Raw genomic sequence first — 54837 nt, forward strand, 5'->3', positions numbered from 1 at the left:
CTTCGAAGCCCTCGACCAGCTCGCCATGGAACACCTCCTCGGCGTCCGCTGACCCACCCCCCGGGGCACCCGACACACCACACCGGGCGCCCCGGACCGGCGGGACCCGCCGTCAGGCGTCCACCGGCGCGGTCCCCGCGTAGGCGACGGGGTCGGCCAGCACGTCCTGCACCACCAGCGCCGCCGCGCCCCGCGCCGCGTCGCCCGCGACGGACGACGCGCGCAGCCTGCCACCGCCCCGGGACCAGAGGCCGGACACCACGCGGTCCGTCAGCTCCGCGTCGGCCCGCGGTGAGAGCCACGGCATCAGGCCGCGGTATATCCCGCCGAGCACCACCGCGTCCGGGTCGAACAGATTGACCGCGCCGGACAGTACCTGCCCCAGCATCCGGCCGGCGTCGGCCACGGCGGCCAGCGTCACGGGGTCACCCGCCTGCGCCCGCCGTTCCAGTTCCATCACTCCGGTGGCCCCGCCCGCCCCCTCGCCGATGCCGGCCGCCCGCAACAGGGCCGACTGGCCGGCGTACTGCTCCAGGCAGCCGCGCGAGCCGCACCGGCACTCGGGGCCGGTGGGATCCACCACCACATGCCCGATCTCCCCGGCGAAGCCGTGCGCGCCGCGCAGCAGTTCGCCATTGAGTACCAGGGCCCCGCCGACGCCGATCTCGCCCGTCAGGTAGAGGAAGCTGCGGACGTCGCCGAGCCCGCCGAACCAGAGCTCGGCCAGGGCCGCGAGGTTCGCCTCGTTCTCGGAGCGCACGGGCAGGGGTGCCGTGCCGGGGCGCAGAGCCGCGAGCGCGTCGGCGAACAGCTCCTCGGCGGGGACCTGGTTCCAGCCCAGGTTCGGGGCCTGGCGCACCGAGCCGCCCGAGACGAGTCCCGGCAGCGCGAGCGCGGTACCGACCGGCGACAGCTCCTGCTCCCGCGCCGAGTCGAGGGTGCGGGCGGCGATCCGCGCCGCCCGGGCCAGGACCTCCTCCGGCGGTGCGCCGCGATTGTCCAGGTGCTCGGTCTGCCGCACCCGGCCGGTGCCCGCCAGATCCACCACGCACACCGACACGTAGTCGATGTTGATCTCCACGCCCAGCCCCGCGGGCCCCGTGCGCGCCACTTTCAGGGCCGTGCCGGGACGCCCGGCCTGTCCGCTGAACGTCTTGCCCGACTCGGTGACGAAGCCGCTGTCCAGCAGCTGCTCGACCAGGGAGGACACCGCGGCCCGGGTGAGCCCGACCCGCGCCGACACTCCGGCGCGGGTGGCCTCGCCGGCCTCGCCCTCGTCCCGTACGGCACGCAGGACGAGGCTCAGGTTGTGCCGGCGCACGGTGTCCTTGTCGGCCTTGGACCCCAGGGGCGTGAGGTAGCTCTTCATATCGTCGACGAGCCTATGCGATCCCCCTCGCGACCCGGCTCACGGCAGAGCCCGGGCGGCGGGCTACAGATCCGCCGCGTCCGTCACGGCGCCCAGGTCGACGAACTTGAAGCCGGTGGCCTCCCGGCCCTCCTCGCTCCCCGACGCCGAGGTCTCGTGGCCGTCCTGCACCACCAGCAGCCCGCGCGGGTAGCGTGCGCCCAGCGGCTCGTCGAGCACGGCGGCACCGTCGCACTCCTCGCTGCCGTCGAGGTCGGCCGACACGGCGGTGACGCGGAAGCCGCCCTCGTACGCGTTGCCCTCGGAGACCTCGCGGTCGTACAGGGCGAAGGTGTTGTCACCCTGCCCGGACGCCATGAGGTGGCCGTCGCCGCCGGACTTGCGGAAGAGGGTCAGCCCCTCCACGTCGGCCGCCAGCCGCTTGCCGCCGTGCCCGGGGTCCTCCCCCGGCACGCACTCCTCGGTCTCCGGGTCGTACGTCCCCGGTACGCCGTACTCCCGCACCTTGTCCACCAGGACCGGGCGCCCGTTCAGCCCGGCCGGCAGCCGCCAGATGCCGACGTCCTCCTGCCCTGCGTACAGCGTGCCGTTGGCCGGGTCGACGACCATGCCCTCGACCTGCGGCAGCTCACCCGGCTCGCCGCAGGGCGTCCACGAGGTGCCGCCCGGGAGCCGGAAGGAGGAAGGGAGGGAGAGGGTGCGCACCAGGCGGTAGCCCACCGTGCCCGCCGCGGTCGGCCGCAGTTCCAGCAGCGCGAGGTCCGTGGTGTTGCGCCGGCTGACGAGCGCGTACGAGCGCCCGGTGGAGCGGTCCTGCCAGGTGGCGAGTCCGTACGCGGTCCGCTGCTCGTTGATCTCGGCCTGATCCGCCGAGAAGACCGGGGCGGCACCGGGATCGGTGACGTCCTTCAGCGGGCCGCCGGGCTGCGAGGGGTCGATGCGGTAGATGCGCAGGCGGTCGTTGCCACGGTCGCTCACCACGGCCACGTCGGCCCGGCCTGCCGGGGTGCGGAGCCCGGTCACGAGGTCGACGTTGTTGAACCTCCCCGGCGCGTCCTCCTCGGTGGCGGCGGCCGGTGCAGTGACCGACTGGACCAGGGCCGCGTCCAGGCCGTAGACGCGGAGTCCGCCCTCCTTGGCGGTGGCCACGACCAGGCTGCGCCCGGGAGCGGCGTCGTTGCGCCAGATCGCCGGGTCGTCCGCGTTGGCGTTGCCGCCGGCCTCGTCGTCGTACAGCGCCGCGGTCTCCGCGGTCGCGCCGACGGCCGGGAGCGACCGTGCGTGGGCGGGGGACAGCGGGACGAGGGTGATGAGCGCCGTACCGAGGAGGGCGGAGGCCGCCAGGCGAGGGGAGCGGTGCATGCGCACAGTGCTTCCTGTCGTGAGAGGGACGTGTCCATGACTCGTCAGGAAGTTTCGGGCGACGGGGCGGTGCACCGGTGTCGTGGCCATGAGGACGACACGGGCGGCAGGTGAATTCCCGGTGTCATGGGTCCGGTGGCGGCGGCCGCCGGACCCATGACACCGCTGCGGTGAAGGGTCAGGGCTTCGCGCCGCGGGTCTCCAGCATGTCCGCCATCAGCGAGATCTCCGACTCCTGCGCCCGGGCCATGCCCCCTGCCAGATTCCTGATCTCGTCCGTGGCGGCCGAGTCGGCGGCAGCCCTCGCCATGTCGGCGCCCGCGCGGTGATGGACGGTCATCAGCCGCAGGAACAGCACCTCGGCGTCCCTGCCCCGTGCCGCGCGGAGCCCGTCCAGCTCGGTGTCCGTCGCCATGCCCGGCATGAGGGAGCCGTCGGACGGCGTGACGGGGTGCCCCATCCACTCCATCGGAGGCCGGTCCGTGCTCTTGGCCCTGCCCCAGGACTCCAGCCAGCCCAGCATCATGCCCCGCTGGTTGGCCTGGGTGTTGATGATGTCGTAGGCGAGCCGTCGCACGGCCTCGTCCTCGGTGCGGTCCCGGACGACGAACGCCATCTCCACCGCCTGCTGGTGGTGGACCGACATGTCCCGCGCGAACCCCACGTCCGCCGAGCTCTCCGGGGGAGCGGCCCCGGAGCCGGACGGGGAGGCGGCCGAGGGACGTACGACCATCAGCAGCACGAGCCCCGCGGCCACCACGAACACCAGGGCCCCGGCCCACACCAGTGAGCGGGGAGCCTTCGCGGACGCGGTCACCCGGCGACCCCGCCCGAGCAGGCGGCGCCCGGCTCGGGGGTCTGTGCGCCCTGGACGTACTTGGTGAAGAACTGCGTGACGCGCGCGTCGGTCGCGCTCTCCACGGTGAGCTGCTTGCCCCAGGCGCTGAGCATCAGCGGGTCCTTCTGGTCGGCCACGGGGCTCATCAGCGAGTAGGGCGTCTTCGCGACGCGCTCGGAGAGCGCCTTGACGTCGGCCTCCTCCGCCTTGTCGTTGTACGTGACCCAGACGGCGCCGTGCTCCAGGGAGTGGACCGCGTTCTCGTCCGGTATCGCCTTGGTGTAGACGTCGGCGTCGCAGTTCATCCAGACCGGGTCGTGGTTCCCGCCGACGGGCGGGTTCATCGGGTAGTCGACGGGCGTCTCGACGTGGTCCTGGGTCAGGTCGTCCCAGGACTTCTCGCCGGTGACCGGCGAGGTCCTGGCCTGCTCCTCGGCCTTGTCCTGCTCGTCGGCGGCCGACATCAGGTAGCCGCCCCCGGCGACGAGGCCGGCGAGCACGACGACGGCCGCGGTGATGGTGATGACGCGGCTGCGGCGCTCGCGGGCCCGCTCCTTGCGACGGGCCTCGTCGAGCTTGGCGCGGCGCGCGGCGGCTGGGGTGTTCTGGTTCTTGGCGGAAGCCATGTCAGGTCCTCGGGATCAGCGGATTGCGTGCGCGCACGGCGCGCCACGCGGGGAAGGGGCACACGGAGAGCCGCCTCCTGCGCGTCGGCCGCGCGGAGGACGGACCCGGGTGGGCCTGGGTCTGTCGTTCGGATCAGCCGAGCCCGGCACGGTCCGAACGGGACGAGAGGCCTAGATCCGCTGGACCTGGAGGCGCAGTCGGTCGACGGCGTCCACGCTGTCGTTCGAGGGCCCGCGGATGGCGGCGGCGCCGGTGAGGGGTGCGGCCCGGAGCACTGCCGAGGGGCAGGGCAGGGCGACAGGAGCGGGGTGGCCGGGCAGGACGACGGCCGTCGAGTGGTCCGTCACCCCGTGGCAGGAGCTGCCGATGCCGCGTTCGTCCGGGGCATCGGCCACGACGACCGAGACGACGGCTTCGGGCACAGGGGTGAAGGCTCTGGCGGCGTTCCCGGAGGAGGCCACGCCCGGGGCTGCGGCCGTGGCGGCCGGGGAGCAGCAGAGGAACATCGCTACGAGCATCAGAGCCCAGCCCAGCGCGACGGGCAGGCCCTTGCCGCTCCGTCGCCGGTCCGTCGGTCCGCTCGCTCCGGTCATCGCCGCCATCGTAGATGGTGTGTGAATCTTCAATGAGTTCGGCCCACAACTTGGCAGGATAGTGTGCCCCGGTGACGACGCAATCGAACGTACCTGCGGGTTGGCATCCGGATCCCCATGGCGCGCCCCAGCTGCTGCGCTACTGGGACGGCTCCCGCTGGACCGAGCACACGCACCCGGCCGAGGGGCACGCGCCCGCTCAGGCCGCGGCGCCCGCTCAGGCCCAGGCGCCCGCAGCGGTGCAGCAGCAGGCAGCCCCGCAGCAGTTCGCCCCGCAGCAGCAGGCAGCCCCGCAGCAGTTCGCCCCGCAGCAGCAGGCAGCCCCGCAGCAGCACGCGGCCCCCCAGCAGGGCGCGCCCGGCGCCGGATCACTGTTCAACCAGCAGGTCCTGGTCGTGAACCAGAAGGCCAAGCTGATCGAGGTCACGAACGAGTACCGCGTCTTCGACCAGCAGGGCAACACGGTCGGTTCGGTAGTCCAGGTCGGCCAGAGCGCGCTGCGCAAGGTGCTCAGGTTCGTCTCCAGCATCGACCAGTACCTCACGCACCGCCTGGAGATCCGCGACGCCTACGGGCAGCCGCAGCTTCTCCTGACCCGGCCGGCCAAGTTCATCAAGTCCCGGGTCGTCGTGCAGCGCCCGGACGGACAGCCCGTCGGCGAGATCGTCCAGCAGAACGCCATCGGCAAGATCAATTTCGCCATGACGGTCGACGGGCAGAAGGTCGGAGCGATCAAGGCCGAGAACTGGCGCGCCTGGAACTTCGCCATCGTCGACCACAACGACGCCGAGATAGCCCGGATCACCAAGACCTGGGAAGGCCTGGCGAAGACCATGTTCACCACGGCGGACAACTACGTGCTGCAGATCCACTACCAGCTCTCCGAGCCGCTGCTGAGCCTCGTCGTGGCGACGGCGCTGACCGTGGACACCGCACTCAAGCAGGACGCCCGCGGCTTCGGCTGATCTCCGGGGCGACCGGCCCGGCGTCCGGCAGGATGGCGGTCATGCCGATGCTGGTGTCTCCGCACATCCCGCCGGGACGGCTCTCCTCGTCCCCGCAGCCTTCGCTCCCCGTCGACGGCCGACTGCTCCTGCGTCCCTGGCGGCCGGCGGACGCGCCTGCCGTCCTCACCGCCTTCTCCGATCCCGCGATCCAGCGATGGCACATGCGCAGGGCCGACTCGGAGGAGGAGGCCGCATCCTGGATCGAGCAGTGGACGTCGGCCTGGTACACCGAGACCGACATCCACTGGGCGATCGTCGGGCCCGGGGAGGAAGGGCGTGACGAGGTGCTCGGGCGGCTCGCGCTGCGGGGCCTGGTCCCGGCCGTCGGATTCGCCGAGTGCGCCTACTGGGTCCTCCCCGCCGCCCGTGGGCAGGGCGTCGCGCCCCGGGCGGTCGGCGCGGTGCGCCGGTGGGCCTTCGGTGAGGAGGCCGGCTTCGAGCGCCTCGAACTCGTCCACTCGACGGAGAACGAGGCGTCCTGCCGTGTCGCGGCCAAGGCCGGTTTCCCGTTCGAGGGCATTCGCAGGCGGGGAAACCTGCACGCCGACGGATGGCACGACATGCACGTCCACGCCCGCGTCCGGGGCGACGGTCAGCCCGGCTGAGGTCCGTCCGCCTCCCTCGTCCGCTCCGCCTCCGCCATCTCGGAGAGCACCCTTTCGGCCACCGCGAACGCCGAATTCGCCGCGGGGACGCCGCAGTAGACCCCCGTCTGCAGGAGCGCGGCACCGATTTCCCGTGGGCTGAGGCCGTTGCCCACCGCCGCGCGGACATGCATCGCCAGCTCGCCGAGGTGGCCGTGGGCGACCAGGGCGGTCAGCGTGATCAGACTGCGCTCGCGCCGGGACAGCGTCGGGTCCGTCCAGACCTCGCCCCAGGCGTAGCGGGAGATGAACTCCTGGAAAGGGGCGGTGAATTCGGTGGTCGCCGCCTGCGCCCGGTCCACGTGCGCGTCGCCCAGCACCTCACGGCGCACCGCCGTCCCGCTCCCGCGCTGCCGGGGTGCGAAGTGGGCGCGCAGTGCCTCCCGCACGGCCTCCGGGCGCTCGGCGGGAGCCAGGTGGGAGGCGTGCGGCAGCTCCGTCAGCGCGGCGCCGGGGATGCCGTCGGCGATCTCCCGGGCGTGCGAGGGCGGCATGGCCGGATCCTCGCGGCCGGCGACGACCAGGGTCCGCGCCCGTACTCCGGACAGCCCGGACCGCACGTCGTAGTCGGCGAGCACGTCGCAGCACGCGGCGTACGCCGAAGGGTCGGTGGCCAGGAGGTCGTCGAGCAGCCGGGGTTCGGTGAATCCGGGGGTGAACCAGCGGCCGGCCGCGCTCTCCGCCACCTTGCCGAGGCCCTCGGCGCGCACCAGCGCGGCCCGCTCCCGCCAGGGGCCCGGGTCGCCGAAGTGGGCGGACGAACAGACGACGGCCAGGCGGTCGACGCGATCGGGGTGGTGGATCGCGAGCCAGAGGCCCACGGCCCCGCCCAGCGAGACCCCGGCGTACGAGAACCGCTCCAGCGACAGCGAGTCGGCGAGTGCCAGGACCAGCTCGCCCAGGTCGGCGATTCCCGCGCCCGGGGCGATGAGCCCGGCGGACGATCCGCCGTGCCCGGGTAGGTCCCACCGTACGACCCGGTGCGCGGCGGTGAGTTCGGGGGCGACCCCGTCCCAGAGCGCGGTGGAGGTGCCGAGCGACGGGCCGAGCAGGAGCGGGGGAGCGTCCGCCGGGCCTTCGGCGCGGTGGTGGAGGAGGCGGTCGGGGGTCATGGTCATCGGCGCTCCAGGGCGCGGTCGGTGAGGGGCCCGGCACAGCCGGTGTACCGGGCGGGGTCGGTCAGTTCGGCGAGGTCCAGGCCGTCGAAGGCGGGTTCGGCCGCGAGGATCTCGGCGAGGGGCCTGCCCTCGTCACGGGCCAGGGTGGCGGCCTGGGTGAGGATCTCCTCGGCGCGGGCGCGGCCCACCCGCCCGGCGGCGACGGCGGCCAGCCGCTCCGAGACGATCAGTCCGCCGGTCAGCCCCAGATGACTCCGCATGGCCGCTGGGAACACCCTGAGTCCCTCGGCGAGTTCGGCCGCGTCCCTCGCGGCGCCGCCGGCCAGACGCAGCAGGTCGCGCAAGGGCTCCCACTCGGCGTGCCAGGCGCCGGCGGGCCGCTCGTCCTCGGCGGCGAGCGAGCCGTACAGCGTGGCCGCCGCCCCGGGCGCGCGGCGGGCCGCCGCGGCGATCAGGGTGGCGCGGACCGGGTTCGCCTTGTGCGGCATAGCGGAGGACCCGCCGCCGGACCCCTCGGCGACCTCGGCGATCTCGGTGCGGGAGAGCGTGAGCACGTCGGCTGCCACCTTGCCGAGCGCACCCGCGGTGAAGGCGAGCGCTCCGGCCAGGTCGGCGACCGGGGTGCGCAGGGTGTGCCAGGGCAGCAGCGGTTCGGCCAGACCCAGTTCCTCCGCGTACGCCGTGACGAGTGCGAGCCCGACCGGGCCCCCGTCACCCGAGGAGAAGGCGGCCAGCGTGCCCGCCGCACCGCCGAGCTGGGCGGGGAGGGTGCCGCGCACGGTCCGCAGCCGGTCCCGCGCGTCGAGCACCAGTGACCGCCAGCCGGCGGCCTTGAGGCCGAACGTCGTCGGCACGGCGTGCTGGGTCAGGGTGCGGCCGGGCATCGGCGTGTCGCGGTGCTTCACCGCCAGCCGCTCCAGCGCGTCGGCGGTCCGCCCCATATCGTCGAGGACGAGCGCCAGGGTCCGGGACGCCACCATCATCGCCGCCGTGTCGAGGATGTCCTGGCTGGTCGCGCCCCGGTGGACGAAGGGCCGCAGCTCCTCGTCGACGGCCCCCGAAAGGGCGGCGACCAGCGGGATCACCGGATTGCCGCCGTCCCGCGCGCCCAGGGCCAGCTCCCTCACGTCGAAGCGGCCGGCGTCCGCGGCCTCGGTGACCGCCCGCCCCGCCCCGGCGGGGGCGAGTCCGGAGGCGGAACAGGCCCGGGTGAGCGCCGCCTCCGCGTCCAGGAGAGCCTGCAGGAAGGCGTGGTCGCCGGTGGCGGCCTCGGCGGCGGAACCGGCCCGCCCGGGGGCGAGGAGCCCGGCGTCGCTCTCGTGCATCAGCTGAACTCCAGGAAGACCGTCTCGTCGTCGCCCTGGAGACGGATGTCGAAGCGGTAGGTGCGGGCGTCCGTGCGTGTCGCGATCAGTGTGGCGCGCCGCTCCGCGTCCAGCGACCCCAGCAGCGGATCGCCCGCATCCGCACCCTCGTCGAGCAGATCGGGGAGATAGACGCGGGTGTAGAGGTGGTGGACCAGACCGCGGGCGAATACGGCCGCACAGATGTACGGGGCGCCACCGGGCGGGAGCGTACGGACGAACCAGCGCCCGGCCGCGTCCGTCGGCGCCCGGCCGAAGCCGGTGAAGTCCACGCCGTCGCGTCCGATCACCTTGCCCGTCGAGGGGTCGTGGCGGAGTGTGCCAGGGAGACCGGTGCGCGACCCGTCGGGCGAGGGCTGCCAGGTCTCGACGATCGCGTCGGGCACAGGGTCGCCCCGGCCGTCGCGCACGTGGCCGTGCACCGTGACCGTGCCGGGGTGCCCGGCCGGGGCGACCTCGTTGCCGCCGGGGAAGGGGAGCGCGTAGCCGTAGAAGGGGCCCACGGTCTGGGAGGGCGTCGGGGCGTGGGACATCAGGCGTCGCCTTCTTCCTCGGTCCAGGTGGCGCACGGTCCGTCGAGGACGATGTCCCAGCGGTAGCCGAGGGACCACTCCGGGACGGACAGGTCGTGGTCGTACGCCGATATCAGCCGCTCGCGCGCGGGCCGGTCCGTGACGGAGCGGATGACCGGGTCGTAGGGGAGCAGCGGATCACCCGGGAAGTACATCTGGGTGACGAGCCGCTGGCTGAACGACGTGCCGAACAGCGAGAAGTGGATGTGCGCGGGGCGCCAGGCGTTGGTGTGGTTGCGCCACGGGTAGGCACCCGGCTTGACGGTCGTGAACGCGTAGCCGCCGTCGTCGTCGGTCAGGCAGCGTCCGAACCCGGTGAAGTTCGGGTCGAGGGGCGCCGGGTGCTGGTCGAGCTGGTGGGCGTACCGCCCGGAGGCGTTGGCCTGCCACACCTCGACGAGCTGCCCCCGCACCGGCCGGCCGGCCCGGTCCAGCACCCGGCCGGTGACGGTGATGCGCTCCCCGAGGGGCTCGCCGGTGTGCTGCGCGGTGAGGTCGCGGTCCAGAGCCGTCACGTCCGTCACGCCGAAGGCGGGCCCGGACAGCTCGACCGCCTCGGGGTCGCGCACGGGGATGAGGGAGCGGTGCGGGTGACGGAAGTGGCTGCTGCGGTACGGGGGGTAGTCGCGCGGCGGGTGGTGGGCGCCCGGCTCGGCCGCCGCCTGGGCCCGGGCCACCTCGGAGTCGATCTCCTGCTGGCTCATCCCGTCGGGCAGCGGATGTGCGGGAACGTCACGTGCGGTCATGTCACGGCTCCGTGAATTGCGGATAATGCTCAGTGCACTGACTAAAGTCTGATGGGCATGAAGCTATCCAGGGCGTGCTGTTGCGGTCAAGACCCTCAGTACACTGTGTATCTTCGGTCGATCGGCCGAAGCAGCCGGCGGCCTACGGCCGACAGTGAGAGGACGGTGCCGTGCAGGCGGTCGACCTGAGCACCCACCCCGGGCACCTGGCGCGGCGCCTCCAGCAGGCGCACCACCTGCTCTGGAACACGATGGTCTCCCAGGAGATCACCTCGCCCCAGTTCGCCGTCCTCAACGCCCTGACCGCCGAACCGGGCCTCGACCAGCGGACGGTGGGGGAGCGCGTCGGCCTCGACCGGTCCACCGTCGCCGAGGTGATCACCCGGCTGCTGCGCCGGGAGCTGCTGGACAAGGTGCGCGATCCGGACGACGGGCGCCGCTTCCTGCTCCGCCTCACGGACGAGGGTGCCCGCACCCACCGGCGGCTCGCCCTGCGTACGGCCGGGATGAACCAGGTCTTCCTCGGCCCGCTCTCCGCCGACGAGCAGCGGACGCTCTTCGCCCTGATGCGTCGGGTCGCGGACGCCGCCGAGGCCTTCCGGGTGCCTGAATAGGCCGGACCGCCCGCGCCCGTCCCGGTGCGGGCCGCTCAGCGGAACGCGGTGACGTTCTCCGAGGCCCATTGCCGGAAGGGCCGGGCCGGGGATCCGGTGATCTGTGCGACCGTGTCGCGTACCGCCAGCAGTTCGTCGTTGACGTCTCCGCCTGTGACGTCCAGCACCGCCTCCGCGGCCTCGGGGCCGAAGACGGCAGCCATCCGCGCGTGGGCCTGCCGACGGCTGATCTCGGTGAAGGGCACCTCCCGGCCCAGTGCCGCCGCGATGGCCTCGACCTGCTGGCGGGCCGTCACCGGCTCCGGTCCGGTCAGGGTGTACGTGCGTCCGCGGTGGCCGGGCCCGGTCAGTGCCACCCGCGCCACCGATGCGATGTCCGCGGGGTGGACGGTCGGCAGCGCGGTGTCCGCGTACGGCGCGTCGACGGTCTCGTGCGCGCGGATGGAATCGGCCCACATCAGGGCGTTCGAGGCGAATTGTGTCGGCCGCAGGATCGTCCAGGCCATGCCGGTGCCCTTGAGCAACTGCTCGACTGCCAGGTTCTCGGCCGCGGGGCCGAGGTGGGGGTGGGTCCTGACGGTGATCGAGGAGACCAGCACCACGTGTTCCACGCCCGACTGCCGGGCGGTCTCGAGGATCTCGGCGTCCGGCCCCAGGCGCGACACGAGGAACAGCGAGCGCACCCCCTCCAGGGCGGGCTTCAGCGAAGCCGGATCCGTGAAGTCGCCCTCCACTGCCTCGACCCCTTCGGGGAAGGCTGCCCGTGAGGCATCGCGGGTGAGCCCCCTCAGCGGTCCGACGCCGGCCGCGTGCAGCTCTCGAAGAAGACTGCTGCCTATGTTTCCGGTGGCTCCGGTCACGAGGATCATGAGTGCGTTCCTCCCGTCGTCCGATGAGCGATCGGAGGTGACGCTAGAAGCTCGACCGCGCTTCAGGTCAAGGAGGTGGAGACTTCCGCCCGTTGTGGCCCGGCCTCTCCGAAGCGCACTCCAGATATTTTACGTGTGTAACACCTGTTAATCTAAATGGGTGAGTGATACAGCCGTGCGACCCCGGAAGCCATCCGTCCACAGACTTCCGGTCACCGGTGTCCTGCGGCTGAAGAGCCCTGCGGAGATCTGGTACAAGCCCGCTCTGAGCGTGGTGGTCGCCTCCGTGGTCCCGAATCTGCTGCTGTACTCCCTCGACCGCCTCGACCTCGTCATGTACACGATGGCGGGATCGCTCTGTGCGCTCTACGGGCACAACCTGCCGTACGCCCGCAGGGCCCACACCGTCCTCCGGGTGATCCTCGGGATGGCCGCGGGCCTGGCCGTCTCCCTGGTCGCCGCCTCGCTCACCGATTCGACCGCCGTGCTCATCGCCGTGGGCGCGCTGCTCGCGGCCGTGCAGAAGACGTTCTGCGACGCGTCCCGCATCGGCCCACCCGGCAATGTGATCTTCGCCTTCGTCACGTCGGCAGCCCTCTTCGCCCCGCAGGAGCTCGGCCGGGTGCCGGGGCACCTGGCCCTGATGCTGGCCGCCGGCGCCTTCTCCTGGCTGGTCACCGCAGGCCCTGCCCTCTGGCGCAGGGAAGGGCCCGAACGCCTCGCCACGGCCCGCGCGCTCGACGCCGCCGCGGCGTACGCGGCGGATCCCGGCCCCCGGACCCGCCACGCCGCGGCGGCGGCGGTCCAGGCCGCCTGGCAGTCCCTGCTGGCCGCCGGCCGTCCCACCCCCGTGCGGCAGGGCCTGGAGCGGCTGGTCGTCCACGCCGAGCGGGCCCTCGCCACCACCGCGGTCGGCGGGCGCGTCGGCGGTGCCGGCCCCCAAGAGCTGCAGGAATGGGCGGCGAGGACCCGGAGCCGTGGGCCCGTCCCCGCCCCGCCGCCCGCTCCCGGCACCGTCGAGCAGCTCTTCGGGATCGACGCCGAACGGGCCGGACGGCGGATGCGGCGGGGACGCCGCGAAGCCCGGCGCGGGCTGCTGCGCGCGCTCGGCCCCGGCTCCCCGGTGCTGCCGATCGCCGTCCGCACGCTCGTCGGGTGCGCCCTGGCCGGCTACGTGTCCTGGGCGCTCGGCGTGGGCCACCCGTACTGGGCCGTCGTGACCGCGGCCTCCGTCTACCAGCCCAATCTCAGCCTCTCGTGGAGCAGGGCCCTGCAGCGGACGGTCGGCAACCTCCTCGGAGTGCTGGTCTTCGCGGCCGTCGTCCCGCTCGCCCGGGTCAGCCCGCTCGTCCTCGTGCTGTGCGTCCTGTTCTTCAACTTCGCCGCCGAGGCCCTGATCACCCGCAACTACTGGCTCGGCTCCGTCGCGGTCACCCCGATGGCCCTGCTGATCCTGGAATTCGGCGGATCGCAGCCCGCCGGGCAGCTCATCGCCGACCGTGCCCTGGACACACTCGTGGGTGTCGCCGCGGGATTCCTCGCCGTGGTCGCGGTCACCAACCGCCGGGCGTCCGGCCGTGTGGAACGGGCCCTCGCCGCTACGGCCGAGGCCCGGGAGCGCGCGGAGCGGTCCGTCGCGGACCCGGCGGCGGACCACCTGGCGCTCGGAACGGCACGCAGGCGGCTCACCGCCTCCCTCGTCGAGCTGCGTGACGCCAGTGACGTCGCATCGGGCGAATGGTGGCAGCGCGCCCTGCCCGAGGAAGAGTTGCTCGCCGCTGAGCAGGCAGGACACCGTACGCTCGCGGCGACAGCACAACGGCAGGGGCTGATCACCCTGACCCCGGCGAACGGAGCGGTGTGACCGACGACATCGTGGCCTCGGTGGTACGGCAGTGGCAGGCCGTCAGCCCGGGGCTGGACACCGGACCGATGGAGCTCATCGGCCGTATCAACCGCTGCGCGGCCCTCCTCCAGCAGGCGGAGGACGCGCCCCTGCGGGCCGCCGGTCTGACCCGTGCCGAATTCGATCTGCTCGGTGCGATGCGGCGGACCGACCGCGAGCTCACCCCCGGCGAGCTGGCCCGCGAGACCTTCTCGTCCGGTGCGGCCGTCACGAAGCGGCTGCGCGTCCTGCAGGAGGCAGGTCTGATCGCCCGTCGCAGCGACGACAGGGACCGCAGGGTCGCCCACGTGGGGCTGACGGAGGCCGGACGGGCTCTGGTCGACCGGCTGCTGCCCGAACAGCTCGCCTATGAGCGGTCGGTGCTCTCCGGGCTCGACGAGGAGACCCGCAGCGGGCTCAGCGGACAGCTCGGCGAGCTGCTGGTGCAGCTGGAGGGCCGGCTCGGCGGCGGCCGTCGCTGAGGGAGTCACGACTTCCGTTGCGGACGGTGTGCCGCGGGCCCGTCGGTTCGATTGCGGACGGTGTGCCGCGGGCCCGTCGGTTCGGTGACGGGCGGTGTGTCGCGCCCGTTGGCCGGTGCTCACCGACCGTGAGGGGTGGAGAGGGTGACCGGCGGCCACAGCGCCCGGTGCCGACGCCCGGCGCCGCGAGGTGCGACTCTCCGGGGCGCTGCACCTGAGTGCTCGCACATCCGTCCGTCGCTCACGGATCTGCTCCTTTCGATCCGATTCGATCACATGTGCCCTCGTCCCGCTCTGAGGTACACATATATTCGTACGCGTCGATGAATTTCGCTTGCGTGTACCCGCAATTCTCCATTCTTGCTGCAAATTAGCCGGTACCCCTTGCCGCCTGCGCCGACGCGACGTCCCGCAGAGTGGGACGTACTTGTCTGCTTCCTCCCGATTCCCTGGTGCCGTTACTCCCTGCGCACGCTCGACGGCGGTGAGTGCGAAAACTGGCGAGTGTATTACCGCCGGCGGGCTCGCGCAGGGGGTTGGGCGAATATGCCGAAGCACTGTTCTGATCTGGTTAGGCTCACGCGCAGTGAAGTCGAGTTGAGATGAATCAGGGCACTTGTTCATACCTGTCCGTGCAAGTGCGTATACCTCCCGAATCAACCGCCAGAGGGTTTAGATGGTCCGTGTTGAATCACCGCCGACCAACAGAGACGTCCCCGTAGTACGCGCCGCTCTCCTGCCCCTTGTGCTGATGGCCGGTGCCACCGCCGCGGGCGCGGTGCCGGTCACCGGGGCCACGCGTGCGGCGGTCGTCTGGTGCGGCGCGATCGCCACCGTCGTGGTCGCCACGCTCACCGTCGTGCTGAACCGCCGGCGCCGGGCGATGCGCGTCCAGCGAGCCGCGTACGAACAGCGCATCGCCTTCCTGGAACAGCGCATCGCCTCGTACGACCAGGAGACCGTACGGCTCAGCAAGGAACTCCTGCCCGCCGCGATCCGCCGGCTGCGCGCCAGCAACTCGCCGCAGGAAGTGATGCGCGACATCGTCGACGCGGACGAGTCGTACCGCGACCTCCCCAGGGCCCAACGCGCCCTGGTCCTGCAGGTCCTCGACATCATCGACAATGAGGAGGCGATGCGTGACTCCGCGCAGCGCGCCTTCGTCAGCGTCGCCCGCCGCGTCCAGGCCATCGTCCACCGGCAGGCCAGTGAACTCCGGGAGATGGAGGATCACCACGGCCGCAACCCCGATGTCTTCGACGACCTGCTCCGCATCGACCACGGCACCGCGCTGATCGGGCGGCTCGCCGACTCCATCGCCGTGCTCGGCGGTGCCCGGCCCAGCCGTCAGTGGCCCAAGGCGGTACCGCTGTTCAGCGTGCTGCGCGGAGCGATGTCCCGGATCCTCGAGTACCAGCGCGTCGATCTGCACTCGATCGCCAAGGTCGCCATCGTCGGCACCGCGGTCGAACCGCTCATCCACGCCTGCGCCGAGCTCCTCGACAACGCGACACGCTATTCGCCGCCCCAGACCCGGGTGCACGTCACCGCGGTCGAGGTGCAGACCGGTATCGCCATCGAGATCGAGGACGGCGGTGTCAGCCTCAGCGAAGAGGCCCGGGTGCGGGCCGAGAACATGCTCGCCCAGGCGCAGGCCGGCATCAACATGAACGACCTCGGGGAGTCGCCGCGCCTGGGCATGGCTGTGGTCGGCCGTCTGGCCCGGATGTACCAACTCCAGGTATCCCTGCGGCAGTCCGCGTACGGAGGCGTCCGCGCGGTGCTCATCGTGCCGCGCGACATGATCACCACCGGGCCCGCACCCGGCATCGCGCACGGCATCGGTGCCACCTCGCGCCCGCAGAGCTCGCTCGACCTGTCGCAGATGCAGCACGTCGTACCGCCGCGCGGCAAGCACAAGGCGCGCGGCACCACGACCGGTCCGGTCCCGTCGCTCGCGTCGTCCACCCCCGCGCCCGCCACCGCTCCGGCTCCGGCGGTGTCCGCCGCACGACCCGGGCCCGCCGCGTCGGCCCTGGGCGGCGACGACGAGATCGTCGTGACCGAGTGGACCGACGGCGGGCTCCCGCAGCGCCGCAGCCGGGGGCGCGCACCCCTCGGTTCGCACAATCTCCCGCAGCAGTCCGCGCCGGCCGCAGAGCCCGTCGCACGCAACGGGCACAACGGGCACAACGGGCACAGCGGGCACGGTGGCGGTGGCGCCACGCCACCGCCCGGCCTCTGGCTGGAGGCCTTCACCCAGGCCGTCAACGGTGTGCCCAAGGAGCCCAGGAACGACACAGACTCTGACGACGCGTGGGACAAGGGAGACGAGAAGTGATCCAGCAGCGGGGAAACATGGACTGGATGCTCAAGGAACTGGCCGACGACGTACCGAGCATCCACCAGATCGTGGTGCTCTCCGCCGACGGCCTCCGTATCGCCCGGCACGGCGGTGACCCGGACGTCGCCGACCGTCTCGCCGCCGCCTGCGCCGGGCTGCAGAGCCTCGCCGCGGCCGTCGCCACCGAGATCCCGTACAGCGACGGTCTGATGAAGCTCGTCGTCATCGAGGTCACCGGAGGATTCTTCTACCTGATGGCGGCGGGCGCCGGTGCCTACCTCGCCGTCCTGGCCGGCGAGACGGTCGACGCCGGACTGGTGGGCGCCCGCATGCGCGACATGGTCGTGCGGATCGGGGCGCACCTGACGAGTCCTCCGCGCCATGACGGGCAACCCGGATGAGTCCTCCCCGACGAGAACGCCGAAAGGCCGAACCGGCGTTGAGCGACCCGGAACGGCTGTACGTGATCACCGGCGCACCCGACGGCGAACGCGCGGCACTCGACCTCGTCACGATGGTGGTGGCGCAGGCCGAGCCGTCACCCACGGTCCAGCCCGAGCAGGCCGCGATCCTGCGGCTCTGCAGGGCGCCGTTGTCCGTCGCCGAGATCTCGGCCTATCTGAGCCTGCCCTTCAGCGTGGTCACCTCGCTCCTGACAGAACTCCTGGCGACCGAACTGGTCGAATCGCGCGCGCCCATCGTCCGCGCCGCGCTCCCGGACCGGTCACTCCTCGAAGCGGTGATGCATGGACTTCAGAAGCTCTGACACGATCACGGGCCCCCGCAGCGAGGACGTCCTCCCCAGCACGGCCACGGCCGCGGTGAAGGTCGTCGTCGTCGGTGGGTTCGGCGTCGGCAAGACGACCATGGTCGGCTCGGTGAGCGAGATCCGGCCCCTGACCACCGAAGAGACCATGACCCAGGCCGGTGTCGGCGTGGACGACAACGTGGGTGTGGAGACCAAGACCGCCACCACCGTCGCCATGGACTTCGGCCGGATCAGCCTCAGCGAGGAACTGATCCTCTATCTGTTCGGCACCCCGGGCCAGGAACGCTTCTGGTTCCTGTGGAACGGACTGTTCGAAGGAGCGCTCGGAGCCGTCGTCCTCATCGACACCCGGCGGCTCCAGGTCAGTTTCGACGTCATCGGGAGGCTGGAGGAGCGTGGCGTCCCGTTCGTCGTCGCGGTCAACACCTTCCCCGACGCCCCGCACCACCCCGTCGAGGCCCTGCGCAGCGCCCTGGACCTGCCGGACGAGGTGCCGATGATCGACTGCGACGCGCGGCTGCGCACCTCCAGCCGCGACGTGCTGATGACCCTGATGCGTTACCTGCACCGCCTCGCCGTGCCGCTCACCTGACGACGGCACGCCCACTGCCTCCGACCGGGCCCTGTCCCCACATGCCCGGTCCCCGGCGCGTCTCATTTCCTGGAGCCACTGTGACAACCCCCTTCCAGCACGAACCCGGATCGGCCCACGGCCCGGTGCCGCCCCCGCAATGTCCCGCGCACGGCATGGGCATCGGCCCCGGCGGGCTGCGCCGGCTGTACGGCCCCGAGGCCGAGGCGGACCCCACGGGTCTCTACGAGAAGCTGCGCGCCGAACACGGCACGGTGGCACCCGTCCTGTTGCACGAGGACGTGCCCGCCTGGCTGGTGCTCGGGCACAGCGAGAACCTCCACATGACCCGAACCCCCTCGCAGTTCTCCCGCGACTCGCGCCGCTGGCGGGCACTGCAGGACGGCAGCGTGGCCCCGGACCACCCGCTCGCCCCGCTCTTCACCTGGCAGCCCGTGTGCTCCTTCGCCGAAGGAGTCGAGCACGAACGGCTGCGCGGCGCGGTCACCGACAGCTTGGGGCGCATCGACACCCGTGGCGTGCGCCGCCACATCAACCGTTACAGCAACCGGCTCGTCAACGACTTCTGCCGGGTGGGCCGCGTCGAACTGGTCAGCCAGTTCGCCGAGCGGCTCCCGATGATGGTGATGTGCGCGATCATCGGCATGCCGGAGGAGTACAGCGACCGCCTGGTGCAGGCCGCCCGTGACATGACGCGGGGCTCGGAGACCGCCGTGGCGAGCAACGCCTACGTGATCGGGGCGCTGGACCGGCTCGTACAGCGCCGCCGGGCGGCGCCCGCCGAGGACTTCGCCACCTGGCTGGTCGAACACCCCGCCGGCCTCACCGACAAGGAGGTCAGTGAGCACCTGCGGGTGGTCCTCATCGTCGCCTACGAGACGACCACCAACCTGATCGCCAACGTGCTGCGCATGGTCCTCACCGACCCGAGGTTCCGGGCCAGGCTCAGCGGCGGGCACATGACCGTGCCGGAGGCGGTCGAGCAGACGCTGTGGGACGAGCCGCCGTTCACCTCGGTCCTGGGCCGCTGGGCGGTGGGCGACACCGAGCTCGGCGGACAGCAGATCAAGGCAGGGGACGCCCTGATCGTCGGCATCGCGCCGGCCAACACGGATCCCGCGGTGCGGCCCGACCTCACCGTCAACATGGAGGGCAACCGCGCGCACATGGCGTTCAGCAGCGGCCCCCACGAGTGTCCCGGCCAGGACATCGGGCGCGCGATCGCCGACGTGGGTGTCGACGCCCTGCTGATGCGCCTGCCCGATCTGGTGCTCAGCGTCGAGGAGAACGCCCTGAGCTGGGCCGGGAACTTCATGTCGCGGCACCTGGTGGACCTGCCGGCGGGCTTCGCGCCCACCCCGGAGCAGGAGATCGACGCGGAGCCGCTGCCGGCGGTGGCCCGCGCCCGGTCGAGGGCCGACTGGGAGGTGTCCTCGCCCGCCGTCCACCGGAGTCCCGCTCGGCCCCCGGCCGGGCACACCCCCGCGGGCCACACCGCGGCCGGAGCGCGCGCCGACGGGCCGGCCCCGGGGGAGGCAGCCGTCATTCCGGCGCAGCGGAGCGGGCCGTCGAGGGTCTGGCACGCCGTCGTGCGCTGGTGGAGCGGCCACTGATACCGGCGCCGCACGCCGTGCCGGGTGCCCCGTACCCCCCAGGGTCCGGGGCACCCGGCATCCTGCCCCGTACCATCGAGCAGCGTGAAGCTGACAATTCTTGGCGGCGGCGGATTCCGGGTCCCTCTCGTGTACGGGGCGCTGCTCGGCGATCACGCCGAGGGCCGCGTCTCACGGGTGACCTTGTACGACACGGACACGGACCGGCTCACCGCCGTCGCCCGGGTCCTGGCGGAACAGGCGGCGGGCGTCGAAGACGCGCCCGCCGTCGTCGCCACCGATGATCTCGACGAAGCCCTGAAGGGGGCGGACTTCGTCTTCTCGGCGATCCGGGTCGGCGGGCTGGAGGGCCGCGCGGCGGACGAGCGCGTGGCGCTCGACGAAGGCGTCCTGGGCCAGGAGACGGTCGGAGCAGGCGGCATCGCCTACGGGCTGCGCACCGTTCCCGTGGCGACGGCCGTCGCCCGCCGCATCGCCAGGCTCGCCCCCGACGCGTGGGTCATCAACTTCACCAACCCGGCGGGCCTGGTCACCGAGGCCATGGCACGGCACCTCGGCGACCGGGTCATCGGCATCTGCGACTCCCCGGTGGGGCTCGGCCGCCGTATCGCCCGGGTCCTCGGCGCGGACCCCGACCGGGCATGGATCGACTACGTCGGGCTCAACCACCTCGGCTGGGTCCGCGGCCTGTGGGTCGACGGCCGCGACGAACTCCCGCGCCTGCTCGCGGACCCGGAGCTCCTCGGCTCGTTCGAGGAGGGCAGGCTCTTCGGCCCCGACTGGCTGCGCTCGCTGGGCTCGGTCCCCAACGAGTACCTGCACTACTACTACTTCAACCGGGAGGCGGTCCGCGCCTACCAGGACGCCGAGCAGACCCGGGGAGCCTTCCTCCGCGACCAGCAGGAGGGCTTCTACGCCCGGATGAAGGACCCGGCCGCCCCGCCCCTGGCCACGTGGGACCGTACGCGCGCCGAACGCGAGGCGACGTACATGGCGGAGAACCGGGACGTGGCCGGCGCCGGGGAGCGCGAGGAGAGCGACCTGGAGTCCGGGGGCTACGAACAGGTGGCTCTCGCCCTGATGCGGGCCGTCGCCCGCAACGAACGCACCTCGCTGATCCTCGACGTCCGCAACAGGGGCACCCTCCAGGTGCTCGACGACGACGCCGTGATCGAGGTGCCGTGCCTGGTCGACGCCAACGGCGCGCACCCCGTCGCCGTCGACCCGCTCCCGTACCACGCGGTCGGGCTGGTCACCGCGGTCAAGGCCGTGGAGCGGGCGGTGCTCGAAGCGGCGGAGAGCGGGTCACGGGCGGCGGCCGTGCGGGCCTTCGCCCTGCACCCCCTGGTCGACTCCGTCTCGGTGGCCCGCCGGCTGGTCGAGGGGTACACCGGGGTCCACCCCGGGCTGGCCTATCTCGACCGGCCCTGACCGGGTGGCGCCCCGTCAGGGGGCCGGTACGGCCCTCGGCCTGCCGGACGGGTCCCAGGACGGCGCGACACCGGTGACCTGACACACCATGAGGAAGAGCGGGATGGGCGGCGTGTAGGGCGTACGGCTGTCCGGGGCATGGATCAGCCGGGGACGCCCCGCCGGGACGTAGGCCCCGGCGGCGTAGGACGCCTGCTCCGGCCAGTCCAGATCGAGGTCGGAGCCCGAGGGGACGATCCACCACCACTGGTCCGCGTCGGCGAACACGCAGCCGGCGCGGGGCAGATGCGACATCAGGCGGAAGCCGTACTGGGCGGGCACGCCCACCGCGTCGCAGCCGAGGCTCGCCGACAGGGCGGGCGGCAGCGGGAGCCGGACCCGGCCCCGCGTGCCGTCCTCCTCCACGGGACGGGGGCGGCGCGCGCCGAGCAGCTGGGACAGGGCGTTCCTCAGCATGTCCGCTCCGGCCCGTACGGCAGTTCCGCCCACACGATGCGCCCCGAGTGGTTCCCCGCGTCGTGGGACCCCCAGGCGGCGCTCATGGAGTCGACGAGCAGCAGTCCGCGGCCGTGCTCGCCCTCGGCGGTGAGGGACAGCCGGGGACCGCCGGGCTGATGTCCCTGGTCCTGTACGGATATGCGCAGCCGGCCGCTGTCGCAGCGCAGCTCGGAGACGACCCGTGTGCTCGCCGTGTGCACCACCGCGTTGGTGACCAGCTCGGAGACGATCAGCACCGCCGCGTCGTGGGCGTCCCCGGTCAGCCCCCAGTCCGCCAGCCGGGCGCGCGTGAGACGCCGGGCACCGGCGACCGACTCGGGGTGCGCCGGCAGCGCGAAGCAGTAACGGAGCGCCTCCGTCCCGGGGCTGAGGTCCATGAGCCGGGGGATGAGCGCACTGCCAGGTGCCACGACCGATTCCTCACAGTGGGGGCTGTGTCACGCTTCGCACCGCCCCTGGGCGGGGTGGCCACGATCACGCGAACTTGGTTCGGTCACCAACTCTCCCCCTGACATGAACACTTGGCAAGAGGCACTCTGAAAAATTCAGAGTGACTGTGTCCCTCGGGCCATGCGCATGGCACACTGCTCGCAACAGCGCATCGGGAGGTCTGAAGTGAGCGAACCGCGGTCCGCCCCGACCGTGGGCCAGGTCGTTCTCGGCAAGCGCCTGCAGGATCTGCGGGAGCGCGTCGGCCTGAGCCGCGACCAGGCTGCGAAGGTGCTCCGTGTCGCCCCTGGGACCATACGCAGGATGGAGACCGCCGAGGTCGGGCTGAAGATCCCGTACGTCCAGCTCCTCCTCAAGGCCTACGGCATCGCCGACGACGAGACCGACGCCTTCGTCGAGCTCGCCGAAGAGGCCAACAAGCCCGGCTGGTGGCAGCGTTTCCACGACGTGCTGCCCGACTGGTTCAGCATGTACGTCAGCCTGGAGGGTGCCGCGAGCCTCCTGCGCACGTACGAGCCGCACTTCGTTCCCGGCCTGCTGCAGACCGAGGACTACGCGCGCTCCGTCCTGCGCACCGGCGCGGTCGGGCAGACCCGGCCCGCGGACATCGAGCGCCATGTGGCGCTCCGCATGGAACGTCAGTCCCTTCTCACCAAGGCGGAGGCGCCGAAGCTGTGGGTGGTGATGGACGAGACCGTCCTGCGCCGCCCCGTCGGCAGTCCCGATGCCATGCGCGCCCAGGTCGACCGCCTGCTCGAAGCGACCGAGCTGCCCAACGTGACCCTGCAGATCGCTGAGTTCGCCACCGGCCACCACCCGGGCACGTACGGCCCGTTCGTCCTCTTCCGCTTCGCGGTCCCCGAACTCCCCGACATGGTCTACACCGAGTACCTGACCGGCGCCGTCTACTTCGACGCGCGCCCCGAGGTGGCTTCCTATCTCGAGGTCATGGACCGAATGGCGGCTCAGGCCGCAACTGCACAACGCACGAAGGAAATCCTCAGGGACTTCCGCAAGGAGCTGTGATGAACCACATATACAACGGCATGCCGGCCGCCGACCTCGGCACCGAAGGCTGGTACAAGCCGTGGAGCGGTGGTAACGGGGGCAATTGCATCGAGGCCATGAAGCTGGCCGACGGCAGGGTGGCGGTCCGCCAGTCAGCCGACCCCGACGGCCCCGCGCTCATCTACTCCAACGGCGAGATCGCCGCCTTCATCCAGGGTGCCAAGGCCGGCCAGGCCGATTTCCTCCTCACCTGACATTCAGTCACATAGCATCGCCCCACACGCTGTTCGCCGAAGCCACCGACCAACGGAGTGCGTCATGACCGGGCAGGAACCCCAGGCCGTCGAGATCGACACGAGCAAGCCGCATCCGGCACGGATGTACGACTGGTTCCTCGGTGGCAAGGACAACTACCCGGTCGACGAACAGATGGCCCAGCAGCTGCTCGCCCTGGACGCCCGGGGCCGTGACATGGCCCGGGTCAACCGTGCCTTCATGCACCGCGCCACCCGCTGGCTCGCCGAGAACGGCGTGCGCCAGTTCCTCGACATCGGCTCCGGCATACCCACCGAACCGAACCTCCACCAGATCGCCCAGCGGACCGCCCCGGACGCGCGTGTCGTCTACTGCGACAACGACCCGATCGTGCTGGCCCACGCGGCCGCGCTGCTGCGTTCCACCCCCGAGGGCGCCACCGAGTACATCCAGGCCGACGCCCGCCGGCCCGACGCGATCCTGGAAGCGGCCGGCAAGGTCCTCGACTTCGACCGGCCGATCGCGCTCTCCCTCCTCGCGCTGCTGCACTTCGTGGACGACGAGGACGGCGCCGGCGAACTCGTCGACCGGCTGGTGGAGAAGCTGCCCTCCGGCAGCTACCTCGTCCTCTCGCACACCACCGGTGATTTCGACCCGGAGGGCGCGGCCGAGGCCCGGGCCATGTACAAGGCGCGGGGGATGACCCTGCGGCCCCGCTCCCGCGCCGAGCTCACCGCGTTCTTCCACGGCCTCGAACTCGTCGAACCCGGCGTCTCCCTCTCCGCCGACTGGCGTCCCGGGCTCGGTGAGGTCATCGACGTCCCGGGCCACGAGCCGATCCCCGGCTACGCGGGCGTGGCGCGCAAGCGCTGACCGCCGGCGGACCGTCCGGACGGGGACGCCCGGGCCGGGCGGTCCGCCCGCAGGTCACAATGGACGCATGTCACGACGTACCTCACACCCCCGCCGGCCGGCCGCTCCGCAGGCGGAGCCCGCGCGGATCACCCCGGAGGCACCGTGCCCCTGCGGCCTGCCGGCCGCCTACGGGTCCTGCTGCGGCCGGTTCCACACGGGCGCCGCGGCCGCCCCGACGTGCGAGGCGCTGATGCGCTCGCGGTACGCCGCCTTCGTCGTCCGGGACGCCGGATATCTGCTGCGGACCTGGCACCCCGAGACCCGCCCGCCGTCCGTCGACTTCGATCCCGCGATGCGCTGGGTGGGCCTGGAGATCCTGGAGACGACGGAGGGCAGCGCCTTCCACACCACAGGAACGGTCACCTTCCGCGCGCGCTACACCGACGGCGGCCGTCCCGACGCCCTCCACGAGAAGAGCCGGTTCGTCCGCCACGAAGGGGCATGGGTCTACGCGGCAGCGGTCTTCGTCGACTGAAATCCCGTTGCGCGGGCGGGCAGCACGTCCCTACGCTCCGCGCATGAGCGAGGACCCGGCAGTGCCGGACACCGGACGGACACGCTGCTGGCGCGGACGTGGCATAGCCTTCACCCCACTGGAGACGGAGGACGCGGAACTTCTCCACCACTGGCGCTCCGACGCGGTGGCCGCGCACGAGACCGGTGTCTGGCCCGGCTCCCTGTACGCACTGCGCGAGCGCGTCGAGCGCCACCTCGACGACGACTCGCGTGACGACTTCCTCGTCCTGCTGCCGGACGGCACGCCGATCGGGCTCATCGCCCTGCACGACCAGCAACTGACGGAAGGCACCGCGGAGGCCTACCTGATGCTGGCCCCGGAGCACCGGGGGCGGACCCACGGCGCGGCGGCCCTCGACGCGCTCGCCGACCTGGCCTTCGGCGAGCTGCCGATGCAGCGCGTCGAAGCCTTCACCCACACCGACAACGCCGCGGCCCTCTCCGTCCTGGCTGCCGCGGGCTTCGTCCACGAGGGCGTACGCCGCTCCTCCTGCCTCCACCGGGGCCGCCGCTACGACAGCGCCGTGCTGTCCCTGCTCCGCGAGGAGTGGGAGGCCCTGGACCGCCCTCGCTCCTGGGAGCTCTGAGCGGGCGCCGTCAGACCCGGGCCGCCGTCCGCTCGGTCGAGGGCGCCAGCTGCTGTTCCAGGTCCTCCGCGAGCAGCCGTTTGGCGATGACGTCGACGGCCGCCCGCAGCTGCCGGTCGTCGGGCCGGGCGCCGTCCTCGGCCAGCCGCTCGTTGAGCCAGCGGCCCCAGGCCGCCGAGATCGTCGCTGCCTCACGGCTGCCCGCCGCCGTGTGGGTGAAGAGCCGGCCGTCACCGGTGAGGTAGCCCTCCTCGATCATCCGGTCGAAGACGGGCACCAGCACCTCCGGCGGGATCCGGTGCCGGGCCGCGATCAGCGTGAGCCCGGCGTGGCCGACCATCCGGGTGAAGAGGTCGACCTGCATCACGGCCCAGGCCCCCGCCGTGTCGAGCCGGGTGTCGGACTCCGCCACGATCCGGCGTGCCGTGTCGGGACCGGCCTGGTGGATGATCCTGGCCACGGCGGACTCGAGCACGTTCGCCGCGTCACCTGTCTTCGGCTGGGCGAAGCCCTCGCCCATGTCGGTCGAACCCGCCCGCGCGCTGTCGCGCAGCTTGACCTGCTTCAGGAAGAGGGAGACGACGAAGCCCAGCAGGGCCACCGGCACCGTCCACAGGAAGACCGTGTGCAGGGTGTCCGCGTAGGCCTGGGCGAGCGGGGCCGTCTGCTCGGGGGGCAGGGCGTGCACGGCCTGCGGGCTCTCGGCGGCGCGTGCCAGTGACGCCGGATCGCCGCCCGCCCGGGCCGCCTCCTCGACGCCCTGCGTCAGATTCGGCCGCAGCGCGTTGGCGTAGATCGTCCCGAACACCGCGGTGCCGAAGGAGCTCCCGAGCGTACGGAAGAAGGTCACCCCGGACGTCGCGGTCCCCAGGTCCGCATACTCGACCGTGTTCTGCACGGCGATCGTCAGCACCTGCATCGACAGGCCGATGCCGATGCCGAGCACCAGCATGTACAGCGACTCCAGCCAGACCCCGCTGCCCGGTCCCATGCGGGACAGGAGATAGAGACCCGCCGCCATCACGAGCGAACCGATGACGGGGAAGAAGCGGTAGTGGCCGGTCTTGCTCACCACGTTTCCGCTGAAGATCGAGGCGGCCAGCAGGCCCAGGACGAGGGGCAGGGTCCGCACACCGGAGAGTGTGGCCGAGTCCCCGTCGACGTACTGCAGATACGTCGGCAGATAGATCATCGCCCCGAGCATGGCGAAACCCACGATGAAGCTGAGGATGGAGCAGACCGCGAACACCGGGTTGCGGAACAGCCTCATCGGCAGCATCGGCTCCTTCGCCCGTGTCTCCACGAGGCAGAAGAGCGCCAGGGCGACGAGTCCGCCGATGAACAGTCCGATGATGACCGGCGAGCCCCAGGCGTACTCGTTGCCGCCCCAGCTGGTGCCGAGGATGAGTGCGCTGGCTCCGAGGGCGACCAGTGCGATGCCCAGGTAGTCGATGACCGGGCGGCCCGCGGCGCGCACGGAGGGAATGTTGCGGGCGGCGGCGATGACCACCACGATCGCGATCGGCACATTGACGTAGAACGCCCACCGCCAGGTGAGATGGTCGGTGAAGAGTCCGCCCAGCAGGGGTCCGACGACGGTGGCTACGCCGAAGACCGCGCCGATCGCCCCCTGGTACTTGCCCCGGTCGCGCAGCGGGATGACGTCGGCGATCAGCGCCATGGCGGTGACCATCAGCCCGCCCGCGCCGATGCCCTGCAGGCCCCGCCAGATGATCAGCAGCAGCATGTTCGACGCGAGGCCGCAGAGGAACGACCCGGTGATGAAGATGACCGCAGAGATCTGGAAGATCAGCTTCCGGCCGAAGAGGTCGCCGAACTTGCCGACGAGCACCGTCGCGACGGTCTCCGCCAGCAGATAGGCCGTCACCACCCATGACATGTGCTCGGCGCCGCCGAGGTCCGAGACGATCGTGGGAAGGGCCGTTCCCACGATCGTCTGGTCGAGAGCGGCCAGCAGGATCCCGAGCACGATCGTCGCGAAGACGATGTTGCGGCGTCGGGGGTCGAGAACGGGCGGCGCGGTGGCACTCTGCGGGGCGGGGGCTGTCTCGCTGGCAGTGGTCACCTTCGCAACCCTCACACCCGCCCCCAGCCCGCGCATGCGGGGACGGGCCGGACGGGTCAGGCCAGCAGCTTCCTCAGCGAGGCGCTCATCCGGGTGACGAACGCCTCGCGGACCTCGTCCGGAACCCGGTCGAGCGACAGATACGGATTGAGGTCCTCCAGCTCGACGAGCAGCAGGTCGCCCTCCGGCGTCCGACAGGCGTCCACGCGCTGGATGCCGTGGGTGAGGGAGTTCCACTCCACGAAGCGGCGCGCGAAGGCCAGGTCCGCGGGACTCGCCGCATACGGTTCGAGCACCCAGCGCCTGTCCGGATGCGGTGCGTGGAGGGCGTACTGGAAGTCGTGGTCGACGAAGTAGAAGGACACCTCGTAGCGGAAGTCGATCCGGGGCTGGACGAGCAGGGTGCCGTCCGCGCCGCGGGGCAGTTCCGGTACGTCGGTGAACCGCAGTCCCACCGAGTCCGCGCCCAGCTTGGGCTTGACCACGTACCCGGCCGACGGGGGGAGCAGCCCGAGATCCTCCGCACGGTCCACCGTCGGGATCACCGGGAACCCGGACCGGCTCAGATCGACCAGATACTGCTTGCCCGCCATGTCCCCGCGCCCGTCGAGCGAGTTGTAGACCCGGGTCCCCGACTCCCGGGCCCGGGTCCGGAAGGCGTCGTACGCCTCCTGGTAGTGCAGGACCGGACCGCTGTTGCGGATCACGACAGCGTCGAACCCGTCCAGCAGCGCCGCCGCGTCCCGGGGGTGACAGAGCGCGACGTCGAAGGACTCGCGCAGCCGTGACGTCAGGAAGATGTCCTCGTCGCAGTACCGCCGGCCGCGCGCCTCGTAGGCGAGGTCGGTGACGAAGAGGACGGACGGGCGGGGTGCGCGGGCCGTGGCGATCAAGAAGTACTCCCAGGGGGTTCGGTTGCGGGGCGTCGGTCAATAGCCTTGCCGGTGCTGCCCGTTCACTGCCGTGCAGCGCCATGGTCTCTGCCCCACAGGAGTCACACGTGTCCCAGGCATCGTCACCACCCGACATTCTCTCGCCCGCGTTCGCCGCCGACCCCTACGGGGCCTACCGGACGATGCGCGAGAGTGCCCCGCTGATCCACCACGAGGCGACGGGGAGTTACCTCGTGTCCCGGTACGAGGACGTCGAGCGCGTCTTCAAGGACCGGTCCCAGGAGTTCACCACCGAGAACTACGACTGGCAGCTGGAGCCCGTCCACGGCCGGACGATCCTCCAGCTCAGCGGCCGGGAGCACGCCGTACGGAGGGCGCTGGTCGCCCCGGCCTTCCGGGGCGCGGACCTTCAGGAGAAGTTCCTGCCCGTCATCGAGCGCAACGCCCGGGAACTCATCGACACCTTCCGGCACACCGGGGAGGCCGACCTCGTCGAGGCGTTCGCGACCCGCTTCCCGGTCCTGGTCATCGCCGACATGCTCGGCCTGGACAGGGAGGACCACCAGCGGTTCCACGGCTGGTACACCAACGTCATCGCCTTCCTCGGCAACCTGGCGGGCGACCCCGAGGTCACGGCGGCGGGGGAGCGCACCCGCCGGGAGTTCGCCGAGTACATGATCCCCGTCATCCAGCGGCGCAGGGAGGAGCCCGGGGACGATCTGCTCTCCGCGCTCTGCGCCGCCGAGGTCGACGGGGTGCGGATGAGCGACGAGGACATCAAGGCGTTCTGCAGCCTTCTGCTCGCCGCCGGCGGGGAGACCACCGACAAGGCCATCGCCTCGGTCTTCGCCAACCTGCTGGCCCACCCCGAGCAGCTCGCCGCCGTGCAGCGGGACCGTTCGCTCATCGACCGGGCCTTCGCCGAGACGCTGCGCTACACCCCTCCGGTCCACATGATCATGCGGCAGACGGCGGGCGAGGTGGAGCTGTCCGGTGGCACCGTCCCGGCCGGTGCCACCGTGACCTGCCTGATCGGCTCGGCCAACCGGGACGGGGCCCGCTACGCCGAACCCGACCGCTTCGACCTCTTCCGTGACGACCTGACCAGCACCACGGCGTTCTCCGCGGCCGCCGACCACCTGGCGTTCGCGCTGGGCCGGCACTTCTGCGTGGGCGCGCTGCTGGCCAGGGCCGAGGTCGAGACGGGCGTCAACCAGCTCCTCGACGCCATGCCGGACCTGCGGTTCGCCGAAGGCTTCAGCCCGGTCGAGGAGGGAGTCTTCACGCGGGGGCCCGCCTCGCTGCCCGTACGGTTCACGCCGGTGGCGGTGTGAGCGGTGCCGGTGCGGCGGGTCCGCCGCACCGGCACCTGACGGCCGTCAGCGGATGTGACGCCCCGATATGGCCCGGGCGATGACCAGGCGCTGGATCTCGCTCGTCCCCTCGAAGATCGTGTAGATCTTGGCGTCGCGGTACATCCGCTCCACCGGGTGCTCCCGGCTGTAGCCGGCGCCGCCGAGGATCTGGACCGCCTTCTCGGTCGCGGAGACCGCGAGCTCACCCGCGCGGAGCTTGGACATGGACCCCTGTCCGGCGTCGAAGGTCCGGTCGTTGCGGGCCATCCACGCGGCCTGCCAGATCAGCAGGCGTACGGCCTCGATCTCGGTACGGATGTCGGCCAGTGCGAACGCGATCGACTGGTTCTCGATGACGGGGCGGCCGAACGCCTCGCGCTGTCCGGCGTACTCCAGCGCGTACTCGTACGCCGCCCGCGCGATGCCCAGCGCCTGCGCCCCCACCGTGGGGCGGCTGACCTCGAAGGTCGCCATGGCCGCCTGGCCCTTGGCGGTGCCGCCCTCGCGGGCGCGGGCGAGCCGCGCGTCGAGCTTCTCCCTGCCGCCGAGCAGGCAGTGCCCCGGGACGCGTACGTCGTCGAGGAAGACGTCCGCGGTGTGCGACGCGCGGAGGCCGAGCTTCTTGATGGTGCGGCTCGCGGCCAGACCCTTCGTGCCGGGCGGCACGATGAACGCCGCCTGCCCGCGTGCGCCGAGCGAGGAGTCGACCGAGGCGACCACGACGTGGATCCCGGCGATCCCGCCGTTGGTGATCCACGCCTTCTGGCCGGAGAGCACCCACTCGTCCTTGGCCTCGTCGTAGCGGGCCCTGGTGGCCATCGCGGAGACGTCGGAGCCCGCCTGTGGCTCGGAGACGCAGAAGGCGGCCACCTTCGGGTCGTTCTCGTCGCCGTAGCACTGCGGTACCCACTCGGCGAGCTGGTCGGGGGTGCCGGAGGCGAAGATCCCGGCGACCGCGAGCGAGGTGCCGAACAGCGCCATGCCGATGCCCGCGTCACCCCAGAAGAGCTCCTCGTTGGCGATCTGGAGGGAGAGTCCGCTCGGGTCGCCGTACATGTCGGCGAGCGACTCGAATCCGTACAGCCCGATCCTGGCGGCTTCCTGGATGACCGGCCACGGGGTCTCCTCCCGGGCGTCCCACTCGGCGGCCGCCGGGCGGACCACCTGGGCGGCGAAGCCGTGCACCCAGTCGCGCAGGTCCCGCTGTTCCTCGGTCAGGGCGAGGGAGAAGTAGCTCATGGGCTCAGGCCTTCGGGATGTCGAAGTAGCGGGTCAGACCCGAGGCCAGGCCGACGTCACCGGCGATCCTCAGCTTGCGCATCATGAACATCGTCACGGGATTGCCGTTGCCGGAGACCAGCTTGAGGAATGCGGCGTCGTCCATCACCAGCGTCGTACGGGGCTCCGCGTCCGAGCGGCCCGCGCTCACGGTGCAGGCGCCGTCGGCTATGGAGGTCTCGTAGACCTCCTCGCTCTCGCCGGTGATCTTCCAGCGGATGAGCGCCTCCAACTGCCCGGCTGCCTCCGGGCGGAACTGCTGCCGCATCCGGCCGAAGACCTCGCCGAGGATCCGGGCGCGCAGCTCACCGTGCATGACCTCGCCGAGCTGAGTGGCGGACAGGCCCTTGACGATCCTCGCGAACTCCTCCGGGGAGACGGCCGCGAAGTCGAGCCCGGACAGTTCATCGGTGAGGTTGCCGCTGCTGTTGTCGGCCACGCCAAATCCTTACTCCAGAGTAAACTTACTTCTGGGTAAGGTAAGGCGGCCGCCGCCGCTTAGCAAGCAGACGTCACCAGGATCCGTCCGGGTGCACCGCCAGCTGCGGGTGGTGGGCGGACAGGACCTTGTTGGCCCGGGCGAGCTCGGACAGCGCCTGCTCCCGGTCGGCCTGGTCCTCGATGCCGAGCCTCGGCCCCCGGAACCGGCGCACCTCGCGGGCGGCGCAGTCGGCGTCGAGCTCCGCCTGAAGGATGTGCGGCGGGGTGCAGGACCCGATCAGCGCGGCGACCCGGTCGGGGATCGGCACGGGGACGAGCAGGTGCGAGGCGGTCATGTGGGGGTTCCCTCTCGGATGGTTGGCCAGGAGGTGGTGCTCCGCGACGGCCGGTGGGCCGCCGCTCCTCCTTATGTAACGGGACGCAGTTCCTGGTTTCTCGTTGAGAACGTCTCCGTGTCGCAACCGTTTGGGACTGACCGTCTATTTCGCGTTACCTGGGAGTAAGTTGACTCGCCGCCGTGCATGTGATGCGCGATCAGTTGAGGGACTGGCCGCTGCGGGCCCGTAACTGCATGGCGCGCAGCACGGCTTCGGTCGAGAAGCGGCTCTCGGGATCGGTGAGCTGATCGCCGAAGATGGCCTCCAGGCTGCGCATCCGGTAGCGGACCGTCTGGGGATGGACATCCAGCAACTCGCCCATCTGTGCGGCGGTCCCGCGGGTGTCGAGCCAGATCCGCAGCGTCTCGATCAGCCGCTCGCGCCGCGTGGCGCTGATACCCGATACGGGGGCCAGTTCGCGCTCGGCGAGCTGGTCGAGGAGGACCGGGTCGGAGAGGAGCCACAGCGTGATGAGGTGGTCCTCGCAGAGGACGACCGGTGCGTCGTCGATGACGCCCGCGTCGACCAGTTCGAGGACGCGGCGTGCCCAGCGGATCGAGTCCGCGGCGAGCGCGGTCGGCACGGTCAGCCCGATCGCCGCACCGCCGCCGGGGATCGTCCGGTCGAGCATCTCCCTGCGCGCGTCGTCGAAGGCCCCCGGGATCAGCAGGTGCGGCTGCGGGTCGCCGGGGTCGATCAGGACGTCGTGGTCCGCGCTGATCCGGTCGAGGCCGGCCGGCGCACGCACCGCCACGAGCGTGACCTGCTCGGGCAGCGTCCATCCGGTCTGCTCGCACAACTCGGCGATGGCGCTCCGGGGTACGGGTCTGCCCGCGAGGATCAGATGCAGCAGCCGCCGGCGCACCGCCTCGCTCTGCTGGTCGGACTGGGCCTGTACTTCCAGAAAGCCCTCACGGGACAGCGACTCGAGCTCGTCGACGTACGCGAACAGGGCATCGGCGAAGCTGAGCATCAGCGCGGGCGAGAAGTTGTAGCTCCGGCCCACCTTCTTCGCCCGCCGCAGCGCGACCCGCGCACCCAGCCGGTACGCGCCCTGCAGTGCGTCCATGGTGCGGCCCTCGTACGCCTCGAACCGGCCGAATCTGCGGCACATGTCGTCGCGCAGGACCGTGGAGGAGGAAGGCTCGGCGACCAGGTCGACAAAGGAGGAAAGGCTCTGTTCGACGCCCATGCGGATCGATGCTCCGTTGGGCCCGTTCAGAAGACGCGCGTATTCCGGATACGCGCGGGTGACTTCCATGCCTATCTCTTTGATCAGGCTCGGCAGTTCGGGCCGCATGATCGCGGCGAACTCCTGAGGGAGGGGACCCAACGGGTCTCCGGTGTCCAACGGCTGGATAAGTCTCGGCATGACCGTCCCCTTACTTTCCCGGGCCCGGTGTGGGGTGAGGCGTGTGGGGGAGAGCGCTCCCACGGACCGACAGGTGTATACCAACATCGGCGCCGAAGATAGACCAAGTCGGGCGGAGTGCACATGGTCTGGACAAGATCCAAGTGCAAGGGGCACACGGTGTGGCCCAGTTGTGGCGCTCCTGTGCAGGTGGGGCGGTAAATGCTCACTTCCGGACAATGTTTTCGGCCGCCGGCGGCACCGAGGGTGCCGGCGAGGGGGTGCGGCGGCCTCGCCGGGGTGGCTGCCGGGCCCGCGGCCGGATCCCATGTGATCTTCGCTCGCCGCCCGGCGCGGCAGCCGCGTCGACTCCGGGATTCCGGAACCGTGAGGCATTCCCTTGAGGTATTGCGCACCAAGTGACAAGTGTGCGGCCCGAATTAGTGACCAGCTGACGAGGAAAAAAACTTGCCGGACCAATCTTGACCCGCAGGATTGTGCTCCAAGTTTCCCGCAAGTAACGTCACGCCCTGTCACAGAACGTGTGTGGCTGAAAGCGCAGCACGGCCCCCCACGCAACACGATTCATCGCGGCACTCCCTGCGCCTTTGCAGGAATTCGAGTGCTGTCCCCGCAACAGTGCACCCGCACTGCCGAATCGGAGGAACTCACTGTGCGCAACACCCTCAGAAAGATCGCACTCACGGCCGGTGCCGCAGCGGCCGCCGTCACCCTCGGAGCCACCACCGCCACCGCCGGTGTCGCCGCACCGACGTGGACCGTCGGCCCCAGCTCGCCGGAGACGTTCTCGGCCACCGCCGGCACGGTCACCCTCGTCCTCAACGGCGTCCCGATGACATGTACGTCCTCTGCGGCGTCGGGCAACCTGGCCACCGCCTCCGGCACGACGAACGTGCAGGTCGGCACCATCGCTCCGCTGACCTGGAGCGGCTGCACCAGCCCGTTCGGCCCGGTGACCCCGACCGCCGACACCTCCACCTCGTGGAAGCTGAACGCGAACACCTACAGCGCCGGCGTCACCAACGGGTACATCTCCGGAGTGAAGGCCACGCTGAAGGTCCTCACCTGTACCTTCACCGTGACGGGCAACGTCGCCGCCAAGTACACCAACTCCACCGGCGTGCTGGCAGTCAGCAACAACGCCACCTACAAGCTGACCGTCGCCACCGTCACCTCGGGTTGCGCCGGTATCGCGGCCGTGGGTAACAACCCGACCTACACCGCCAACTACAACGCGGTCACGCCGATCGGCGGCACCACCAAGCCGACCATCGTCTACACCCCCTGATCCGGCCACCCGCCGGTAGGCAGTGAACCGGGATCGCACGGCGGTGCCGCCCGCCGTGCGATCCCGTGTCCTGAGCAGTCCCCGCAGGCCAAGCCGGGGTGAGTGCCCGCACGGGGCTCCCGCCGCCGCACGTCGCCGGATCGAGGAGTCAGTTGTGCGCAGGTCTCTCGGAAAGACTGCGGCGGTCACCGGTGCAGTCGCCGTCCTCGCCCTGGCGGCTCCCGCAGCCACGGCCGGTGTCGCGGCTCCCGCCTGGACCGTAGGACCCAGCTCGCCGGAGTCGTTCTCCGGCGCCGCCGGTGCCGTGCGCTTCCAGTGGGGCATCAACGGCTACATCCCGATGACGTGCCCGTCGTCGGCGGTGCGGGGCGACCTGGCTTCCGCGCCCGGCGCGACGGGCGTGCAGGTCGGCACCGTCGCTCCGCTGACCTGGAGTGGCTGCTCCAGTCCTTTCGGGCCGATGAATCCGGTCGCTGACACCTCCACCCCGTGGAAGCTGGTGGCCGACAGCCACACCGCGGGTACCACCAGCGGGTATGTGTCCGGTGTCAGGCTGACGCTCACCATGCTCACCTGCTCCATGGTGGCCTCGGGGCGGCTTGCCTTCACCTACACCAACTCCACCGCCCGGATGAAGGTCCACGCCGACAGCACGTACGGGATCACGGTCCAGCAGGCTTCGCCAGGCTGCGCGGGCCTGGCGGCCGTGGGCGACACCTGGTCGTACGACGCCACCTACTCGGTCGTCGCACCGGCCGGGGGCACGGCCGGGCCGACCATCGTGCACACTCCCTGATCCGGTCGCACGCCCGCCTCCGGTGTGAGGTTCCGTCACTCCGAGCACGTCCGTCCGAAGGGGAACACCGACAGTGAGGGCAGTCGTATGACAGGAGCACGCAGGCGCACGGTGCGCGGTGCCGCAGTGGCCGCCGCCGTACTGCTGGGAGGGATGGTCCCCGGCGCCCGGGCCGCGTCCGGTGTGCAGGAGATCGACCTGGAGCTGGCCTATACGTGCGACCTGCCCGAGGGCGAGCAGCCGGTGAAGGTCAGGATCACCGGGGAACTGCCCGAGTCCGCCGAGCCGGGGCAGGCGGTGCAGCCCGAAGGCGTCTCCCTGGAGGCCACCTTGCCCGCGGGAGCGATCTCCCTGCCGGACGGATCGACGGCGGCGCGCGTGAGCGCGGAGCTGAAGCTGGCTGTCGACGTGTCCCAGAGGGACCAGCACGCGCAGGCGGAGTGGATCGGCACGACGGCCGAGTCCGTGCCGGTCCCGCAGGAGGGCGCGCTGGCGCTGACCACCTCGGGCACCGTCCCGTACATGAAGCCCGAGGGGTCGGGAGACCTCGTCCTCGCCGCGGGGGCGCTCTCGGTCGAACTCACCCTGGAAACCGCACAGGGAATCCCCGCGGAGCCACCGGCCGTCTCGTTGAACTGTTCCGCCGACCCGGATCAGCCGACGGAACTGGCGAGGACGGACGTCGGCGGTGATGGCGAGTCCTCCTCGGCGCCTCCTGCATCCGAGCCCGCCGGGAGCGGGGCGACGGACGGTGGGGCGGTGCCCGAGGTGGGCGCCAGGGCGAAGCAGCCGGCCGCCCCCGACGCCGCTCCGTGCGTCGGAGACGTGAACGACGACCTCAACCTGAACGCCTACGTGACGGGCTACGCCAACGTGACGAAGCTCCGCGGGGCGACGAAGTTTCCCCTGGCCTGCACGCAGGTCTCGCAGGGGCCGACCCGCGTCGACCTCTCCGAGCCGGGATTCACGCACATCTACCAGGATTCCACCGCCGTGCTGGACTACCAGGGGAAGCCCCAGCTGCCGCCGGCGTCGGGCACCTTTCTCACCTTCGGATTCATGCCGACAACGGCGACCCTGGAAATGACGCAGGTCCCCCCGGGGGTGGATGCCGAGGGGACTCCGGACTACAACGTGAAATCCCACCTGATCGTCGACTGGTCCGACTTCACGAACACGGGCCTGACGACCATCGACCTCGACCTCATGCTCCGGCTCCGTGACGTCAAGGTGAACGGCGTGCCCCTGGACGTGGGTGACAACTGCCGCACCAGTAAGCCCTTCACCCTGTCCCTGGAGGGCCGGATGACGGCGAAGGACGGCGTCACGACCGGCTACACCTTGGCGACGGGCGGTGTCCTGACAGGGTCGGTGACCCTTCCCCCGTTCAGCGGGTGCGGAGCCGGTGAGGACCTCGACAGCCTCTTCACCGCGTCGTTGTCCGGTGTACCCGGATACGTCAAACAGGTACAAGGCGCCCCGTGCGCGGCCCAGCAGCACGTGCCGGGTTCCGAAGGGTCCGTCTGCACGGACGCGTACGAGCCGGTGGACGTGCCCGTGGCGGTCCGCTGAGCCCTGAAGCCCTACCGATACCGATCGAACCGAGCACAGCATTTCCCCGACCCGCTGACGAATTGAGGGAACGATGAGACCTGCTCCGAAGACCTGGATCAAGGCCGCGGGAGCTGTCGCCGCGTCCGCCGCGCTGGTCATGCCCCTGACCGCGACCCCGGCCGGCGCCGCCACGGCCGCCGCCCAGCTGAACGGCTCCTGGGCCCCCTTCGACCGGTGTCCGGTGGACGCCCCCGCCATGCTCGCGACCGACGGTGACGTCGACGTCCCGCTGTGCGTGACGTCCACCTCGCCGAACGGGACGATCAAACTCGGCAACGTCACGGCGACGACCGGCTCGACGAACCTGCAGTTCGGCGTCGTCCAGCACCCGGCCGAGGGGACCTACACGGTCGTCCCGCCCGCTGCCGGATCGATCATCAGCGGCAAGACCACCATCCCCGGCGGGCTTCTCGGCATCATGTGCCCGAGCAACGTCCCCGTCGTCTCGGCCGTCTGCGGGCAGATCACCAACGCCACCCTGAACAAGGTGACCGCCACGGTGGAGTCGGCCGGTACACCGACCGAATTCAGCTTGGTCGCGGGCATATCCTCCGGGCCGATCGTTAAGCTGCCCGTCAGGATCCGCCTGGAGAACCCGCTGCTCGGCTCCAACTGCTACATCGGCAGCAGCAGCAATCCGGTGCTCCTGCGCCCCGGAAACCTCAGCGCGCCCAACTTCTCCGCCTTCAGGTTCAACGGCGACGGTACCGAGAACCCGGACGAGGGGTCGATGATCCAGATCGCTCTGTCCGGCGCCGCCCAGGGCGACAGCCAGTTCTCCGTGCCGAAGGCCAGCGGCTGCGGTCTCGGCGGCATTCTCAGCTGGGCGATCGACCTCAAGGTCGGCCTGCCCGCCGCGGCCGGCTCGAACAACCTTGTCCTGAACGACGCCAAGACCTACACGGCCGGTCTCACGGCCCCGGGCCTGTCCGTGCCCAACGCCGGCAAGGAGCTCGCCGACAGCTGGCACTCCGCGGTGAAGTAGCCGCAGGAGGGCGACCGGTGGCCCCTTCGGTTCTTGTCACTTGATGCGCCCCGGCCTTCACCGCACACGAGCCCGCCCCGACCGCAAGCACCCTGGTCGGGGCGGGCTTCGGCGTGTCCGGGGCGACATGGCGGAGCCGGCCGCCGCCTCCCGGAGGCCCTCACTTTTCGATAGGTTTCGCGCGCCGATTACTCATCGCGGCATAAGAAAACAGGGCTGCGCGATTACCTCGGAGAAAGTTCGTGAAGTGCTATTGCGGACTTAGGTTACTGGCCCGTAGCGTCCCGCTTGAGCAGCTCGGAAACCCGTCCGTACCTGCTTGTTCGACGAACCTGGAGTCCTGGTCGCACCCTCTGGGGCCGGGATTCCTCCGGGAGTCCCACCGGGTCCCGGACCCTGCCACCCGGGGGTCGATCTTCCGACTTCCGATGCCGGGTGGCTCCGGTCTCCTGGGCCGAGGGCCCCGTTGCCCCCGGAGCGCTTGCGCAGTTTCCGACAAAGCCGCCGAGCGGGTTTGTCAATCGGTGACAAGTGATCCACACCGAGATCAACGTCCGGCGATTTCCGCTGTTCAACGGCTTGTCCTGGCGGTTTCGACGGACATACCGTGCGCCTCCTGGTGCATGTGTGACAAGCCGTCGTTGCGCGTACCGGAGCCGGAGCACTGACAGATGACGTCGTTCACCACCACTTCGAGGGAGGGCCGATGGGAATCGAAGTAGTCGTCGAAGGCCTGACGAAATCCTTCGGCAAGCAGAACATCTGGCAGGACGTCAGTCTCACGCTGCCGGCCGGTGAGGTGAGCGTCATGCTCGGCCCTTCCGGTACCGGAAAGACTGTGTTCCTGAAATCCATCATCGGATTGCTCAAGCCGGAAAAGGGCCGTGTCCTCATCAACGGTGTCGACATGGTGAACAGTCCCGAGCGGGAAATCATGGAGACCCGCAAGCTGTTCGGGCTCATGTTCCAGGACGGCGCCCTCTTCGGCTCGATGTCGCTCTTCGACAACATCGCCTTCCCCTTGCGTGAACACACCCGCAAGACGGAGTCCGAGATCCGGCGGATCGTCATGGAGCGGATCGACATCGTCGGCCTGCTCGGCGCTGAGGGAAAGCTGCCCGGCGAGATATCCGGTGGCATGCGCAAGCGGGCCGGCCTCGCCCGCGCCCTCGTCCTGGACCCGCAGATCATCCTCTGCGACGAGCCGGACTCCGGGCTCGACCCGGTGCGCACCGCGTACCTCTCGCAACTGCTCATCGATCTGAACGCGCAGATCGACGCGACGATGCTCATCGTCACCCACAACCTCGACATCGCGGCCACCGTCCCCGACAACATGGGCATGCTGTTCTGCCGCAACCTCGTCACCTTCGGACCGCGCGAGGTCCTGCTCACCAGTGACATGCCCGTGGTCTCCCAGTTCCTCGCCGGGCGCCGTGAGGGCCCCATCGGCATGTCGGAGGAGAAGGACGCGGCCACCCTCGCGGCCGAGCAGACGAACGGCCACGGACACGGTGCGGGGCCCCGCACCGTCGTCCCCCAGCTGGAACCCTCACCCGGGATGCCCGTACGGCAGGCGGCGCTGCGCCGCCGGGAGCGGGTCGTCTCCATGATGGGCCAGCTGCCGGAGGCCGCCCGTACGGCCATCCTGAACAGCTACACGCCGACCTTGGACGGTGGGCGCCGATGACGGCACCGCTGCCCGTACGCCCGCCGGCGGAGCCCGCCCCCGGGAAGGCCCCCCAGGAGGTGCCGGGGCGGAGTCAGCCCTCGCGGCTCCTCGCCCCCCTGCGCCAGACCGGCCAGCTCTTCGCACTCGCCCTCGCGGTCTCCCGGGCCATCTTCCGCCGCCCCTTCCAGGTACGGGAGTTCATCGAGCAGTTCTGGTTCGTCGCCAGCGTGACCATCCTGCCGGCGGCCCTCGTGTCCATCCCGTTCGGCGCGGTCATCGCCCTCCAGGTCGGCTCGCTCACCGAGCAGCTGGGCGCCCAGTCCTTCACCGGCGGTGCCAGCGTCCTCGCGGTGATCCAGCAGGCCAGCCCTCTCATCGTGGCGCTGCTGATCGCCGGGGCCGCGGGGTCCGCCATCTGCGCCGACCTGGGCTCCCGCAAGATCCGCGAAGAGCTCGACGCCATGGAGGTCATGGGGGTCTCGCCCATCCAGCGCCTCGTCGTCCCGCGCGTGCTGGCCACCATGTTCGTCGCCGTGCTGCTCAACGGGCTGGTGTCCGTCGTCGGCACGCTCGGCGGCTACTTCTTCAACGTGATCATGCAGGGCGGGACCCCCGGCGCCTACCTCGCCAGCTTCTCCGCCCTCGCCCAACTGCCCGACCTCTACGTAGGCGAGCTCAAGGCGCTGATCTTCGGCTTCATCGCGGGCATCGTCGCGGCCTACCGGGGACTCAATCCCCGGGGCGGCCCGAAGGGCGTCGGCGACGCGGTCAACCAGTCCGTCGTCATCACCTTCATGCTCCTGTTCGCCGTGAACATGGTCCTCACGGCGATCTACCTCCAGATCGTCCCCCCGAAGGGGGGCTGAGCGATGTCGATGCTCGGCTGGCTGGACCGCTCCGGCGAACAACTCACCTTCTACGTACGCGCCCTGATCTGGATACCGAGGACGCTGCGCCGCTACCTCAAGGAGGTCCAGCGGCTCCTGGCCGAGGTCGCCTTCGGCAGCGGTGGCCTCGGTGTCATCGGCGGAACCATCGGCGTGATGATCGCGATGACCCTCGCCACCGGGTCGGTGGTCGGCCTCCAGGGATACGCCGCCCTCGACCAGATCGGCACCTCCGCGTTCACCGGCTTCATCTCCGCCTACTTCAACACCCGGGAGATCGCCCCGCTCGTCGCCGGCCTCGCCCTCTCCGCGACCGTCGGCGCCGGTTTCACCGCCCAGCTCGGCGCCATGCGGATCAACGAGGAGGTCGACGCCCTCGAAGCGATGGGCGTGCGCTCCATGCCCTACCTCGTCACCACGCGGATCATCGCCGGTGTCGTCGCCATCATCCCGCTCTACGCGATCGGGCTGCTCTCCTCCTACCTCGCCTCCCGCTACATCACGGTCCTGTTCAACGGGCAGTCGGCGGGCACCTACGACCACTACTTCAATCTCTTCCTCTCCCCGGACGACGTGCTGCTGTCGGTGCTCAAGGTGCTGATCTTCAGCGTGCTGGTGATCCTCGCCCACTGCTACTACGGCTTCCACGCCTCCGGCGGCCCCGCCGGAGTGGGCGTCGCCGTCGGCCGGTCGGTGCGCAACGCCATCGTGCTCATCAGCGTCACCGACTTCTTCCTCTCACTCGCCATCTGGGGCGCGACGACAACGGTGAAGGTGGCCGGCTGATGCCCTCCTCCACGGCGCAGACGGTGCGCCGCAGACTCGCGGGTGTGGCCTTCGTGCTCGTGCCCGTCGTGCTCGTATGGGTGTCGGTCTCGGTGTACGAGAAGGACTTCGCCGACGACGCCACCGTGACCGTACGCACCGGGAGCGTCGGCAACGAGATGCACGACAACGCCGAGGTGAAGCTGCGCGGCGTCGTCATCGGCGAGGTGCGCCACATCGCGTCCGACGGTGACGGGGCACGCCTCACCCTCGCCATCCAGCCGGACCGGCTCGAGCAGGTCCCGGCCGACGTCACCGCGCAGATGCTGCCCACCACCCTCTTCGGGGAACGCTTCGTCGCCCTGGTGCCTCCCGCCGTCCCCTCCGCCGAGACCCTGCGGGCCGGGGCGGTGATCCCGCAGGACCGCTCCAGCAACGCGATCGAGCTGGAGGAGGTCCTGGACAACGTCCTGCCGATGCTGACCGCCGTCAAGCCGGAGAAGCTCGCCGCGACGCTGGGCGCCGTCTCCCAGGCGCTCGAAGGGCGCGGCGACAAGCTCGGCGACACCCTGGTCACCCTCGACGCGCACCTCAAGGAGTTCAACCCCCAACTCCCCACGCTCAACGCGGACATCAAGGAACTCGTCAAGGTGAGCCACCTCTACGCCGACGCCGCTCCCGACGTCTTGGACGCCCTCACCGACTTCACCACCACCAGCGGCACGATCGCGGAACAGCAGGCGGAACTCGCGGATCTCTACGGATCCACCACCGCCTCCGCGAACGACGTCACCGCCTTCCTGCGGAAGAACAAGGACAACCTCATCCGCCTCTCCGCGTCCGGCCGTCCCACCCTGGAGCTCCTCGCGGAGTACTCCGACTCCTTCCCCTGCACCCTGCGCACCATGGCCGGGTTCGTCCCGGCCATGGACAAGGCGCTCGGCAAGGGCACCGACGAGCCGGGACTCCACGTCACCGTCAAGGTGGTGGAGTCCAAGGGGAAGTACGTGGCCGGGAAGGACACCCCGGTCTACGGCGCGACCGGCGGCCCGCACTGCTACTCGGTGCCCTACACCGGCAGGGCGGTCCCGACCGCCGACGCACGCAGGGCCTCCGCCCCGGCACCGGACGCCGATGCCGGGGAAGCGGCCGAAGCCCCGGCCACCGACAGCGCGCTCGGCGTGCCGAACTCCCCCGAGGAGAGCCGGCTCGTCAACGAGCTCGTCGCCCCCTCACTCGAAGTCCAGCCGCAGTCCCTGCCCGACTGGAGCAGCGTGCTCATCGGTCCGGCTTTCCGCGGTGCGGAGGTGAAGCTCAAGTGAAGCGCCGATCCCTCGCGGGACCGCTCATCAAGTCCCTCGTCTTCGTCGTGGTGACCGCCCTGGCCACCACCGTCCTGGCCCTGTCCATCGCCAACACCGGGGTCGGCGACACCGTCTCGTACAAGGCGAGGTTCACCGACGCCACCGGACTGGTCGTCGGTGACAGCATCAGGATCGCGGGCGTCAAGGTCGGGCAGGTCGAGTCCATCAGGGTCGCCGACAGGCGGCAGGCGGAAGTCGGCTTCGCCGTTGACGAGGGCCGCGACCTGCCCGCCTCGGTGACCGCGTCGATCAAATACCTCAACATGGTCGGCCAGCGCTACATCGACCTGGACCAGGGCACCGGGCCCGTGGGCGCGACCTTCAGGTCCGGGGCGACGATCCCGCTCTCGCGCACCACGCCCGCGCTCGACCTCACCCAGCTCTTCAACGGCTTCCAGCCCCTCTTCGAAGGGCTCTCCCCGCCGGACGTCAACCAGCTCGCCGGCTCCATCGTGCAGGTCCTCCAGGGAGAGGGCGGCACCGTCGACAGCATCCTCTCCCACGTCGGATCGCTGACCGGCACCGTCGCGGCCAAGGACAAGGTGATCGGTGAGGTGATCAAGAACCTCAACACGGTTCTCACGACCGTCAACGACCGCGAGGCGGGATTCGACGACCTCGTCGTCACCCTGGAGAAGCTCGTCAAGGGCTTCGCCGGCGACCGCAAACCGCTCGGCGACGCGGTCACGGCGATGGGCGCGCTCACCACCGTCACCGCGGACCTCCTGCAGGACGGCCGGGCACCCCTGAAGAAGGACATCGCCGAGCTCGGCAGGCTCAGCGGGCAGCTCGACAGGAACGCACCGACGATCGAGAGCTTCCTGAAGAAGACGCCCGCCAAGATGGAGGCGATCACCCGACTCACCTCGTACGGGTCCTGGCTCAACCTCTACCTCTGCGAGGCGAAGGTGGCCGGTGTGACGACCGAGGACGGCAGCGCCCCGCCCACCGGCATCACGATCGGCGGATCGAGGTGCACGGGATGAGGATCAAGCCCGTACGGGAGCGGAACCCCGTCGCCATCGGCGTCGTCGGACTCGTCGTCCTGGCCCTCCTCGGCCTCGCCGCCTACCGCGCCGACGCACTGCCCTTCATCGGCGGCTCCACCGCGTACAGCGCCGACTTCACCGAGTCCGCCGGGCTGGACGCCGGCGACGAGGTGCGGATCGCAGGTGTGAAGGTCGGAGAGGTCACCGGCGTCTCGCTCGACGGAGCCAAGGTGAAGGTCGACTTCGAGGTCGACGACGCCTGGATCGGCAACTCCTCCACCGTCGGAATCGCCATCAAGACCCTGCTGGGTGACAAGTACCTCGCCGTCGACCCGCTCGGCGACGCCCCGCAGGACCCGGACTCCCGCATCACGTCGAGCCGCACCACCTCCCCGTACGACGTCACCCAGGCGTTCAACGGACTCGGCGAGACCATCGAGGAGATCGACACCGCCCAGCTCGCCCAGAGCTTCGAGACGATCTCGGACACCTTCAAGGACTCACCGCCCGACGTGCGCAGCGCCGCGGAAGGGCTCTCCGCGCTGTCGAGGACGGTCTCCGAGCGCGACGCACAGCTCGCCACCCTCCTCAAGGGCAGCAAGCAGCTGACCAGGACGCTCGCCACGAAGAAGAGCAGCTTCGAGACCCTGCTGGAGGACGGCAACCTGCTCCTCGGCGAGATCCAGGCCCGGCGCGACTCCATCCACCTGCTGCTCACCGGCACCCGCGACCTCGGCACCCAGCTCACCGGCCTGGTCACCGACAACAACAAGCAGTTGAAGCCCACCCTCGACTCGCTGGGGCGGGTCACCACCGTCCTGGTGAAGAACCGAAAGAGCCTCGACAAGGTGCTCTCGATGGCGGGTACGTACAACCGCCTCGTCGGCAACACCCTCGGCAACGGCCGCTGGTTCGACAACTACGTCTGCGGGGTGGTCCCCAAGGACTACCTGCCGAAGGACACGCCCCCGACGAACGACTGCATGCCGCCGAAACAGGGGGGCCGCTGACATGAGACGCACCCGCATCATCGGCATCGGAGCCGGGCTCGCCGTCGTGGCCGTGGCCGTCGGCTCGGGCGTGGCGGCCATGGACCAGGAGGGGACGACGACCGTCACCGCCTACTTCGACCGGGCCACCGGCGTGTACCCGGGGTCGGACCTGCGGGTCCTCGGCGTGAAGGTGGGCACCGTCGAATCGGTGAGACCGCACGGCAAGGAGGTCCGGATCACCCTGCGCCTCGACAAGGGCGTCGAGGTCCCCGCGGACGCGCACGCCCTCGTCGTCGCCCCCAGCCTCGTCGCCGACCGGTACGTCCAGCTCGCTCCGGCCTACACCGGGGGAGCGCGGCTGGAGGGGGGCGCCGTCCTCCCCGCCGCGAACAACGCCACACCCATCGAGGTGGACCAGCTCTACGAGTCGATCACGGAACTCTCCACCGCGCTCGGCCCCGACGGCGCCAATGCCGACGGTGCGCTCTCCGAACTCCTGAAGACCGGGTCCGAGAACCTCAAGGGCAACGGAGAGGCCATCGGGGACTCCATCGAGCAGTTCGGCAAGGCGACGAAGACGCTCGACAGGAGCAGCGGCAACCTCTTCGACACGCTGTCCTACCTGCAGACCTTCACCACCATGCTGAAGGAGAACGACGGGGACGTACGCGCCGCCGAGCAGCAGCTCAACTCCGTCACCGGCTTCCTCGCCGACGACAAGGAGAACCTCAGCGCGGCACTGAGGGAACTGGGCACCGCGCTCGGCCAGGTCAAGACCTTCATCCAGAAGAACCGCGGTTCCCTCAAGGAGAACGTGGACCTCCTGGTGCCGCTCACCCAGACCCTGGTCGACCAGCGGGCCTCGCTCGCCGAGTCGCTCGACACGCTGCCGCTCGCGGCGGGCAACGTGCTCAACGCCTACGACCCGGCGAACCGCACCCTCAACGGGCGTACGAACCTCAACGAGCTGTCCATGGGCGGACCGCTCGTCGAACCCGAGTCGCAGATCGCCGGCCTCGACGGTCTCGCTCCGGTGGACGCCACCCGGCAGAAGGCCCTGCCCGTCCTGCCGTTGCCCGCGGTCGGCACCGTGTACGGCACCCCGGCGGACACGGGGGACCCGAAGAAGAAGACCGCCCCCGGCGAGAACAAGGAGGGGGACCGATGAGCCCCGCCGCGCGCACCACCGGCACCCGTGTGGTCGCGGGCCTCGGCGCCCTGGTCGCCGCCGGCGTCTGCTTCACCCTCGTCGCCACGACCACCGGCCTCCCCTCGTTCCCCGGCATCGACCAGATGCCGCTGCCGGGCGGAGCCGACCTCGGCGACCACCCGTACGAGATCACCGCCGAGTTCGGCGACGTGCTCAGCCTCGCACCGCAGTCGTCCGTCAAGGTCAACGACGTGGCCGTGGGCCGGGTCACCAAGATCTCCCTCACCCCGGGCAGCTGGACCGCCAAGGTGACCATGAGGATCAACGGGAAGATCAGGATGCCGGCGAACGCCTACGCCCACCTCGAACAGTCCAGCCTCCTCGGTGAGAAGTACGTCCAGCTCTCCCCGCCCGCCGAGGGCACGGCCCAGGGCGCGCTGTCCGACGGCGACCGGATCCCGCTCGTCCGCACCAACCGCAATCCCGAGGTCGAAGAGGTGTTCGGCGCCCTGTCCATGCTCCTCAACGGAGGTGGTGTCGCCCAGCTGAAGACCATCACCACCGAACTCAACAAGGCACTGGCCGGCCAGGAACCCCAGATCCGCTCGATGCTGAACCGCGTCGACACCCTCGTCACGGACCTGGACACCCACAAGGAGGACATCACCGACGCGCTCGACGGCGTGAACCGGCTGGCCGCCACCCTCGCCACCCGGAAGCAGGACGTCGGGACCGTGCTCACCGGACTCAGCCCCGGTCTGAAGGTCCTGGAGAAGCAGCGCGGATCACTGCTCACCATGCTGCGCTCGCTCGACACGCTCTCCACCGTCGCCGTCGACACGGTCAACAGGAGCAAGGCCGACATGATCGCCGACCTCAAGGCCCTCGCCCCCACCCTCACCGCGCTCGCCGACTCCGGCGACGACCTCCCCGACTCCCTGCAGGTGCTGCTCACCTACCCGTTCACGGACGAGGTGCTGCGCGGGGTGAAGGGCGACTACCTCAACGTCTACCTGGACGTCACCGCCATGCCCGGCACACAGATCATCCCCGCGCTCACCCCGGACGCCCCGGGGCCGACAGGCGCCCGGAAATCCGGCTCGGCGCTGCCCCTGCCGCTTCCCTCGGTCACCGCGACCGGTACGGAGGGCACCCGCTGATGATCACCCTCGCCACCCGGCTCAAGAACATCGCCTTCCTGATCATCGCGGTGCTCGTCCTCGGCTACCTGGGCGTCCGGTACGCCGACCTCGGCCACTACGTCGGACTGCGCAGCTACTACACCGTCAAGGTGCAACTTCCGCAGACGGGAGGACTGTTCACCCACTCCAACGTCACCTACCGGGGCGTCTCCGTCGGCCGGGTCGGCCCGATCGAGCTCACCGACGACGGCGTCGAGGCCGAACTGCGCATCGAGGACGACGCGCCGCCCATCCCCGACAGCCTGCACGCCGTGGTCGCCAGTCTCTCCGCCGTCGGTGAGCAGTACGTCGATCTGCGGCCCACCCGGGACGACGGCCCGTTCCTGGAGAACGGCTCGGTCATCGACCAGGCCGACACCACCATTCCCGCGCCTGTCACCGACGTCCTCACCAGCGTCAACGACCTCTCCGCCTCCGTCGACGCCGAGGCCCTGCGCACCGTCGTCGAGGAGTTCGGCGCGGCGTTCGAGGGGCGCGGCGACGACCTCCAGGTCCTGCTCGACACCGGAAGCGAGTTCGTCGACGCCGCCGACGACGCCCTGCCGACCACCACCAGACTGATGGCGGACGGCGAGACGGTGCTGCGCACCCAGGCCGAACAGGGCGAAGCCCTCAAGGGATTCGCCTCCGGCGCCGAGGAACTCGCCGCCGAACTCAAGGGATCCGACACCGACCTGCGACGGCTCATCGCCACCGCGCCCGGTGCCACCGCCCAGATCAGCGGGCTCCTGCGCGACCTCGAACCCGGCTTCGGCGTGGTCGTCGCCAACCTCCTCACCACGTCCGAGGTCGCCGTCACCCGGCAGCGCGGGCTGGAGGAGCTCCTGGTGAAGGTACCCGCGGTCGCCGCGGCGGGGGCGAGCATTATCGACGAGAGCGGGGAGGCCCGGTTCGGGATGTCGGTCACCTTCTTCGAGCCGCTGCCCTGCACCGCCGGATACGGCTCCACCACCTACCGCCCCGGCAAGGACCTCTCGGCCGCACCGGCGGTCAACACCAAGGCGCGCTGCGCCTCCCCGCCCGGCAGCGGTATCAACGTCCGCGGCAGCGCGAACGCCCCCGGAGGCGGCGGCGTGCCGGAACCGGCTGAGCCCGGCTCACTGCTCACGGGCACCGACGGGGCCGGGCTGCCCGGCGCCCTCGGCGCCACCGGAGACACCGGGCAGGCGGCCGACGGCATGGCCGGCCTGCTGGGACTGGGGGGTGGCGCGTGAACCCCCGTACCAAGAGCCTGAGCGGCTGGGCCTGCATGCTCGCGGCCGTGCTCGTCTGCGCCTTCGGCGGCTGGTCCTACGCGCAGGCGCGCGGCGACGACACCCTGGCCTACGCGAAGGCGCGTGACGCCGCGATCGCCGACGGCAGGAGACACCTCGCCCGGCTGAACAGCATGGACGGCGGGAGCGCCGCGAGCGTGACGTCCGGACACGCCGCCTGGCTCGCCGCCTCGACGGGCCCGCTGCGCGACCGGCTGGAGAGCACCCGGAAGAAGGACACCGCCAGGCTCACCGAGGACGGGGCCACCGCACGCGGCAAGGTCACCGACGCGGCGCTCACCGCACTCGACGAACGGGCCGGCACAGCGGCGCTGATCGCCACCGTGGACGTCGAGATCACCCCGCGCACGGGCAAGGCCGGCACGCAGCGCAAACGCTTCGAGGCGACCCTGGCCCGCACCGGGGACGGCTGGAAGATCAAGGCACTGGACGCGATACCGGTCGGGAGCGGCGGATGAGACGGACCGGAGGAACCACGATCGAGGACGCCTCCTCGGCCCCGGGCCGGGACGAGGACGTACAGCACGGGGAGACCGACACCGGCCAGGAGCCGGGCACGCCTCGCCGGGCGGCCTGGCGGCGCGGGCTCGCGGTGGTCCTGGCCGTCGCCCTGCTCGCCGTCGGCGCGGTCCTCCTGGTCGAGGCGCGGCACCTGCGTGACACCCCGGCCACCTCGAACCGCGCACTGACCGACACCGCGGAGACCACCCGGGTCGTGGGCGACGTGAGCAGCGCTCTGGGCAAGGTCTTCTCGTACAGCCCGCAGGGAACCGCCGCCACCAAGGGGTCCGCGAAGCGGCTCCTCGCGGGCAGGGCGTTGCAGCAGTACGCGGCACTGTTCGGCCAGGTGGAGAAGCAGGCGGCCGACCAGAAGCTCACGCTCACCTCGCAGGCCGTACGCGCCGGGGTCACCCGGCTCGGCACCCGCAGCGCCCACCTCCTCGTCTTTCTCGACCAGGTGTACGAGCGCGAGGGGAAGGCGCCCACCACGGCGGCGGCTCAGCTCTCGGTGACGGCGGAACTGCGCGGCAGCCGCTGGGTCATCGTCGACATCACCTCCAGGTAGGGGAGAAGCACCAATGGCACGGGTACGGACGACGAGGAATCCGCTGGTGGTGGCGGCTATCGTGCTGACGGTCGCGGCGGCCGGCGCGGCGGGATGGGGTGGCTGGTCGCGCTACGACGCCGGGCACGACGGCTCGGCGGCCTATGCCGAGGCACGCGACGACGCCCTGGCCGCGGGGGAGCAGGCCGTGCAGAACATGAACACGCTCGACCACGCACAGGTGGAGAAGGGGCTCGACAGCTGGGAGGACTCGACCACCGGGGATCTGCACCAGCAACTCGTCGAGGGGCGGGAGGCCTTCGTCAAGCAGATCGAGGCGGCCAGGACCGTCAGTACCGCCAGGATCCTGTCGGGCGCGGTGACCGAGCTCGACGACAGGGCCGGCAAGGCGGGGGTGATGGTGGCGCTACGGGTCACCGTGACCGCGCCCGAAGGCAAGCCCGCGGTCAAGGAGAGCCGGATGCTCGGGCAGCTCACCCGCACCTCCGAGGGGTGGAAGCTCAGCGCCCTCGGACAGGCGCCGGTCGGCAACACCGCCGGCTGAACCCGCCCGACCGTCCCGCCCCGAGAGGACCACTGACATGTCGACGACCCGACACCTCGTCAACCGCCGCCGCCGTCTCGCCACCGTCGCCACGGCCCCGCGCACGGACTCGGCCCCGGTGCAGGAGCCGCAGCCCGGTGCCGCGGCCGGACCGGAAGCCGACGCAGGACCCGGCGCACCGGACGCGGGAACCGCAGCCGAGGCCCCCGAGCCCACCAACAAAGCAGCTGACGGGTCCGCCGCGGCCGGCGAGCCCGCCGGGGACGAACGCCCCCGCAGCAGACTGCTCCGCCTCCGCGTCCGGCTCCCCGCAGTGCTCTGCGCGGCCACCGTCCTCCTCGGAGCCTCCGCCGCCTGGGCGTTCACCTCCGCCGCGGCGCTCCGGGACGACCCGACCCGGCAGAACACCGCCCTCACCGACATCAGCCGGACCAGCGAGGTCAAGGGACAGATCACCGAGGCCGTGGGCGCGGTCTTCTCCTACACCTACGCCTCGCCGGGGAAGGCGGACCTCGCCGCGCAGAAGTACCTGACGGGCAAGGCCGTCCAGCAGCACAAGGACATGCTCGCCGAGGTACGCGCACAGGCGCCGAAGCAGAAGCAGGTGCTCACCACGACCGTCACCGAGAGCGGGGTCGAGCTGCTGGACGGCGACCGGGCCCGGCTGCTGGTCTTCGCCGACCAGCGCAACACCCGCACCGGCAAGGCGGAGGAGACGACGTACGCCGCCGCCATGTTCGCCGTGGACGCCGTCCGCCGCGGTGACACCTGGCGGATCGCGGCCATCGACACCTTCACGCGCTGACCGAGGAGAAGGAGGACACATGAGGTTCGACGGAACCATGCGCCGCGGTCTCGCCGGCACGGCCACCGCGGTCGCCGCCATGGCGGCGCTCACCGCGTCCCAGGCCCCGGGGTTCGCGGGCGCCGCCGCCGACGACATGAAGAACGTGGCGTCGGACGACGTCGTCTGGACCGAGGTGCCCAACGACGACAGCTACCACACGGAGCTGCCGCCCCTCCGGTCACCGGAGCCGCCGGCGCCCACCGGGGCGAGGAAGCCCGGTCCGGCCGTGGTGCAGTCCCGGGCCGAGGCGGGCATCCCCGCCACCGTCCTGGCGGCCTACCGGAACGCGCAGAGCGCGCTCGGCCGCAGCGACCCCGGCTGCCGCCTTCCCTGGCAGTTGCTTGCGGCCATCGGCAAGGTGGAGTCCGGTCACGCGGGCGGGGGACGGGTCGACACCGCCGGCACCACCCTCACCCCGATCCTCGGGCCCGTGCTGAACGGTGCGGGCTTCGCCCACATCCCGGACACCGACGGCGGTGCCTACGACGGCGACGCCACGTACGACAGGGCCGTCGGGCCGATGCAGTTCATCCCGTCCACCTGGGCGCACTGGGGCAGGGACGGCAACGGTGACGGGCGCAAGGACCCGAACAACGTGGCGGACGCCGCGCTCGCCGCGGGCCACTACCTCTGCGCGGGGAACCGGAAGCTGTCCGTCCAGGCGGATCTGGACAGGGCGGTCCTCAGCTACAACCACTCGGACACCTATCTGCGCACGGTCCTGTCCTGGCTGGACTTCTACCGCAAGGGCGTCCACTCCGTCGCAGACGGCAGGGGTGTCGTCCCGAAGAGCCCCGGAGCGGGCAGCCCCCACGCCCCCAAGGCGCCGGTGGGAGGCCCAGGCAGTCCGAGCGACCCCGGTCACGGTGGCGGCATCATCGTCGGCCCGCAGCCCAGCGCCACACCCACGCCCTCCGCCTCACCGACCCCCGCCCCCACGGACTCCGGCAGCCCCGGTCCCACCCCGGACCCCACGGGCCCCACGGACCCCGGACCCACCCCCGACCCCACCGACACCGGTGCCACCCCCGATCCGACGACGACCCCGGACCCGACCACCACGCCCGACCCGACGACGACCCCGGACCCGACCACCACCCCAGACCCGGACCCCAGCACCTCCGACCCGGGCTGTCCCACGCCCACCACGGAGACAGCCCCCACGGACGCGCCCCCGGACGACCCCTGCCCCACCCCCACCGCCTGACGGGTCAGCCGGCGCCGAGCACCTCGGACAGGTCGTACCGCACCACTTCCTCCAGCTGCGCGTAGGTGCAGCCGCCGGGGGTGCGGTCCGGCCGCCACCGCCGGAACTGGGTGGTGTGGCGGAAACGGTCGCCCTCCATGTGGTCGTACGCCACCTCACAGACCCGCTCGGGCGCGAGGGCCACCCAGGACAGGTCCTTCTTGCCCGACCAGCGGCTCGGAGCGCCCGGCAGCCGTGACCCCTCGTGCGCCGCCGCGTCCGCCCAGGCCGCCCACGGGTGGTCCGCCGGCTCGATGCGCAACGGGTCGAGTTCCTCCAGGAGTTCGGCACGCCGCTTCATCGTGAAGGCCGCGCACACACCCACGTGCTGCAGGGCGCCCCCGGAGTCGTACAGACCGAGCAGCAGCGAGCCGACCACGGGGCCGCTCTTGTGGAAGCGGTACCCCGCGACCACGCAGTCGGCGGTCCGCTCGTGCTTGATCTTGTACATGGCACGCACGTCCGGGCGGTACGGCAGGTCGAGCGGCTTGGCGACCACCCCGTCGAGTCCCGCCCCCTCGTACCGCTCGAACCACTCCCGGGCGAGGGCCGGGTCCCTGGTGGACGGGGCGAGATGGACGGGTGCCGAGGCTCCGGCCAGGGCTTCCTCCAGAACCGTCCGCCGCTCGGTCTGCACGGTGCTGAGCAGCGAGGCGTCGTCCAGGGCGAGGATGTCGAAGGCGACGAAACTCGCCGGGGTCCGCTCGGCGAGCGTCCGCACCCGGGAGTCGGCCGGATGGATCCGCTCGCTCAGCCGGTCGAAGTCCAGCCGCCCCTCGTACGGCAGGACGATCTCGCCGTCGACCACACAGCGGGGCGGCAGGTTCTCCCGCAGGGCGGTGACCACCTCGGGGAAGTAGCGGGTGAGCGGCTTGCCCGTCCGGCTGCCGATCACCACCTCGTCGCCGTCCCGGTGCACGATCGCCCGGAACCCGTCCCACTTCGCCTCGTACTGCATGCCGGGGGGAATCGCGGACACGGACTTGGCGAGCATCGGCTTCACAGGAGGCATCACCGGCAGGTCCATGGCCCCGATTCTCGCCCACCGCACGGAGCACGTCCTCCGATATGCGGCATATGTGGGCCCGGCCTACGGTGTCCGACATGGGAGCAGGAGCAGCGGTGGAGCTGGACGCGGACGGACGGGCCGTACGGCTGTCCAACCCGGACAAGGTGTACTTCCCGGAGAAGGGCTACACCAAGAGGGACGTGGCCGACTACTTCAGGGCCGTGGGGCCGGGGATCCTCCGTGCCCTGCGCGAGCGGCCCACCACCCTCCAGCGCTTCGTCGACGGCGTCGAGGGCGACTTCTTCTACCAGAAGCGGGCGCCGAAGAACCTCCCCGACTGGACCCCCACCGCCCGGATCGAGTTCCCCAGCGGCCGGCACGCCGACGAGATGTGCCCCACCGAGCTGGGGGCCGTCCTCTGGGCCGCCAACCTGGGCACCCTGACCTTCCACCCCTGGCCGGTACGCAGGGCGGACACCGACCACCCCGACGAGCTGCGCATCGACCTCGACCCGCAGCCCGGCACGGATTACGCCGATGCGGTGAGGGCGGCCCACGAGCTGCGTTCGGTCCTGGAGGACCACGGGCTGCGCGGCTGGCCCAAGACCTCCGGCGGGCGCGGCATCCACGTCTTCGTCCCGATCGTCCCGGAATGGACGTTCACCCAGGTCAGGCGCTCGGCCATCGCGGTGGGCCGGGAGCTGGAACGCCGGATGCCGGACCGGGTGACCACGGCCTGGTGGAAGGAGGAGCGGGGCGAGCGGATCTTCGTCGACTACAACCAGACGGCCCGCGACCGCACCATCGCCTCCGCCTACTCCGTGCGTCCCTTCCCGCACGCCCCGGTCTCCGCCCCGCTGCGCTGGGAGGAGATCGACGACGCCGAGCCCCGCGACTTCGACCTCCGGACCATGCCCGTGCGGTACGCCGAGGTGGGCGACCTGCACGCGGACATGGACGACCACGCCTTCCGGCTCGACCAGGTGCTGGAGCTGGCGCGGCGGGACGAGCACGAACACGAGCTCGGCGACCTGCCCTATCCGCCGGAGTACCCCAAGATGCCGGGCGAACCGAAGCGCGTGCAGCCCAGCCGCGCCCGGCACGACACCGGTGACGACGCGTGAGCGCCGACGACGGGGCTGCGGAGCCGCCCGCGCACGGCGCGCACGGCAGGCCCCCGACGCGGGCCGAGAAGTGGGCCTCGTACAAGCAGTCGCCGTACGTCCCCGCGCTCGTGCTGGTCTTCATCCTCGCCGCCGCGGCCGGACTCTTCGCCGGCTCGTACACCTACACGATGGCCGACCCGACGCCGCGCCGGATTCCCGCCGCCGTGGTCAGCGGTGTCGGCGACCGCGGCGGGACGGAGTTCATCGCGGGGATGGAGAAGGCTCTCGACGCCTCACTCCAACTGCACCCGTACGCCACCCGGGGCGCCGCGCGCCAGGCGATGGAGGAGCAGAAGGTCTTCGTGACCGTGCGGCCGGGGAAGGCCGGGGTGGCCATGGACATCGCCGGGGCCGGCGGGGCCACGGTCGCCCAACTGCTCGCCGAGACCGGAGCGAAGGTGGCGAAGGCCACCGGGATCCCCGTGACGATCACGGACGTCAAACCCCTCCAGAAGGGCGACCCGCGCGGGCTGGCGCTCTTCTACATCTCGCTCGCGGCCGTCATCATCGGCTTCGTCGGAGCGATCCAGCTGAGCGTGCACGCCCGCGCGCTCAACCCGCTCGAACGGATTGGCTTCACCGTCGCCTACGCCCTGCTGGGCGGCTTCGCGATCGCCGCGGTGGTGGACTGGCTGATCGGCGCGCTGGACCTGCCGTTCGTCGAGTCCTGGCTGATCCTGGCGTTCACGATGTTCGCCTCGGGCATGGTCTTCACCATGTTCAACACCATCATGGGGCGCTGGGCGATGATCCCCACCTGGGGGCTCATGGTGCTGCTGGGCAATCCGTCGTCGGGCGGCGCGGTGTCCTGGCCGCTGCTGCCCTCGGCGCTCGGGCACATCGGGCGGTGGCTGCCGCCCGGCGCCTCGGTCAACGCCCAGCACACGGCGGTCTACTACCAGGGCCACCAGTACGCCTTCCCGTTCCTGGTGCTGACGGGCTGGGCGCTCGTCTCCTGCACGGTGTTCTGGGTGTGGCGCCACCGGCACCCGGGAGGCCGCGGCCGCGTGCCGGAGCACCCCCCCCCCGCCCCCCCCGGAGGGGCAGGGCGCCACACCACCAACATATGGGGTTTGAGGGGAGAGACTAACACACCGGGGGTGGTGTGGAG

The 54837-nt window shown here is 71.1% G+C and carries 56 protein-coding genes; 37 read left to right on the forward strand and 19 right to left on the reverse strand.

Annotated features, from left to right (window positions below; translation table 11 throughout):
* Positions 1–112: 112 nt before the first annotated feature.
* The 5 genes from ACFUNE_RS28150 to ACFUNE_RS28170 form a co-directional block, all read right to left on the reverse strand.
* A complete protein-coding gene (locus ACFUNE_RS28150; protein WP_383573826.1) occupies positions 113–1369 on the reverse strand; it encodes an ROK family protein in 1257 nt (418 codons plus the stop codon).
* A gap of 63 nt (positions 1370–1432) precedes the next feature.
* Complete coding sequence (locus tag ACFUNE_RS28155) at positions 1433–2731, reverse strand: phytase (RefSeq protein ID WP_383573828.1); 1299 nt, start codon at positions 2729–2731, stop codon at positions 1433–1435.
* Positions 2732–2909: 178 nt separating this feature from the next.
* Complete coding sequence (locus ACFUNE_RS28160) at positions 2910–3464, reverse strand: DUF305 domain-containing protein (RefSeq protein WP_383574132.1); 555 nt, start codon at positions 3462–3464, stop codon at positions 2910–2912.
* Between the two features lie 80 nt (positions 3465–3544).
* On the reverse strand, positions 3545–4195 hold the full coding sequence (locus tag ACFUNE_RS28165) for a DUF3105 domain-containing protein (protein ID WP_383573829.1): 651 nt from the start codon (positions 4193–4195) through the stop codon (positions 3545–3547).
* 171 nt (positions 4196–4366) lie between these two features.
* On the reverse strand, positions 4367–4798 hold the full coding sequence (locus ACFUNE_RS28170; protein ID WP_383573830.1) for a hypothetical protein: 432 nt from the start codon (positions 4796–4798) through the stop codon (positions 4367–4369).
* 62 nt (positions 4799–4860) lie between these two features.
* On the opposite strand from ACFUNE_RS28170, the gene ACFUNE_RS28175 reads away from it, so the two are divergent.
* On the forward strand, positions 4861–5754 hold the full coding sequence (locus ACFUNE_RS28175) for a phospholipid scramblase-related protein (RefSeq protein ID WP_383573831.1): 894 nt from the start codon (positions 4861–4863) through the stop codon (positions 5752–5754).
* Positions 5755–5795: 41 nt separating this feature from the next.
* Positions 5796–6401, forward strand: a complete 606-nt coding sequence (locus ACFUNE_RS28180; RefSeq protein WP_383573832.1) for a GNAT family N-acetyltransferase — start codon at positions 5796–5798, stop codon at positions 6399–6401.
* Here ACFUNE_RS28180 and pcaD read toward each other — a convergent pair.
* The 4 genes from pcaD to pcaH are packed head-to-tail and all read right to left on the reverse strand — an operon-like array spanning position 6389 to position 10198.
* Positions 6389–7558 carry a 3-oxoadipate enol-lactonase gene (gene pcaD, locus ACFUNE_RS28185; RefSeq protein WP_383573833.1) on the reverse strand — a complete coding sequence of 390 codons (1170 nt, stop codon included), beginning with the start codon at positions 7556–7558 and terminating at the stop codon, positions 6389–6391. The genes ACFUNE_RS28180 and pcaD overlap by 13 nt on opposite strands.
* Positions 7555–8883 carry a 3-carboxy-cis,cis-muconate cycloisomerase gene (pcaB, locus tag ACFUNE_RS28190; protein ID WP_383573835.1) on the reverse strand — a complete coding sequence of 443 codons (1329 nt, stop codon included), beginning with the start codon at positions 8881–8883 and terminating at the stop codon, positions 7555–7557. Before pcaB ends, pcaD begins: the two co-directional genes overlap by 4 nt.
* Positions 8883–9455, reverse strand: a complete 573-nt coding sequence (pcaG, locus tag ACFUNE_RS28195) for a protocatechuate 3,4-dioxygenase subunit alpha (protein ID WP_383573837.1) — start codon at positions 9453–9455, stop codon at positions 8883–8885. The genes pcaB and pcaG overlap by 1 nt, the downstream gene beginning before the upstream one ends.
* Positions 9455–10198 carry a protocatechuate 3,4-dioxygenase subunit beta gene (gene pcaH, locus ACFUNE_RS28200; protein WP_383574134.1) on the reverse strand — a complete coding sequence of 248 codons (744 nt, stop codon included), beginning with the start codon at positions 10196–10198 and terminating at the stop codon, positions 9455–9457. Before pcaH ends, pcaG begins: the two co-directional genes overlap by 1 nt.
* Positions 10199–10410: 212 nt before the next feature.
* On the opposite strand from pcaH, the gene ACFUNE_RS28205 reads away from it, so the two are divergent.
* Positions 10411–10854 (forward strand): MarR family winged helix-turn-helix transcriptional regulator, encoded by a 444-nt coding sequence (locus ACFUNE_RS28205; protein WP_383573839.1) that lies wholly within the window; start codon positions 10411–10413, stop codon positions 10852–10854.
* 35 nt (positions 10855–10889) lie between these two features.
* Here ACFUNE_RS28205 and ACFUNE_RS28210 read toward each other — a convergent pair whose 3' ends face one another.
* Positions 10890–11723 carry an NAD(P)H-binding protein gene (locus ACFUNE_RS28210; RefSeq protein WP_383573841.1) on the reverse strand — a complete coding sequence of 278 codons (834 nt, stop codon included), beginning with the start codon at positions 11721–11723 and terminating at the stop codon, positions 10890–10892.
* A 160-nt stretch (positions 11724–11883) separates the two neighbouring features.
* Between ACFUNE_RS28210 and ACFUNE_RS28215 the strand changes: the two genes are divergently transcribed.
* From ACFUNE_RS28215 to ACFUNE_RS28250, 8 genes are all read left to right on the forward strand, one after another.
* Positions 11884–13587 carry an FUSC family protein gene (locus tag ACFUNE_RS28215; protein ID WP_383573843.1) on the forward strand — a complete coding sequence of 568 codons (1704 nt, stop codon included), beginning with the start codon at positions 11884–11886 and terminating at the stop codon, positions 13585–13587.
* Positions 13584–14090, forward strand: coding sequence for a MarR family winged helix-turn-helix transcriptional regulator (locus ACFUNE_RS28220; RefSeq protein WP_383573844.1), 507 nt, complete (start codon positions 13584–13586; stop codon positions 14088–14090). Before ACFUNE_RS28215 ends, ACFUNE_RS28220 begins: the two co-directional genes overlap by 4 nt.
* Positions 14091–14766: 676 nt before the next feature.
* Positions 14767–16431: a sensor histidine kinase gene (locus ACFUNE_RS28225; RefSeq protein WP_383573846.1), complete on the forward strand. Its 1665-nt coding sequence runs from the start codon at positions 14767–14769 to the stop codon at positions 16429–16431.
* Positions 16428–16835, forward strand: coding sequence for a roadblock/LC7 domain-containing protein (locus ACFUNE_RS28230; RefSeq protein WP_383573848.1), 408 nt, complete (start codon positions 16428–16430; stop codon positions 16833–16835). The genes ACFUNE_RS28225 and ACFUNE_RS28230 overlap by 4 nt, the downstream gene beginning before the upstream one ends.
* Positions 16832–17200 (forward strand): DUF742 domain-containing protein, encoded by a 369-nt coding sequence (locus ACFUNE_RS28235; protein WP_383573850.1) that lies wholly within the window; start codon positions 16832–16834, stop codon positions 17198–17200. Before ACFUNE_RS28230 ends, ACFUNE_RS28235 begins: the two co-directional genes overlap by 4 nt.
* Complete coding sequence (locus ACFUNE_RS28240; protein ID WP_383573852.1) at positions 17181–17795, forward strand: ATP/GTP-binding protein; 615 nt, start codon at positions 17181–17183, stop codon at positions 17793–17795. Before ACFUNE_RS28235 ends, ACFUNE_RS28240 begins: the two co-directional genes overlap by 20 nt.
* Positions 17796–17875: 80 nt before the next feature.
* On the forward strand, positions 17876–19408 hold the full coding sequence (locus tag ACFUNE_RS28245) for a cytochrome P450 (protein WP_383573853.1): 1533 nt from the start codon (positions 17876–17878) through the stop codon (positions 19406–19408).
* Between the two features lie 84 nt (positions 19409–19492).
* Complete coding sequence (locus ACFUNE_RS28250; RefSeq protein ID WP_383573855.1) at positions 19493–20839, forward strand: 6-phospho-beta-glucosidase; 1347 nt, start codon at positions 19493–19495, stop codon at positions 20837–20839.
* 15 nt (positions 20840–20854) lie between these two features.
* On the opposite strand, the gene ACFUNE_RS28255 is transcribed toward ACFUNE_RS28250, so the two are convergent.
* Positions 20855–21295 (reverse strand): hypothetical protein, encoded by a 441-nt coding sequence (locus ACFUNE_RS28255; RefSeq protein ID WP_383573857.1) that lies wholly within the window; start codon positions 21293–21295, stop codon positions 20855–20857.
* On the reverse strand, positions 21289–21747 hold the full coding sequence (locus tag ACFUNE_RS28260) for an ATP-binding protein (protein ID WP_383573858.1): 459 nt from the start codon (positions 21745–21747) through the stop codon (positions 21289–21291). Before ACFUNE_RS28260 ends, ACFUNE_RS28255 begins: the two co-directional genes overlap by 7 nt.
* Positions 21748–21952: 205 nt before the next feature.
* Between ACFUNE_RS28260 and ACFUNE_RS28265 the strand changes: the two genes are divergently transcribed.
* The 5 genes from ACFUNE_RS28265 (at position 21953) to ACFUNE_RS28285 (ending at position 25068) form a co-directional block, all read left to right on the forward strand.
* Positions 21953–22813: a helix-turn-helix domain-containing protein gene (locus ACFUNE_RS28265; protein WP_383573860.1), complete on the forward strand. Its 861-nt coding sequence runs from the start codon at positions 21953–21955 to the stop codon at positions 22811–22813.
* Positions 22813–23049, forward strand: coding sequence for a DUF397 domain-containing protein (locus tag ACFUNE_RS28270; protein WP_014049581.1), 237 nt, complete (start codon positions 22813–22815; stop codon positions 23047–23049). The genes ACFUNE_RS28265 and ACFUNE_RS28270 overlap by 1 nt, the downstream gene beginning before the upstream one ends.
* Before the next feature lie 64 nt (positions 23050–23113).
* On the forward strand, positions 23114–23923 hold the full coding sequence (locus ACFUNE_RS28275; RefSeq protein WP_383573862.1) for an SAM-dependent methyltransferase: 810 nt from the start codon (positions 23114–23116) through the stop codon (positions 23921–23923).
* 67 nt (positions 23924–23990) lie between these two features.
* On the forward strand, positions 23991–24440 hold the full coding sequence (locus ACFUNE_RS28280; protein ID WP_383573864.1) for a YchJ family protein: 450 nt from the start codon (positions 23991–23993) through the stop codon (positions 24438–24440).
* A 43-nt stretch (positions 24441–24483) separates the two neighbouring features.
* Complete coding sequence (locus ACFUNE_RS28285; protein WP_383573865.1) at positions 24484–25068, forward strand: GNAT family N-acetyltransferase; 585 nt, start codon at positions 24484–24486, stop codon at positions 25066–25068.
* A 10-nt stretch (positions 25069–25078) separates the two neighbouring features.
* Here ACFUNE_RS28285 and ACFUNE_RS28290 read toward each other — a convergent pair whose 3' ends face one another.
* Both ACFUNE_RS28290 and ACFUNE_RS28295 read right to left on the reverse strand, forming a co-directional pair.
* Positions 25079–27154 (reverse strand): MDR family MFS transporter, encoded by a 2076-nt coding sequence (locus ACFUNE_RS28290; protein WP_383573867.1) that lies wholly within the window; start codon positions 27152–27154, stop codon positions 25079–25081.
* Between the two features lie 56 nt (positions 27155–27210).
* On the reverse strand, positions 27211–28047 hold the full coding sequence (locus tag ACFUNE_RS28295) for a hypothetical protein (protein ID WP_383573869.1): 837 nt from the start codon (positions 28045–28047) through the stop codon (positions 27211–27213).
* A 107-nt stretch (positions 28048–28154) separates the two neighbouring features.
* Here ACFUNE_RS28295 and ACFUNE_RS28300 point away from each other — a divergent pair, with 107 nt between their 5' ends.
* Positions 28155–29381, forward strand: a complete 1227-nt coding sequence (locus ACFUNE_RS28300; protein ID WP_383573871.1) for a cytochrome P450 — start codon at positions 28155–28157, stop codon at positions 29379–29381.
* Between the two features lie 45 nt (positions 29382–29426).
* On the opposite strand, the gene ACFUNE_RS28305 is transcribed toward ACFUNE_RS28300, so the two are convergent.
* The 4 genes from ACFUNE_RS28305 to ACFUNE_RS28320 form a co-directional block, all read right to left on the reverse strand.
* Positions 29427–30641, reverse strand: coding sequence for an acyl-CoA dehydrogenase family protein (locus ACFUNE_RS28305; protein ID WP_383573873.1), 1215 nt, complete (start codon positions 30639–30641; stop codon positions 29427–29429).
* 4 nt (positions 30642–30645) lie between these two features.
* Positions 30646–31119, reverse strand: coding sequence for an SCP2 sterol-binding domain-containing protein (locus ACFUNE_RS28310; protein WP_383573875.1), 474 nt, complete (start codon positions 31117–31119; stop codon positions 30646–30648).
* A gap of 73 nt (positions 31120–31192) precedes the next feature.
* Positions 31193–31456, reverse strand: coding sequence for a hypothetical protein (locus ACFUNE_RS28315; protein ID WP_383573877.1), 264 nt, complete (start codon positions 31454–31456; stop codon positions 31193–31195).
* Between the two features lie 199 nt (positions 31457–31655).
* Positions 31656–32870 (reverse strand): helix-turn-helix domain-containing protein, encoded by a 1215-nt coding sequence (locus tag ACFUNE_RS28320; protein ID WP_383573879.1) that lies wholly within the window; start codon positions 32868–32870, stop codon positions 31656–31658.
* Between the two features lie 652 nt (positions 32871–33522).
* On the opposite strand from ACFUNE_RS28320, the gene ACFUNE_RS28325 reads away from it, so the two are divergent.
* The 18 genes from ACFUNE_RS28325 to ACFUNE_RS28410 all read left to right on the forward strand — a co-directional run bounded on the left by ACFUNE_RS28325 (position 33523) and on the right by ACFUNE_RS28410 (position 51512).
* Positions 33523–34158, forward strand: coding sequence for a hypothetical protein (locus tag ACFUNE_RS28325; RefSeq protein ID WP_376375768.1), 636 nt, complete (start codon positions 33523–33525; stop codon positions 34156–34158).
* A gap of 154 nt (positions 34159–34312) precedes the next feature.
* Positions 34313–34954 (forward strand): hypothetical protein, encoded by a 642-nt coding sequence (locus tag ACFUNE_RS28330; protein ID WP_383573881.1) that lies wholly within the window; start codon positions 34313–34315, stop codon positions 34952–34954.
* 87 nt (positions 34955–35041) lie between these two features.
* Positions 35042–36526, forward strand: a complete 1485-nt coding sequence (locus ACFUNE_RS28335) for a DUF6801 domain-containing protein (protein WP_383573883.1) — start codon at positions 35042–35044, stop codon at positions 36524–36526.
* Positions 36527–36599: 73 nt separating this feature from the next.
* On the forward strand, positions 36600–37553 hold the full coding sequence (locus ACFUNE_RS28340) for a hypothetical protein (RefSeq protein WP_383573885.1): 954 nt from the start codon (positions 36600–36602) through the stop codon (positions 37551–37553).
* A gap of 706 nt (positions 37554–38259) precedes the next feature.
* A complete protein-coding gene (locus ACFUNE_RS28345) occupies positions 38260–39243 on the forward strand; it encodes an ABC transporter ATP-binding protein (RefSeq protein ID WP_383573886.1) in 984 nt (327 codons plus the stop codon).
* Positions 39240–40091: an MlaE family ABC transporter permease gene (locus tag ACFUNE_RS28350; protein ID WP_383573888.1), complete on the forward strand. Its 852-nt coding sequence runs from the start codon at positions 39240–39242 to the stop codon at positions 40089–40091. Before ACFUNE_RS28345 ends, ACFUNE_RS28350 begins: the two co-directional genes overlap by 4 nt.
* Positions 40092–40094: 3 nt before the next feature.
* Entirely contained in the window at positions 40095–40898 is an 804-nt protein-coding gene (locus tag ACFUNE_RS28355; protein ID WP_383573890.1) for an MlaE family ABC transporter permease, read from the forward strand.
* Positions 40898–42199 (forward strand): MCE family protein, encoded by a 1302-nt coding sequence (locus ACFUNE_RS28360; RefSeq protein WP_383573892.1) that lies wholly within the window; start codon positions 40898–40900, stop codon positions 42197–42199. Before ACFUNE_RS28355 ends, ACFUNE_RS28360 begins: the two co-directional genes overlap by 1 nt.
* Positions 42196–43227, forward strand: a complete 1032-nt coding sequence (locus ACFUNE_RS28365; RefSeq protein WP_383573894.1) for an MCE family protein — start codon at positions 42196–42198, stop codon at positions 43225–43227. Before ACFUNE_RS28360 ends, ACFUNE_RS28365 begins: the two co-directional genes overlap by 4 nt.
* Positions 43224–44240, forward strand: coding sequence for an MCE family protein (locus ACFUNE_RS28370; RefSeq protein WP_383573896.1), 1017 nt, complete (start codon positions 43224–43226; stop codon positions 44238–44240). The genes ACFUNE_RS28365 and ACFUNE_RS28370 overlap by 4 nt, the downstream gene beginning before the upstream one ends.
* A 1-nt stretch (position 44241) precedes the next feature.
* Complete coding sequence (locus tag ACFUNE_RS28375) at positions 44242–45390, forward strand: MCE family protein (protein WP_383573898.1); 1149 nt, start codon at positions 44242–44244, stop codon at positions 45388–45390.
* Positions 45387–46532, forward strand: a complete 1146-nt coding sequence (locus tag ACFUNE_RS28380; RefSeq protein WP_383573900.1) for an MCE family protein — start codon at positions 45387–45389, stop codon at positions 46530–46532. Before ACFUNE_RS28375 ends, ACFUNE_RS28380 begins: the two co-directional genes overlap by 4 nt.
* Positions 46532–47788, forward strand: coding sequence for an MCE family protein (locus ACFUNE_RS28385; RefSeq protein ID WP_383573902.1), 1257 nt, complete (start codon positions 46532–46534; stop codon positions 47786–47788). The genes ACFUNE_RS28380 and ACFUNE_RS28385 overlap by 1 nt, the downstream gene beginning before the upstream one ends.
* On the forward strand, positions 47785–48306 hold the full coding sequence (locus tag ACFUNE_RS28390) for a hypothetical protein (protein WP_383573904.1): 522 nt from the start codon (positions 47785–47787) through the stop codon (positions 48304–48306). Before ACFUNE_RS28385 ends, ACFUNE_RS28390 begins: the two co-directional genes overlap by 4 nt.
* Entirely contained in the window at positions 48303–48914 is a 612-nt protein-coding gene (locus ACFUNE_RS28395; protein ID WP_383573906.1) for a hypothetical protein, read from the forward strand. Before ACFUNE_RS28390 ends, ACFUNE_RS28395 begins: the two co-directional genes overlap by 4 nt.
* A gap of 46 nt (positions 48915–48960) precedes the next feature.
* The gene (locus ACFUNE_RS28400) at positions 48961–49458 is read left to right on the forward strand and encodes a nuclear transport factor 2 family protein (RefSeq protein ID WP_383573908.1); all 498 of its coding nucleotides are present in this window, start codon (positions 48961–48963) and stop codon (positions 49456–49458) included.
* A gap of 37 nt (positions 49459–49495) precedes the next feature.
* Positions 49496–50263 carry a hypothetical protein gene (locus ACFUNE_RS28405; RefSeq protein ID WP_383573909.1) on the forward strand — a complete coding sequence of 256 codons (768 nt, stop codon included), beginning with the start codon at positions 49496–49498 and terminating at the stop codon, positions 50261–50263.
* 19 nt (positions 50264–50282) lie between these two features.
* The gene (locus ACFUNE_RS28410) at positions 50283–51512 is read left to right on the forward strand and encodes a lytic transglycosylase domain-containing protein (RefSeq protein ID WP_383573911.1); all 1230 of its coding nucleotides are present in this window, start codon (positions 50283–50285) and stop codon (positions 51510–51512) included.
* A 4-nt stretch (positions 51513–51516) separates the two neighbouring features.
* Here ACFUNE_RS28410 and ACFUNE_RS28415 read toward each other — a convergent pair whose 3' ends face one another.
* Positions 51517–52578 (reverse strand): ATP-dependent DNA ligase, encoded by a 1062-nt coding sequence (locus tag ACFUNE_RS28415; protein WP_383573913.1) that lies wholly within the window; start codon positions 52576–52578, stop codon positions 51517–51519.
* 95 nt (positions 52579–52673) lie between these two features.
* Between ACFUNE_RS28415 and ligD the strand changes: the two genes are divergently transcribed.
* Together ligD and ACFUNE_RS28425 are read left to right on the forward strand one after the other, a co-directional pair.
* Entirely contained in the window at positions 52674–53684 is a 1011-nt protein-coding gene (gene ligD / locus ACFUNE_RS28420) for a non-homologous end-joining DNA ligase (RefSeq protein ID WP_383574136.1), read from the forward strand.
* The coding region (locus ACFUNE_RS28425; protein ID WP_383573916.1) for a hypothetical protein at positions 53681–54837 on the forward strand (1157 nt) is incomplete at its 3' end. The genes ligD and ACFUNE_RS28425, both read left to right, overlap by 4 nt.

Origin of the sequence: Streptomyces sp. NPDC057287 (assembly GCF_042667905.1) — a bacterium.
In the GTDB taxonomy this organism is placed as follows: Bacteria; Actinomycetota; Actinomycetes; order Streptomycetales; family Streptomycetaceae; genus Streptomyces.

Bases quoted from the DNA above. Each gene is read 5' to 3' on its own strand.
- ACFUNE_RS28150 (WP_383573826.1), bottom strand. From the start codon at position 1,369: ATGAAGAGCTACCTCACGCCCCTGGGGTCCAAGGCCGACAAGGACACC.
- ACFUNE_RS28155 (WP_383573828.1), bottom strand. From the start codon at position 2,731: ATGCACCGCTCCCCTCGCCTGGCGGCCTCCGCCCTCCTCGGTACGGCG.
- ACFUNE_RS28160 (WP_383574132.1), bottom strand. From the start codon at position 3,464: ATGGTCGTACGTCCCTCGGCCGCCTCCCCGTCCGGCTCCGGGGCCGCT.
- ACFUNE_RS28165 (WP_383573829.1), bottom strand. From the start codon at position 4,195: ATGGCTTCCGCCAAGAACCAGAACACCCCAGCCGCCGCGCGCCGCGCC.
- ACFUNE_RS28170 (WP_383573830.1), bottom strand. From the start codon at position 4,798: ATGGCGGCGATGACCGGAGCGAGCGGACCGACGGACCGGCGACGGAGC.
- ACFUNE_RS28180 (WP_383573832.1), top strand. From the start codon at position 5,796: ATGCCGATGCTGGTGTCTCCGCACATCCCGCCGGGACGGCTCTCCTCG.
- pcaD (WP_383573833.1), bottom strand. From the start codon at position 7,558: ATGACCATGACCCCCGACCGCCTCCTCCACCACCGCGCCGAAGGCCCG.
- pcaB (WP_383573835.1), bottom strand. From the start codon at position 8,883: ATGCACGAGAGCGACGCCGGGCTCCTCGCCCCCGGGCGGGCCGGTTCC.
- pcaG (WP_383573837.1), bottom strand. From the start codon at position 9,455: ATGTCCCACGCCCCGACGCCCTCCCAGACCGTGGGCCCCTTCTACGGC.
- pcaH (WP_383574134.1), bottom strand. From the start codon at position 10,198: ATGAGCCAGCAGGAGATCGACTCCGAGGTGGCCCGGGCCCAGGCGGCG.
- ACFUNE_RS28210 (WP_383573841.1), bottom strand. From the start codon at position 11,723: ATGATCCTCGTGACCGGAGCCACCGGAAACATAGGCAGCAGTCTTCTT.
- ACFUNE_RS28225 (WP_383573846.1), top strand. From the start codon at position 14,767: ATGGTCCGTGTTGAATCACCGCCGACCAACAGAGACGTCCCCGTAGTA.
- ACFUNE_RS28235 (WP_383573850.1), top strand. From the start codon at position 16,832: ATGAGTCCTCCCCGACGAGAACGCCGAAAGGCCGAACCGGCGTTGAGC.
- ACFUNE_RS28240 (WP_383573852.1), top strand. From the start codon at position 17,181: ATGGACTTCAGAAGCTCTGACACGATCACGGGCCCCCGCAGCGAGGAC.
- ACFUNE_RS28255 (WP_383573857.1), bottom strand. From the start codon at position 21,295: ATGCTGAGGAACGCCCTGTCCCAGCTGCTCGGCGCGCGCCGCCCCCGT.
- ACFUNE_RS28270 (WP_014049581.1), top strand. From the start codon at position 22,813: ATGAACCACATATACAACGGCATGCCGGCCGCCGACCTCGGCACCGAA.
- ACFUNE_RS28275 (WP_383573862.1), top strand. From the start codon at position 23,114: ATGACCGGGCAGGAACCCCAGGCCGTCGAGATCGACACGAGCAAGCCG.
- ACFUNE_RS28280 (WP_383573864.1), top strand. From the start codon at position 23,991: ATGTCACGACGTACCTCACACCCCCGCCGGCCGGCCGCTCCGCAGGCG.
- ACFUNE_RS28285 (WP_383573865.1), top strand. From the start codon at position 24,484: ATGAGCGAGGACCCGGCAGTGCCGGACACCGGACGGACACGCTGCTGG.
- ACFUNE_RS28305 (WP_383573873.1), bottom strand. From the start codon at position 30,641: ATGAGCTACTTCTCCCTCGCCCTGACCGAGGAACAGCGGGACCTGCGC.
- ACFUNE_RS28315 (WP_383573877.1), bottom strand. From the start codon at position 31,456: ATGACCGCCTCGCACCTGCTCGTCCCCGTGCCGATCCCCGACCGGGTC.
- ACFUNE_RS28320 (WP_383573879.1), bottom strand. From the start codon at position 32,870: ATGCCGAGACTTATCCAGCCGTTGGACACCGGAGACCCGTTGGGTCCC.
- ACFUNE_RS28335 (WP_383573883.1), top strand. From the start codon at position 35,042: ATGACAGGAGCACGCAGGCGCACGGTGCGCGGTGCCGCAGTGGCCGCC.
- ACFUNE_RS28340 (WP_383573885.1), top strand. From the start codon at position 36,600: ATGAGACCTGCTCCGAAGACCTGGATCAAGGCCGCGGGAGCTGTCGCC.
- ACFUNE_RS28345 (WP_383573886.1), top strand. From the start codon at position 38,260: ATGGGAATCGAAGTAGTCGTCGAAGGCCTGACGAAATCCTTCGGCAAG.
- ACFUNE_RS28350 (WP_383573888.1), top strand. From the start codon at position 39,240: ATGACGGCACCGCTGCCCGTACGCCCGCCGGCGGAGCCCGCCCCCGGG.
- ACFUNE_RS28355 (WP_383573890.1), top strand. From the start codon at position 40,095: ATGTCGATGCTCGGCTGGCTGGACCGCTCCGGCGAACAACTCACCTTC.
- ACFUNE_RS28360 (WP_383573892.1), top strand. From the start codon at position 40,898: ATGCCCTCCTCCACGGCGCAGACGGTGCGCCGCAGACTCGCGGGTGTG.
- ACFUNE_RS28370 (WP_383573896.1), top strand. From the start codon at position 43,224: ATGAGGATCAAGCCCGTACGGGAGCGGAACCCCGTCGCCATCGGCGTC.
- ACFUNE_RS28375 (WP_383573898.1), top strand. From the start codon at position 44,242: ATGAGACGCACCCGCATCATCGGCATCGGAGCCGGGCTCGCCGTCGTG.
- ACFUNE_RS28380 (WP_383573900.1), top strand. From the start codon at position 45,387: ATGAGCCCCGCCGCGCGCACCACCGGCACCCGTGTGGTCGCGGGCCTC.
- ACFUNE_RS28385 (WP_383573902.1), top strand. From the start codon at position 46,532: ATGATCACCCTCGCCACCCGGCTCAAGAACATCGCCTTCCTGATCATC.
- ACFUNE_RS28395 (WP_383573906.1), top strand. From the start codon at position 48,303: ATGAGACGGACCGGAGGAACCACGATCGAGGACGCCTCCTCGGCCCCG.
- ACFUNE_RS28405 (WP_383573909.1), top strand. From the start codon at position 49,496: ATGTCGACGACCCGACACCTCGTCAACCGCCGCCGCCGTCTCGCCACC.
- ACFUNE_RS28410 (WP_383573911.1), top strand. From the start codon at position 50,283: ATGAGGTTCGACGGAACCATGCGCCGCGGTCTCGCCGGCACGGCCACC.
- ACFUNE_RS28415 (WP_383573913.1), bottom strand. From the start codon at position 52,578: ATGGACCTGCCGGTGATGCCTCCTGTGAAGCCGATGCTCGCCAAGTCC.